Origin of the sequence: Phaeobacter sp. (assembly GCF_022825805.1) — a bacterium.
Classification (GTDB): domain Bacteria; phylum Pseudomonadota; class Alphaproteobacteria; order Rhodobacterales; family Rhodobacteraceae; genus Phaeobacter.
The window spans coordinates 1-52,996 of sequence record NZ_JAJDWC010000118.1 but is presented as its reverse complement, the minus strand read 5'-3'; the positions used below and the strand labels follow the sequence as shown (position 1 = coordinate 52,996).

Genomic DNA, 52,996 nt, shown 5'->3' with positions numbered 1-52,996 from the left:
TGTGAAGAACAAAGCGAAGGACGGGCTGTACTACTGGGTGTATGCAGTCGTGATCCCCTATGAAGGCGGATATTTGTCGGCCCGGCTCAAGCCAAGCAGCGCCATGTTTGACACCATTCGCAAGATCTATGCCGATCTGCTGGCAGCCGAACAGTCCGAAGATCTGTCGCCCGAAGAAAGCAAAGAGCGCTTGCTGTCGATGATCACCAACCTCGGATATGAGGACTATCGCCATTTCGCCACCCAAGCGCTCTGCGAAGAGCTGATTGCCCGCGACCAGGGACTGGGACAGGAGCCTGATCGCACGATCCTCAGCCTGCGCCAGATGTCCGAAAACGCACAAGCGCTCGTGGCTGAAACCGAAGGGCTGATCAAAGACTTCGATGCGATGCATACGATCCCTCACAATCTGCGGGTCATTGCGTCTCGGATTGAGCCCGCTGGTGGTCCGGTCACGGTGCTGTCCCAGAATTATGGCGCGATGTCGCGCGAAATGTCTGATTGGTTCGAATCGCACGTAATGGGCAAAGACAGCAACTTTGCCCAAATCAAACGGGCGGTCGGAGATTCGCTGTTCGTCAACTCCATGTCCCGTATCCTCAATGAATGTGATCGGCAGTTGCAGTCCGAACGCCGGGAATCCGGGCAATTTGACATCGAAAAAGAGCGTCAGGTTTTATCTGACCTGTCCAACCAGCAAGAGGCCGGTGCCAAGAAGCGGTTGGACCAGGTTGATCGTGAAGCGTTGCGGATCACCCATGCCTGCCAGGTCATGCATCGCCACTTCCTCGGGCTGAGCTCGACACGGGTGCTGTGTAAAATCGAAAGTGCCCGCCTGCCGGAATCCGGCGACACGCTGTCTGACATCATTGATCAGCTCGGTGTATTTCAGGAGCGAATTTCTCATCGCCTTGAAACGATCGGAAAACTCAGCAACGCGATCCGCGGCGTCGAGTAAATTCCCCACAGTTTGAGAGAACAAGAGAGGTGGCTTTTGCCGCCTCTTTTTTGTGCAGGCCCTGACAGGCGTTGCAGTGGCCCGCGCAATACCCAAAAGTTCCCCCATATCGTATCAAGCACTCACCGGTGGGCACAAAAAACCAGCCAAAGCTGTCGGGATCTTGACACGGCAGGCGTCGCGTTACCGCCCGAGAGATCTTTGCCGTTGCCATGAGAGCAAGGCCTTGCGATACCAAATAACATGGATGCATTTCTTTATCAGGCGACCATTTATCTCGCCGCCGCAGTGATCGCGGTCCCTATTGCTGCGCGCTTGGGTCTGGGGTCGGTCCTCGGCTACCTTGCCGCCGGTATTCTGATTGGACCCGTGTTTGGTCTTGTTGGCAGCGAAGCCGAAGATCTCCGACATTTCGCCGAATTTGGCGTCGTCATGATGCTGTTTTTGATCGGTCTGGAGCTGGAACCCAGAGCGCTTTGGGCCATGCGGCACAAGCTGATCGGTCTTGGTGGCTTGCAGATCCTGCTAAGCACAGTCGCGTTGATGGGGGCCGCGATGTTAGCGGGCGAAACATGGCAGGTCGCATTGGCGATCGGCCTGGCGTTGTCGCTGTCCTCAACCGCGATCGTTTTGCAGACACTCTCTGAAAAAGGTTTGATGCGCACAGGCGGCGGGCGCGCGACCTTTTCCGTGTTGCTGACCCAGGACATCGCCGTCATCCCGATTCTGGCCCTGCTGCCCTTGTTGGCCATGAAAGGAACCGCGCATTTTAATGGCGACGGCTCCATTTCCCGCCCCACCGAAGAGGCTCATGGCCACGGCGCCCACGCAACCCTGTCCCTGGTCGAAGGTTTGCCAGGCTGGGGTGTGACGTTGGTCACAATTGCAGCAATCGCTGCGATCATCCTGGCAGGGGTTTACCTAACTCGGCCGGTGTTCCGCTTCATCCATGCCTCTAACCTGCGCGAGATGTACACTGCGCTGGCCTTGATGATTGTTGTGGGCATCTCGTTTCTGATGACGCTGGTTGGCCTGTCCCCAGCGCTCGGTGCGTTTCTGGCGGGCGTCGTGCTGGCCAACAGCGAGTTTCGCCACGAGCTGGAGAGCGACCTCAACCCCTTCAAGGGACTCTTGCTTGGCCTTTTCTTCATCACCGTTGGCGCGGGTATCAACTACCGGCTTTTCCTCGCAGATCCCGGCGATCTGATCGGGCTTGCGCTGTTGGTGATCATTGCCAAGGGGCTGGTGCTCTACTTTGTTGGCAAAGCTTTTGGTCTGACCCGTCGGGATCATTGGCTATTCACCCTTGGCTTGGCACAGGCCGGGGAGTTCGGCTTCGTCTTGCTCGCATTTTCGCGGCAATTGAATGTTGTGCCGCCCGCATTATCGGAAAAACTGCTGCTGGTGATCGCGCTGTCGATGCTGATCACACCACTGTTGTTCATCCTGTATGATCTGTTGTCGAAATACGCCACAGAAACCCCGACTGAGGATCAGGCCGACGAAATTGATGAGCAAGGCCCTGTCATCGTCGCTGGCATTGGCCGCTTTGGTCAGATCGTCAACCGGCTGGTGCGGGCCAGCGGGTTTAACACGGTCGTGCTCGACAGCAATATGGCGTCCATCCAGCTGATGCGCCGCTTCGGCGTCAAAGGTTTCCTTGGCGATCCAACCCGCCCCGAATTGTTGAAAGCCGCCGGTATTGCCAAGGCTAGCGTCCTTGTTGTCGCCCTGGATGATCGTGATGCGAGCCTGCGCCTGGTTTCCCATGCGCGGCGCAACTACCCGGACCTGCACATCGTGGCCCGCGCCTATGATCGCAATCATGTTTATGCGCTCTATCGTGCAGGTGCCGATGATATTGTCCGCGAGGTGTTTGACAGTTCTCTGCGGGCAGGCCGCTACGTGCTGGAGCAAATCGGACTGAGCGAATACGAGGCCGCGCAAGCCGAACAGACTTTCTATGCACACGACCGCAAGACCATCAGAGATTTGGCGAGCCATTGGGATCCCGACAAATCGACCAGCGAAAACCCGGCATATATCGCCAGAGCGCGGGAGTTGGAAAAGGATCTCGAAACCGCGCTGTTGGAAATGGTCGAAGAACGCGCCAAATCCTCGGGGCGCTCTGCCTGATCGACCAAGCTGCCGAAGCGACCAAGTATCGCCCATCGGTAAAAGGAACGCATTGGATATGCGTCCTAGGTGCGCGCCCTTTATGTCGACTAAAATGTCTAGCTCGCAGCCGTTAATCAGGCGGCTACGATACGCCCCAAAAAGGGCAAACACTCAAAGTTGTGGTAAGTGATATCGCCGCGACAGGATCTGCCGCGCCAGACCATCAACCGTCTGAAACGCCTGCTTCGGCAAATGTTGCCATGCCACTGTGACAGGCGACAGCGCCCCGCAAAATCTGGATCGCCAGCGCAGCGCCAGAGCCTTCTCCCAATCGCAGGTCGAGCGTCAAAAACGGAGGCTTGCCCAGGTGCTTCAACAGCGCAGCATGCGCGCCCTCTGCGCTTTGGTGTCCGGCAACCGCATGATCCAGAGAGTTAGGATCCAGACGCGCCAGACATGCCGCGGCGGCGCAACAGATGAACCCATCTAGAATCAGTGGGATGCGCATCATACGCGCCGCAACCATCGCACCTGCCATTGCGGCGATTTCACGGCCCCCAAGCCTGCGCAGAGCCTCCAGACCATCGTTGATATGCGGTCCGTGTTTTGCGACGCCCTCAGCAACCACGCGGGTTTTGATCGCCAGGCCCGCATCATCCACACCGGTGCCACGGCCCGTCCACTCTCCGGCATCGCCACCAAAAAGCGCACAAGCCAGCGCAGCCGCAGGCGTGGTGTTGCCGATGCCCATTTCTCCGACCACAACAAGGTCGGCCTCTGGATCAACCGAATTCCAGCCGATTTGCAGAGCAGACAGCAGCTCTTCCTCTGTCATCGCCGCGTCCTGGGTGAAATCCTGTGTCGGGCGGTCCAGTTCGATGCTGTGCACATCCAGCCGGGCCCCGGCCATCTTCGACAATTGATTGATCGCAGCGCCACCATTTTGGAAGTTGGCCACCATCTGCGAGGTCACTTCGCCCGGAAACGCCGAAACGCCCTGCTGAACCACACCATGGTTGCCCGCAAAGATGATCACCTGGGGTGCGGTGATCATGGGCCGTGCGGCGCCACGCCAGCTTGCGTACCAGATTGCAAGATCCTCCAGGCGGCCCAAAGACCCCGGCGGTTTGGTGAGCTGCGCGTTGCGCTCTGCCGCGGCCGTTTCGGCTTCGGAGTCCACGCCTGGCGCCTGAGCCAGCTGGGCGCGGAAGTGATCAAGTGAAAACAGCGGAGACAGCATTCAAAAGCCTCATTGCATCCAAGGGGGGGCCGCAGGTAAAGCGGTTTAACCGTATGTACCTGTTCCCAGTCACACCGCAAGTCCTGCCAGAGCCATGCTTATGCCAAAAAACGACATGAAGATTATAGATATCCTACTTTCCCTCGTTCTCCTAACCCGTTTACCACTACCGCATTTGGACAAAAGCGACTTCGCAAGACAAGCACAGGCTGTATGGGCCTTCCCATTTGCAGGTCTAGCTGTTGCTTTGCCCGCTGCAGCTATAGGTCAGATTTCACTCTCTATCGGGCTGCCGGCCGTTGTTTCTGCAGGGCTGATGATCGCAGTTTTGATCCTGCTCAGCGGTGCCATGCACGAAGATGGGTTGGCCGATACCGTGGATGGTTTCTGGGGCGGTTTCGACCGCGGCAGGCGATTGGATATCATGAAAGACAGCCATATCGGAACCTATGGCGTCTTGGCGCTGATCATCGGGATCGGATTGCGCTGGGGGGCGCTCGCTGCTTTGATCCCCGTGACCGGCGTGTGGATCGTGATTGCCACCGCGATGCTGAGCCGGGCCATGATGCCTGTCTTGATGGCGCATATGCCCAATGCACGCCATTCCGGCTTGTCGCAGTCGGTGGGTAAGCCAAAGCCCACTCGGGCCTATGTTGGTGTTGGTGTCGCGCTGATTGGGGCGATCGCTCTGTTGGGCAGCAGCGCTATTGTAGCCACTGGCGTAATGTTGGTTGCTGCCGCAGCGGTTGCCAAACTAGCGCGCGCAAAGATTGGCGGACAAACCGGCGATGTGCTCGGCGCGACGCAGCAGATCAGCGAAATTGCCGGGCTGTTGTGCCTGCTCGCACTCTACGTCTGAGCCCAAAAAAAAGCGCAGGGTCTCCCCTGCGCTTCTTGTTTATCTGGCCTTAGGCAGCGCGGGATGTCAGGACATCATCGACTTGTTTCGCCGCCGAAATCTCATCACCGCCAGAAACCGCTGCAACTTCGCGGGTCAGACGTTCCAGCGCCGCTTCATAAAGCTGCCGCTCGGAGTAGCTCTGCTCTCGCTGGTCATCTGTGCGGTGGAGATCGCGCACAACTTCAGCAATCGAAATCAAATCGCCTGAATTGATCTTTTGCTCATACTCCTGCGCCCGACGGGACCACATGGCACGCTTGACCTTCGCCTTGCCTTTCAGCGTGGTCATGGCTTTGGCAATCACATCTGGCGAGCTAAGGGACCGCATGCCAATTTCGGTTGCCTTATGAGTCGGCACCCGCAGGGTCATTTTGTCTTTTTCAAAGGTGATCACGAACAGTTCTAGCTTGAACCCAGCCACTTCTTGTTCTTCGATGGAGATGATCTGTCCCACGCCATGTGCAGGGTACACAACATAATCATCCGGCCGAAATTCGGGCTTTTTCGTCTTGGTCATACAGGTCTTTCCTCGCTATGTGCCGACATCAGCGTCGGCCGTGCTGCGACACGGCTGGGTTCCGGCGACAGCCGGATCTGCGCTCCCTTACATGTCACAGAAAAGCCGCCTCTGTGGCCATGCGCTTTCCAACGCACGGTCAAGGCGGGCATTCGGTTATATCGGTCTACCGCTTTAGCATAACATAATTTTGGGCCTGAAAAAAGCCGATGGCCCATGGCGGTCAATGAGATAAAAAGACATCACACAAAAAACTGGCAATGCACTGATTACAAAAGGCTTTTGTCCGAAAATACAAAAACGGCACGGCGGTTTGGTGCGCACGTGCCGTTTCAAGAAGCTGTGTTCCACACAAGATGGAATCATTCAGGGTGTTAGCCGCCTTCGCCGGGCGCCTCAGAGAAGTATTTCTCCAATTTGCCCTCTTCGCCGTCACGCTCTTCGTAGCCTGGCATCGGATCTTTCTTGGATACGATCACAGGCCAAAGTTCCGAATACTTGCGATTGAATTCAACCCATTTGTCCATGTCAGGCTCGGTGTCGGGGCGAATGGCGTCCGCTGGGCATTCCGGTTCACAGACGCCGCAGTCGATGCATTCGTCAGGGTGAATGACCAATGTGTTCTCACCCTCGTAGAAACAATCTACTGGGCAGACCTCAACACAGTCTGTGTATTTGCAAGCGATGCAGTTGTCCGTAACGACATAGGTCATTTTGGGCGAGTCCCGTTTCTGTTTGGCGAATAGCTAATTCACAAGCGGTAAGGCTTCAAGATGTCAAAACGCACTCTGCTTACGAGTAAGATCAAGTGCTCTACGCTGTTTCTTGTCAGGGCGACCTTTTCCTTCGAAGCGCGGGTTCTGTGGCACGTGGTCCTGTTTTTCGGTCAAATCGAGGTACAGGCCTGCGGCTTCGGGTGCTGGTCCCCTCCGGGTTCCGATCGCCTCAACCTGGATCGTGCGTATCTCCCGCCCCTGCGGAAAGGTCAGGACGTCCCCGGGGGAGACGTTCTGGGATGGTTTGGTGGCCCTGGTGCCGTTGATGCGAAGATGTCCGGCAGTGACAAGCTTGGCGGACAGGCTCCGGGTTTTGAAAAACCGGGCCTGCCACAGCCATTTGTCCACACGGATTTTCTCCGACGACGGCACCATAGCCAGGTCAGTTGTCCTGTTTCAGCCCCATCAACGCCGCGGCGAAGGGGTTGTCTGGATCAATCTGCTTTTCCTTTTTTGGTGGTCGCGCGGAATAGACTTTGCTGTTCTGATCCGAACGGGGGCCACCTTTCTTGGCAGGTTTACCACCGCGACGCGGCTTGCCGCCTTTGCCACGGTCACCATCTGGCTTGCCACCTCGCGACGGCTCTCCGCCCTGGCGACGGCGGCCTTGTCCCTGATGAGCACCTTTCGCGCGGTTGCGACCCCATGTGAAGGTGAAATAGACCTCCATCTCGGGTTCGCTCGGCGTTGCGGCCTCGTTTTCAGCGCCGGTCGCAGCCTCTGCAGGCTCGGCTTGCGGCTCTGCCGTTGTCTCAGCTGGCGTCTCCGCGGCCACATCAACCTCGGCAGGTTTATCGTCACCTGCAGCCGTGTCTTCACCCGCAGCCTCAGCAGCGGCAGGATCTGCGGGCGCTTCAACAACAGGCGCGGCTTTCACCTTAACCCGCTCCGCGCGCTCAGCCTGGTAGCCAAGGCCCTGCATCAGATCAGCAAACTGCTCGAGCGTCATGCCGGTGATGGACAGCATATCGGCTTTGGCTTCGAAACCGCCACGGCTGTCTTCGGCGCGCAGCATGTCGGCCAGCCGCTCCAGCATATCGATCCGGATCATCCGCTCGCCTGCATTGCGATAACCACACATAGTGGCGTAGCCTTCGGGCGCGTCAGTTGTGGCCGGAACCGTCACCAGGCCCGCAGGCGGTGCATCTGGAAATTCAGTCAGACCTTTCGACAGCGCCCACAACACAAGCCGCAAGCGGGTCGGCGCGGGTTTCAGAAGCAGAGGCATGAAGATGGTGAACTGACCAAAGCGGATGCCATGTTTGCGCAGAGCACCGCGGGCGTCTTGATCCAGGTCTTTGACCTCTTGGGCCACCTCTGCACGGGGCAAAAGTCCCAGCGCTTCGACCATGCGGAACGCAAAACCACGCGCCAGACCAGACAGCTCTTCGTCGCGTTGCAGGTTCAAAAGCGGCTCAAACAGCGCATTGATCTTGCGGGAAATGAAGTGCTGTAGACGGCGCTCGACCTTCTGAGCCACATCCGGACCAGCCGCATCATCAACAAATACGTCAATGCGCGGGTTCAACGGATCTGCGCCTGCGACCAGTTTCCCGACCGCGTATTCGCCCCACATCAGGCCACCCTGATCGGTAAAATCAATCTCGGTATCAGGCGCGTTGTAAAAACGATCTGCCCGCAGATGGAATTGCGGAGCAAGCGCCTGCAAGGACGCAGACTTTAAAGCCTTCGCTTCGGCACCCTGAGCACCCTTGTCCGGCGAGAACCGGAAACCCTCGAGACGACCAACGAATTCCCCTTCGACGGTCACTTCACCTTTGTCATTAACTTCGGCCAAAAGGGCCTCCTTCTGTTTGAGCCGGCGCAAAAGCACGGACGTGCGCCGGTCCACAAATCGCTGAGTCAGACGTTCGTGCAAGGCGTCTGACAATCTGTCTTCTACAGCGCGCGTTTGGTCACGCCAATGACTTTCATCACGAACCCAGCCCTTCCTTTGTGCGACATAGGTCCAGGTCCGGATAAAGGCCAGCCGTTTGGACAGAACGTCGATGTTTCCGTCAACCCGGTCAATGCGCTTGATCTGCCGCGCCAGCCAATCATCGGGGACCCTGCCAGAATCGTGCAAATACTGGAAAAGCACCCCCAACAGGCCCGCATGTTCAGCCTGAGAAATCCCACGAAAATCAGGAACGCGACATACATCCCACAGCAGTTGCACCGATGGAGCCGTCGTAGTTCGGTCAATGACGTCTGCCTGTTGAGACAGGGATTTGAGCGCAATCAGGTCATCTGCTTCGCGTGCTTTGACCAGCGTAGGGTCCTGCGGCGATGATTCGAGGGACCGGATCAGCGCATCCACCGTGCCAAATTGCAGCGCCGCAGAGCGCCAGTTGAGTTTTTTCAGCGGCGTGAAGCGGTGGTCCATAATCGCCTGGGCAACGCCTTCGTCCAAGGGCGGCGCATCGCCGGTCACACCGAAACTGCCGTGCGACATGCCACGACCGGCGCGCCCGGCAATCTGGGCCAGTTCATTTGGCGCCAGCGGCCGCATGCGGCGACCATCAAATTTAGAAAGCGAGGAAAAGGCGACGTGATCGATGTCGAGGTTGAGCCCCATCCCGATCGCGTCTGTCGCCACAAGGTAGTCAACCTCGCCGTTTTGATACATCGCGACCTGCGCATTCCGCGTCCGCGGGCTGAGCGCGCCCATCACCACCGCAGCACCGCCTTTTTGGCGCCGGATCAATTCGGCGATGGCGTAAACATTGTCGACCGAAAACCCAACGATGGCCGTGCGCGGCGGCATGCGGCTGATCTTCTTTGATCCCGCATAGACCAGATCTGACATTCGCTCGCGGCGCACGAACTGCACCCCCGGCACCAGGGCAGAAATCGGCCCACGCATGGTGTCGGCACCCAGAAACAAGGTTTCTTTGGTGCCGCGCGCCCGCAGCAGGCGATCCGTGAACACATGACCTCGCTCCGGATCTGCACAAAGCTGGATCTCATCGATGGCCAGGAAATCACAGCCCATTCCCTCGGGCATGGCCTCGACCGTGCAGATCCAATACTGCGCCCGCGGCGGCACGATGCGTTCTTCTCCCGTCACCAGGGCAACGACAGATGGCCCGCGTGCGGCCACGACCTTGTCATAGACCTCTCTTGCCAAGAGCCGAAGCGGAAACCCCATTACGCCTGTGCGATGGCCAAGCATCCGTTCAATCGCATAGTGGGTTTTGCCGGTATTTGTTGGCCCCAACACCGCAACTATGCGGGTGTCACCGGCCATCTGCGCAGCTGTCATCCTTCACCTCACACCTAGGCCGCCTCTTCGCGGTGGCCTTAAAGCTCTTTGCCCGAAACAGTGTCTTTCAACCGGTCCAGCGCGCTGGTTATCTTGTCATGATGGGGATGTATAGCCTGTGCCAGTAGGTAGGCCCGATAGGCACGATCCGGATCGTTGAAGCGTTCAAACAACGTTCCGAGCGCATAAAGCGCGTTGTAGTCGTTCGGGTTCAAAGCAAGCGTGCGTTCCAGATCTGCAACCGCAGGCCCATAGAGCCCGGACACAAAATAGGCGCGGGCACGTTCATACCATCCGCGTGCAAAATCTGGTGCATGATCCGTCAGCGCAGTGAAATGTTCGACCGCGGCTTTTGTTTCGCCCCGCTCCATAGCATCGCGACCGCGCTTCAACAGAAAATCCATCGCCGCAGATCCGCTTTTGTCCCAGATCGCCTGCAGCGAACGGTCAAGCGCAATGGCTTCCTCGCGGTCTGCCTCTGCGAGGGCGGCCAGCAACTCATCCGGCTCCGTCCCGCTTTGGGAAAAAACCGGCGCTGCGGTCCAAATCAGCCCTGTCAAAGACGTTGCCGCCACGATAGCTTTGAGCTTGGTACATTTTACAACCATGATGGCTAACAGTGTAACTGTGTGGCCTGCATTTTCCAGTCCTGGGGGTATGTCCCTCACATAAAATTGCAGGTCCCGACCAAAATGAGGAAAACCAATGAGCGACGCGCTGACACAAGCTGCAGAAACACTGAACGCCAAAATGGACGGCGGTTTCGACGGATCCGCCAAATTCGAGATCTCGGGGATGGGCGCAATCATCCTTGATTCAGACGGCGCGCGCATTTCGGATGATGACGCCGACGTCACCATGAGCGCAGATGCGGAGACCTTCCAGGCGATCATCGAGGGGGAGTTGAACCCGACAGCGGCCTTCATGAGTGGCAAACTGACCATCGATGGTGACATGGGCACCGCGATGAAACTGGCCTCGGCAATGGCCTGATGGCACGCGACCTGATGGAGCTGACCTCTGCCCCCTATCTCGCGGAACTTGCCGAGGGTCCGGACGGCGGTGCTGCGCATTGGGTCACAACAGACGATGGCCTACGCATACGCGTGGGCCATTGGCATGCACGCCCTCCAGAGCAGCAACCAAACGGTGCGACTGCCAAAGGCACAATCCTCCTGTTTCCCGGCCGCACGGAATATATCGAGAAATACGGCATCACCGCGTCTGACCTGACCAATCGGGGTTACACAGTGGTGGCAATTGATTGGCGCGGTCAGGGGCTGGCGGATCGCCCATTGCCCAACAGCCCGCTGGGCCATGTTGAACGGTTTTCAGATTATCAACGCGACGTCCGTGCCAGCATCAAATTGGTTGAGACGTTGGACTTGCCAAAACCCTGGTTCCTGCTGGGGCATTCCATGGGCGGTGCCATCGGCCTGCAAGCCGTCTATGAAGCGCTACCAGTGAAGGCCTGCGTGTTTTCAGCCCCGATGTGGGGCATACAAATCCCCGCGCCCCTGCGCCCCCTTGCCAATTTGCTCAGCTTGGTTGGGCCGGGTTTCGGTCTGGCCTCCATGCGAACGCCGACCACAACGATTGATCCCTATGTGCTTGCGACCCCGTTTCCCGGCAATGCGCTGACAAATGACGCGGATATGTACCGCCTGATGCAAAGACAGGTGACGATGGATCCGAGGCTCGCAGTCGGGGGCCCGACGGTGCGCTGGCTGACCGAGAGCATCAAGGCGTGCGCCCAATTGGCCCGCAGACCCTCGCCCTCCCTGCCCTGTCTGACATTTCTTGGCACAGAAGAGCAAATTGTGAACACCGACGCCATCCACCAACGCATGGCACGCTGGCCGAGTGGTGAGCTGGCGATGATCGATGGCGCCCAACACGAAGTCATGATGGAAGACCATGGCACCCGCACAAATGTGTTCGCACGGATCGCTGCCTTCTTTGATCAGCATCGCGATTGAGCGTTCGCATCAGCAACCAGAGTTGTGTCCACCACGTTTGGAATTGCGTGCCTCCGCTGGGGGCCAGCCTCCCTCGCGACCTTCTGCCTGCTGCTGATCAGCGTCATACTGTCGATGTTTGCCAATGTGCGCTTTTTCATGTGCGCTTGTGATCTGCATATCCGCCCCTTAGATGTTCTGGGAAACCAAACAGCCTGAGGTGCAGCAATGTTCAACTCTCCCCTTTTCGACCGTGACCGCCTGCTTGATGCAAATGCCCATGCCGCTGGCGGAGCAGGGCCGGACGGATTGGGAAATCTGCCTGAATGGGATCTGAGCGATCTTTACAGCTCAGAAGACGCGGCTGAGCTGGAACGGGATTTGGGCTGGCTGGAAACCGAATGCGCGGCATTTGCGGCGGACTACGAAGGCAAACTGTCCGACCTTGATGCAGATGGGTTGCTGACCTGTGTTCTGCGCAACGAGAAGATCAACGCCATCGCAGGGCGGATCATGTCGTTTGCGGGCCTGCGCTACTATCAACTCACAACGGATGCAGCGCGGGCAAAGTTCATGTCCGATATGCAGGAAAAGATCACCATCTTCACCACACCGCTGGTGTTTTTCACGCTTGAAATCAACCGGATAGATGACAGCCAGCTGGACGCACATTTCGCCAAAAACAGCGATCTGGCCCGCTATAAACCGATCTTTGATCGCATCCGCTCGATGAAGCCCTACCAGCTGTCGGATGAGTTGGAAAAGTTCCTGCACGATCTTGGGGTCGTGGGTGACGCCTGGGAGCGGCTGTTTGACGAAACCATCGCCGGTCTGACCTTCACGGTGGACGGCGAAGAGCTGAACATCGAAGGCACGCTGAACCTGCTGACCGAACAGGATCGCAGCAAGCGCGAAGCGGCAGCGCGGGAACTGGCACGCGTCTTTGCCGACAACATCAAGATCTTTGCCCGCGTCCACAACACACAAGCTAAAGAGAAAGAAATCCTGGACCGCTGGCGCGGCATGCCTTCACCACAAATGGGGCGCCACCTGTCCAATCATGTCGAACCAGAGGTGGTCAACGCCCTACGCGAAGCTGTTGTTGCCGCCTACCCAAAGCTGTCTCATCGTTACTATGAGCTGAAGCGCAAGTGGCTCGGCCTTGATCGGATGCAGGTCTGGGACCGCAATGCACCGCTGCCGATGGAAACCAGCCGGGTCGTCAACTGGGACGAGGCGCGCACAACGGTGATGGATGCCTATAACGCCTTTGACCCGCGTATGGGTGAAATTGCAGAGCCTTTCTTCAGCAAAGGCTGGATTGATGCGGGCGTGAAGCCAGGCAAAGCCCCCGGCGCTTTTGCCCATCCAACCGTCACCGACGTGCATCCCTATGTGATGTTGAACTATCTGGGCAAACCGCGGGATGTCATGACACTTGCCCACGAACTGGGCCACGGCGTGCATCAGGTGCTGGCGGCGGAACAGGGGGAAATGCTCTCCTCCACACCGCTGACCCTGGCAGAGACGGCATCCGTGTTTGGGGAAATGCTGACCTTCCGCAAGATGCTGGAAAAAGCAAAGGACCAGAACGAACGCAAGATCCTGCTCGCAGGCAAGGTCGAGGACATGATCAACACGGTCGTGCGCCAAATTGCTTTCTATGACTTTGAATGCAAACTGCACGCAGCCCGCGCCGAGGGCGAGCTGACACCAGATGACATCAACGCGCTGTGGATGTCGGTTCAAGCAGAGTCGCTTGGCGAAGCCTTTGACTTCATGGAAGGATACGAGACCTTCTGGGCATATATCCCCCATTTCGTCCATTCGCCCTTCTACGTATACGCCTATGCGTTTGGCGATGGTTTGGTGAACGCGCTTTATTCCGTTTATGCCGACGGAGCCGAAGGGTTCGAGGAAAAATACTTCGACATGCTAAAAGCGGGCGGCTCCAAACACCATAAGGACCTGCTGGCCCCATTTGGTCTGGACGCCTCGGACCCGACATTCTGGGACAAAGGTCTGCGGATGATTTCAGACATGATTGACGAATTGGAGGCGATGGAAGCCTGATCCAAACCCTGCCAGACAAGACGCAAAAGGCCGGAAGAACATATGTTCTCCCGGCCTTTTTGTTGTATCAGAGGATCGCGGCTCACTGTTGGGGGAAGTAATCCTCACAGTCGCCGTCGCGGTAGACGTCCGCGGTACAGCAGTGCAGACCGCCGCCGAACGCATAAGCATCGCGCAGCTCGACCTCGACCACTTCCATGCCTAGTTTGTCCATCTGTTCGGCCTGATAGACCTCGGACTTTTCGACACAAACGGTTTTGGGATCCAGCACAAGCACGTTCATCGACAGCCAGGTCGAAGAATAGCACAACGGCGGCGGCGTGTTGTGCGCTGGCTGCGCTGCATCCACGATTTCCCACCCGTTTTTATTGAACATTTCGCGTTGATCCTCTGGCAGGCGGCGCTGCGGATTGTTGAGGATCAGACCTGGACGCAACGGCGTAAAGGTCGCGTCAATGTGGATCGGATAGGGGTCGCCCGGGAAGTTCACAGTATGCACCCGGTGATCGGGGAAGTGACGGCGCAGCCACTCGATGCCCTTGAGGTTGGTTGTGAAACCGTGCTGCACGACCAGATCCTTGCCAAAGCGCAGAACGTCAGCAGCATCAAACAGCGGCTCTTCTTCGGTGGTGACAAAGAACTTCTCTGCCGCCCATTCCAAGCGCTTGGCTTCGCCAATCTTTTCGCTCAGGTAATCAGGGTGATAATCCGCATCTGTCAGGCGAGGTTTTGGCGCGGCCTCGTGGCGGAAGTTGGGGTCTTCTTCCCAGTACTTCTGCAACAACGGCCGATAGTTCAGATACTCAAACCAGCGGCAGCGATAGGACATTGTCGCTTCGAGCATTTCATGACCCACGGTCAACAACACATCGCGCGGCGGCATACATCCAAACTGACTTTCGGTGTGAAAATCGGGGGTTGTCACCGGCTGTGCATGATCGATCGACACCGGGCGATCCACACGAATGCCGCGACCACGCAGTTGATCGGCGAAATTGTCCAACAGTTCATTGGCACGGTCGATGGTTTCTTGCGGGCGGCGGCCCCATTGGCCACGCATGTCGCTGTCTTCGGGGACTTTTGCGTCCAGCGCGGGCTCCTCTGGTGGGATGTGGCAATCATCCGCGCGGCCAACGATGACATGGCGCAGCGTATCCCATTCGTTCCAGCTTTTGACTTCTGTTTTTTCTGGTGACCAGCCCATCGCAGCCTCCTCCTGTGGGGGGAGACCGAGGCGGGGCCTTCAATCTCCCGATTGAAAGTCCCGGCGTACAGGATCGTGAATACGGGCAAGACGCTTGCGCTCTTGGACGACGCCATCGTCCCTTTACCCCCTGCCCCTATAGCACTGCACCATGACCCTTGAAAGAATTTTCCATACGGGCGCGGGGCCACGCGTCACTTCAACTGGCTGTCTTTGGAGCCGCGGCGATTTATGCCACTGCGCAGCTGCGGGGCCCCATCGCGATCTTGCTGACAATCAATGCACAGCTTCACCCCAGGGATGGCCTGCCGACGTGGTTCAGGGATCGGCTCTTCGCAGTCGGCGCAATGGGTGAAACTTTCGCCCATGGGGGCAGAACGCGCCCGCATACGGGCCAGCTCGTCACTGATCAATGCCTCGATCTGCTCCCCAACAGCACCATCTTTTGCCCATCCACCTGCCATGCACGCTCCGTCCGATAAGACACCAGAAGCAAAAGCCTGCCACGTTCAGCAACAGATGCCAATCACCACGCGGCTCAGCCGGTTCATGTGACGCAGGCATCTTGCCCAGTTGGCAGGTATGCAAGTGCGGCAATCAGACAAGAGACCCAGGATCCGCACCACATAAAAGGCGCGGCAGACACCCCTAGCGCAGCCGCTGTTCTGTCACGGCGTCAAAGAAATATGCATCAGCGTCGTCAAACGCCAAGGTGACAGAGGTGCCTTCGGGGTGCGCTTCGTCTCCGCGGGTTTCGACGATGATTTTCTCCCCCGTCGGCGTTGTCAGATAGTCATAGGACACGCCACCCAGCCGTTCGCGCAGATCAAGGATCAGGCGACTGTCGCCCGCATCTACCGTCAGGTGCTGGGGGCGCAAACCAACAAGCACCTTTTCCCCCTGGTTGGGCAGTTGAACAGAGGTCTGAATTGCACGGCCCTCAAGCGCGGGCACGATGACTGCGCCACCGTCGACATGACCTTCAAGGAAGTTCATGCTCGGCGAGCCGATGAAGCCAGCAACAAATCGATTGGCAGGATTGGAGTAAAGCTCCATCGGACTGCCAACCTGTTCCACACGGCCTGCGCGCAGGACCACGATCTTATCTGCCAGGGTCATGGCCTCGACCTGATCGTGGGTGACATAGATCATCGTCGCGCCGATTTCCTTGTGCAGGCGCGCAATTTCCACCCGCATATCAACGCGCAGTTCGGCATCCAGATTGGACAGGGGCTCGTCAAAGAGGAACACCTCAGGGCCCCGCACGATCGCACGGCCAATCGCCACACGCTGACGCTGCCCACCAGACAATGCCTTTGGTTTGCGCTTGAGATATTGATCCAACTTCAGGATCCGGCTGGCTTCGGCAACTTTTTCGGTGATCTGGGCCTTGGGGTGCCCATTCATCTTGAGCCCGAACCCCATGTTCTCCTCGACCGTCATATGCGGGTAAAGCGCGTAGGACTGAAACACCATCGCCACCCCACGGTCAGCCGCGTCCAGGTCGGTGACATCGCGCGCGCCAATATGGATCGCACCGCCAGAGGTCTCCTCAAGACCTGCAATCATCCGCAGCAATGTGGATTTGCCGCAACCAGATGGCCCCACAAAGACGCAGAACTCCCCGTCTTCGATGGATAGATCCACGTCGTGGATCACTTGCACGTCCCCATATCTCTTCACGGCTTTCGCCAGTGTGACCCCGGTCATAGGCCCCTCCCTTATTCTAACTCGGAAACTGCCAGGTCTCCGCCGCTGCCGCGATATCCTCGGCCGTTTTCAACAAGGCCGGGCGCAAGGCGTCCAACCCTTCCAATGATTGCCGCTGCACGGAGGATGTGATCGACAGCCCCCCCATCACCTTTCCTGCTTTCGACAGGATGGGAACAGCCACACAGATGATGCCCGGCTCGTGCTCTTCGCGGTCGAATGCTACGCCAGCCGCACGGATATCCGCCAGTTCCGCCCTCAAGGCATCTGCTGTTGCCAGAGTAAACGAGGTATGGGCAAAGAACGCCTGCCGTCGGATTGCGTCCTCCTGGGCCTCGCTCGGCAAAAACGCAATCATGGCTTTGCCCACACCGGTGCAATAGCCAGGGCCGATCTTTCCAGCCTGGCTGAACATCTCAATCGGTGAGGCAGCATTGCGTTTGTCCACGTACAACACCTGGCCGCGATCAAGCTGTGCCAGGTGGATGGTCTCACCGATATCTGCCGACAATTGATCCAGAAAGGGACGCGCCACTGGTGCCAGAGCGCTCTGACGCCACGCCGCATGGGCCAAACGGACCAGCCGCAGCCCCGGTGTGTAGGTCTGGTGTACCTCGTCATAGGCCAGCATTCCCTGTTTGGTCAGCGTCTGCACCAGCCGATAAAGCGTGGCCTTGGGATGGTCAGAGGCCGCCAGCACTTCACCAAAACGAACCGGACGGCCAGCTTCCGCAATCTGATCGAGAACCGCCAGCGCTTTGCCGACCGTACCATCAGAATCCCGTGTTTGCGGCACCGTCTTTACCATTTCTGCTCTCTCCCTTGCCCGTGCGTTCCGGAGGTTGCTGTTGACATCCATAGCGGAGCACGTTCATAGTTTCAATAGTTGGAATTTGGTTCCATTATATGAAACCAGAGAATCCACGTCAACAGGGAGGACGTCATGAATACTTTGAAAGGAACGGTTGCAGGCATCGCGCTTAGCCTTGGCTTGGCCACTGCAGCCCAAGCGGAACTCAGCGGAACGCTCAAGATTTTCTCGGACATGTCCAATCCGGCACCACGCGCGGTGATGGAGCAAATGGCTGCGGAATTTGATGCGATGCATCCGGATCTGGCGGTTGAACTGACCGTGATCGACCGCGAAGCCTACAAGACCCAGATCCGCAACTTCCTCTCTGCGAATCCGCCAGATGTGGCCAACTGGTATGCGGCCAACCGGATGCGGCCCTATGTGTCGGCCGGCCTGTTCGAGGATATCTCGGACCTTTGGAACGAACCGGAAATTGCTGACGCTTTGGCCTCAACCAAAGGCGCAATGACCCTCGACGGGAAGCAATGGGGCGTGCCCTACACCTATTATCAGTGGGGTGTTTACTACCGCGAAGACGTCTACAAAGAACTCGGCCTCGAAGAGCCGGGTGATTGGGACACCTTCAAGGCGAACTGCCAGAAGATCCTGGATTCCGGTCGCAAGTGCTTCACCATCGGCACCAAGTTCCTTTGGACCGCCGGAGGGTGGTTTGACTATCTGAACATGCGCACCAACGGCTATGATTTCCATATGGCGCTGACCAATGGCGAAATCTCCTGGACCGATGACCGCGTAAAACAGACCTTTGCAAATTGGCGCGAGCTGATCGACATGGGGGCGTTCATTGACAACCACCAGTCTTACAGCTGGCAAGAAGCCCTGCCCTTCATGGTCAAAGGTGAAGCCGCTGCCTATCTGATGGGCAACTTTGCCGTGGCCCCACTGCGCGAGGCAGGTCTGGGTACCGATCAGCTTGATTTCTACCAGTTCCCCGCCATCAACCCCGATGTCGAACTGGCCGAAGACGCACCGACAGATACGTTCCACATTCCATCGGGTGCGCAGAACAAGGAAGCTGCCCGGGAATTCCTGCGGTTCGTGGTCTCGGCTGATAACCAGACCAAGATCAACAGCGGCGACGCGCTGGGGCAACTGCCGGTCAATTCAAATTCATCGGTGGATGATGATGAGATGCTGAACCAGGGCTTCGCCATGCTCTCATCCAATTCGCCCGGCGGCATCGCGCAGTTTTTCGACCGTGACGCTCCGGCAGAAATGGCCTCCGTCGCGATGGAAGGCTTCCAGGAATTCATGGTGTTCCCAGACAATCTCGAAGACATCTTGAACCGGCTCGAAAAGGCGCGGGAACGCGTCTACTGATCCTGGATCTTACAAAAAATCACCTGGGGCCAGCCGACTGGCCCTGGGGTTTCTTCGCCTGACGCTGTCACTGGCTTCAAGCGGCACCGGTAGTGCAACCACTCCACTTTGCACCAACAATGGAGGCTCATCGTGGCTCAGATGCGGCTAGCACCGGGAAACGGGTCCACGCCCGACCCCACTTCACATCGCGGACCGCAGGACAGTTGGCTGCGGCGTAATCGCCAAACCCTGGCGCCACTGCTGTTTTTGGCGCCTGGCGTCATTTTCTTTCTGTTTTATGTGATCTTCCCGATCTTGCAGAGCTTCAATCTATCCTTCTATCGCTGGGATGGACTAGGCGAGCCGCAGTTCATCGGGATGGAAAACTACCGTGAATTGCTGGACGACCGCGCCTTCGAAGTATCGCTCTGGAACAACCTGAAATGGCTGCTTCTGTATCTGCTGGCCATCCCGGCCGGATTGTTCATCGCCTTGTTCCTGAACCAGACAGTGACAGGGATCCGGCTATATAAATCGCTGTTTTTCTTTCCATTCGTCATCAGTCAGGTGGTTGTCGGCTTGGTGTTCAGCTGGTTTTACGACCCGACATTTGGCCTGCTCAATCAAGTGCTGGGCTGGGTCGGACTGGGACCTTTGAACGTCCTTGGCGACCCTACTCTGGTGACCTACGGAATCATTGCTGCGGGGCTTTGGCCACAGACCGCATATTGCATGATCCTTTATCTGACAGGATTGAACGCGGTCGATCCCGAACAGGTCGAAGCCGCACGGCTGGATGGGGCCAAGGGGGCAAAAATGCTCTGGTATGTGATCATCCCGCAGCTGCGCCCGGCGACATTTGTTGCCTTCGTGGTGACCATCATTGGCGCGCTGCGCAGCTTTGATCTGATTTCGATCATGACCAACGGTGGCCCGTTTGGCTCCAGCCGTGTGTTGTCGTTCTACATGTTCGAAAAAGCGCTCTCCGAATATGGATTTCGCATGGGCTATGGCGCGGCGATCGCGGTGGTGCTGTTCCTGATCATGCTCTGCTTCATCGCCTATTTCCTGTGGTCGATGTACCAAGACGACAAAGGAGGCCGCTGATGTTTCCCAAACCAATTCAGAACAGTTCGCGCGCCTGGCAGACCACCTATCAGGCACTGGTTCCTGTAGCACTGATCATGTGGCTACTGCCGCTGATCGCGGTTGCCATCTTTTCCATCAAACCTGAAGCAGACTTCACGACCGGCAACTACTGGGGCATCCCGTCTTCGTTTGAAGGCGCAAGCAACTATGGCAGAGTTTTCTTCGGCTCCGACATGCCACGCTATCTGTTGAATTCGGTGCTGATCACGGTGCCCACTGTGATCGGAGCGGTTGCCTTGTCCTGCATGACGGGCTTTGCCCTCGGCGTTTATAAATTCCGCGGCAATCTTCTGCTGTTTTTCATGTTTGTCGCAGGCAATTTTGTGCCCTTTCAGATCTTGATGGTGCCAGTCCGCGACCTGACGCTGGACATGGGGCTCTACAACACGAAAACAGGTCTGGTGCTGTTTCATATTGCCTTTCAGACCGGATTCTGCACGCTCTTCATGCGCAATTTCATTCGGGCGCTGCCGTTTGAATTGATCGAAGCCGCCCGCGTCGAAGGGGTCGCAGAATGGCGCATTTTCTGGTTTGTGGTTCTACCACTGATGAAACCAGCCATCGCCGCACTGAGCGTGCTGATCTTTACCTTCATCTGGAACGATTACTTCTGGGCCGTGGTTCTGACGCAGGGTGCTGAGAGCCAGCCGGTGACCGCGGGCATCACATCCTTCAACGCGCAATACAGGGCCGCCTACCACCTGATGAGCGCGGGCAGCATTGTTGCTGCTCTGCCGCCTGTCGCGATGTTCTTCCTGATGCAGCGTCACTTCATCGCCGGGCTGACCCTCGGGGCCGTCAAATGACACCAGATACAAAGATACGGTGCTGGCGGCTGCAAGATCAGACCCAAAGTCTAGTACTTGCAGCCGACGGCGACCAACTGCCGGAGATTGTCTACTGGGGTCCGCGATTGCCGGACGCTTCAGATCTGTCGATGCTGGCACTGGCCGCGCGGCCAGATGTCACCGGCGGAATTCTGGATGCGGTTCCACCACTGTCCATTTGTCCAGAAGCACGGCGCAGCTTTCCCGGACACCCCGGCCTATCACTGCGCGATGACACGGGCGCGGTCTTGCTGCCACGGTTCTCGTTTCACGACGCCAAGGACGCAGACAACGAACTGACTCTGATCTATCGCGATGCGGATCTTGGACTGGACTACCAGGCGATATTCACGCTTACGCCGTCGTCCGGCATGATTGTCGCGCGTGCAACGTTGGAGTCGACCCGCCCCATTGGTGTGCAATGGCTTGCACCGCCGGTTTTTCCGGCTCCGCAAAACAGCCAGGAGATGATCGATTTCCATGGCCGCTGGATTGGCGAATTTCAGGTTTCCCGCACGCCTTGGGCGCCGGGCGCGCGGTTGCGTGACAATCCAACAGGGCGGACCGGACATGAACATTTTCCAGGGCTGATTGTGCCATGCAACGGCGCAACAAATACCCAAGGCCAGGCCTACGGCTTCCACTATGGCTGGTCTGGTGGCCATCGCATGGTGGCAGAAGAGCTGCCGGACGGGCGCCGCCAAATCCAATGGGGGCACGCAAGCGGCAGCTACCGTGAGGCGGCAACGCGCTTCGAAACCGCTCCGCTCTATGCGGTGTTTTCGGACGCGGGCATCAATGGCTGTGCAACCGCGTTTCAAAGGCATCTGCGAGACAGCGTTCTGAAACTGCCGACGCCCGACCGCTCACGCCCGGTTCACTACAATTGCTGGGAAGCGGTTTATTTCGACCATGACCATGACACGCTTTGCGACATCGCCAGCCGCGCCGCAGAACTGGGAGCAGAACGCTTTGTTTTAGATGATGGTTGGTTTGGACAGCGCAACACGGACACCACGTCTCTTGGGGACTGGACCATCAACCACGAGAAATATCCAGGCGGTCTGATGCCGCTGATCAACCATGTCCACGCATGTGGCATGACGTTTGGCATTTGGGTTGAACCAGAAATGGTCAATCCCGACAGTGATCTCTACCGAACCCACCCCGACTGGATCCTTGGCGACGCAGATCAGCTGCTCGGTCGCCAGCAACTCGCGCTGAACGTGGCGCTGCCAGAGGTTCAGGCCTATCTTTATGATCACTTGGCCGCCCTGCTATCCGCCCATCCCATCGAATACGTGAAGTGGGACCACAATCGAGTTCTGCCCGAACCTGATCACCGCCAAGCCATGGCTGTTTATGCCCTGATCGACCGTTTGCGCGCGAATTTCCCAACGGTGGAGTTCGAAAGCTGCGCCTCTGGTGGCGGGCGGATCGATTTTGGCATTCTGTCTAGAACCCACCGCGTTTGGCTGTCCGACAGCAATGATCCGCTGGAACGGCTGCGGATCCAGCACGAAGCCGCGCTTTTCCTGCCGATGGTTGTCACCGGCAGCCATGTCGGCCCCCGCATCTGTCACACATCCGGTCGCGCCACAGATATCCGGTTGCGCGCATGGGTGGCCGCCCAGCGCCATATGGGGTTCGAAATGGATCCCAGAGAGCTGACCAAAGACGAAGCACAGGTGCTGCGCGAGGTCACAACCTGGTGGAAAGCCAACCGGAGCTGGCTGCAACAAGCCGATATTTTGCGCCTGGACAGCGACGATCCCGCCATGATCGCGGAATTGCAGCGCGCGGCGGAGGCGGATCGCTTTGTGGTTTTTGCAGGCCTGTCGGAAAGCAGCACACAAATCCTGCCCCGCCCGCTGCGCTTGTGCGGGCTTGATCCTGACGCGAAGTATGAAATCCGCCTCCTGAACCGGGATGACGCGCCCGCACTCTCCAGAGGCACGCCACTGTTGAAAACGGACGCTGCCACTCTCAGCGGCCAATATCTGATGCACCAAGGGATCACCCTGCCTTGGACCTTTCCACAGTCGATCTGGGTGATTGAAGGAACACGCCTATGAGCAAAGACAGACGCAACCGGGCCTGGTACGGAAAGCTGGACAAAGATGGCTTCATTCATCGCAGCTGGATGAAAAACCAGGGGTTTCCAGACCACGCCTTTGACGGGCGACCCATCATTGGCATCTGCAACACCTGGTCGGAACTGACCCCTTGTAACTCTGGCCTCAGAGATCTGGCCGAAGGCGTCAAACGCGGCGTCTGGGAAGCTGGGGGCTTTCCGGTCGAGTTTCCCGTGATGTCTTTGGGCGAGACACAAATGAAACCCACCGCGATGCTGTTTCGCAACCTGTTGGCCATGGATGTCGAAGAATCCATTCGCGCTTATGGGATCGATGGCGTGGTGCTGCTTGGCGGCTGTGACAAGACCACACCCGGCCAGCTGATGGGTGCGGCGTCGGTTGACCTCCCTTCCATTGTGGTCAGCTCGGGCCCGATGTTGAACGGCAAATGGCAGGGCAAAGACATTGGATCCGGCACCGACGTTTGGAAATTCTCCGAAGCCGTGCGCGCCGGCGAGATGACTTTGCAGGATTTCATGGCGGCCGAGTCCGGGATGAGCCGCTCCAAGGGCGTCTGCATGACGATGGGAACCGCCTCCACCATGGCCTCGCTGGTCGAAGCAATGGGCATGAGCCTGCCCACAAACGCAGCCCTGCCCGCGGTTGACGCCCGGCGCATGGCTTTGGCGCATTTGACCGGTAAGCGTATCGTCGAAATGGTCGAAGAAGATCTGAAACCCTCTGATGTGCTGACCCGCGATGCCTTCCTCAATGCGATTGTGGCAAACGCTGCGGTTGGCGGCTCGACAAATGCGGTCGTCCATCTGCTGGCCTTGGCAGGCCGGGTGGGTGTTGACCTGACCCTAGAGGACTTTGGGCTCGGCAGTGATGTCCCGCTGCTGGTGAATTGCATGCCGTCCGGCAAATACCTGATGGAAGACTTCTGCTATGCAGGCGGGATGCCCGTCGTGCTGAAACAGCTCGCGGAAGCAGGCTGTCTGCAAAATAGCAAAACCGTCTTGGGCGGCGATATCCATGCCTATGCGGATGGCGCAGAATGCTACAACGAGGATGTCATCAAGACCTTTGCCGATCCGGTCAAACCGGCAGCGGGCCTGCGCGTTCTGCGCGGCAATCTGGCTCCGAACGGTGCCATTGTGAAACCCTCTGCCGCAACGGATCATCTGCTGGAGCATGAAGGCATCGCATATGTCTTTGAAACCATCGAAGATATGAAAGCCAATATCGATCGCGACGATCTGCCGGTGACGAAGGACAGCATTCTTGTACTGAAAGGCGTGGGCCCAAAGGGTTACCCTGGCATGCCCGAAGTCGGAAACATGCCAATCCCCCGCAAATTGGTGCGTGATGGGGTTCGCGACATGATCCGTATTTCTGATGGCCGGATGTCTGGAACAGCCTTCGGAACCGTTATTCTGCATGTTTCGCCAGAATCCGAGGCCGGTGGACCTTTGGCTTTGGTGAAAACCGGGGACCGCATCAAGGTCAGCGCCAGCAATGGCACCTTGGACCTGTTGATTTCTGACGATGAAATGGCCCTGCGCCGGGCGGACTGGGCACCGACCGCACCGCACTACACACGCGGCTATGCAAAACTCTACGTCGATACCGTGCTGCAGGCTGAAAAAGGCGCAGACCTCGATTTTCTCGTCGGCAAAGACACCCGCCCTGTAACCCGGGAGAGCCACTGATGACTGACATGGCACAGTTTCCAGATCTGAACGGCGCCTCCGTTTTTATAACCGGCGGCGGCTCAGGCATTGGTGCAGCATTGACCGAGGGGTTTCTGCGCCAGGGCGCAAAGGTCGCTTTTGTCGGGCGATCAGATGCCTCCGCATTTGTTGAAAGGATGGTTGCTGAAACCGGGCACCGACCGCTGTTCATCCCTTGCGATATCTCTGACACAGCAGCGCTGCGGGATGCCATCCAGCAGGCTTCAGAAGCACACGGGCCGATCACCAGACTGGTGAATAACGCGGCCAATGATCAGCGGCACGCGACACTTGCTGTGGACGAAGCGTTTTGGGACTGGTCGCAGGCAATCAACCTCAAAGCCTACTTTTTTGCCTGTCAGGCGGTGTTGCCCGGCATGCAAGCCAGCGGCGGCGGCTCGATCGTGAACTTCTCTTCAATCAGCTACATGATGGGCAACAGCGGCTATCCGGCCTACACAACCGCCAATGCTGGCATTACCGGCATGACCCGGAGCCTTGCGCGAGAGTTTGGGCCCGACCGCATCCGCATCAACTCGCTCGCGCCCGGATGGGTTTTGACGGAAAAACAGCTCGACAAATGGGCCACACCGGAAGCGCTGGCCGCACATTTGGAGCGCCAGTGCCTGAAGGATCATCTGGCCCCGCAAGACATTGTTGGCGCGACGCTGTTTCTGGCATCATCAACAAGCCGTATGATCACAGGGCAGACCTTGGCCGTTGATGGCGGTGTTGTGGTGACGGGATGAGCACGCCAACCCAGCCAAAAGCCGAAATCAAGAACGCGAAAGTGACAGCGCCTGAGCTTGAGACAGCAACCGAGACGAGCCGCGAAACACGACACGGCCCCCTCGCCTGGGTTGCGGTGGATTGGGGCACCAGTCACTTACGCGTCTGGCTGATGGATCGGAACGACACAGTGATCAAGCACTTGTCATCTGATCAGGGCATGTCGCGGTTACAGCCAGGAGACTATGAGCCCACGCTCCTGCAGCTGCTGGCGCCCTATCTGCCAGATCAGGCGGAGCCATCGGAGGCACTTGTTCCGGTAATCTGCTGCGGCATGGCTGGATCGCGCCAGGGCTGGGCCGAAGCGGCCTATACGGCAGTCCCCTGCCCCCCGCCGGGGCTTGCATTGGCCACGCAACCGCCGCTGCAGAACAGCAGGATTTCTGTTTCTCTTCTGCCAGGCGTCAAATCTGTCACGCCCCCAGATGTCATGCGCGGAGAAGAGACGCAGATCGCAGGCTTTCTGAACGCGCAAAACGCATCACAAGGCACCCAGGTCGTCTGCCTGCCGGGAACCCATAGCAAATGGGTGACCATCATTGATGGACAGATCACGGCCTTCACAACCTTTATGACCGGCGAGCTTTTTGGCTTGTTGCAACAACAATCGGTTCTTCGGCATTGCGTCGGCACCTCCGGGTGGGAGCAATCAGCTTTCGAAGCGGCCATTGAAGAAGCCATTGCAGCCCCCAACAGCATTGCAGCCAGCCTGTTCCGGATCAGAGCAACGGCGCTCTTGTCAGATCAAACCGCAGAGGCGGGTTTGGCACGGCTTTCCGGCCTGTTGATCGGCGCTGAACTGGCGGCGACACAGGCAATTTGGGCCAACCACCCTGTGACCATTCTCGGCACCGACGCCCTGGCCCGCTGCTATGAAACCGCCCTGTCCCTCAAGGGCGGCACCGCCACCCGGGTCGATGCAGATGCGCTGACGCTCGCAGGGCTTCGGGCCGCACATACCCAACTGAAAAAGGCACAAACCCCATGAGCCGAAAGTTAATCGCAATCCTGCGCGGGCTGCAGCCAAAAGAGGCTCGCCCCATGGTGGACGCCCTCATCACAGCCGGGATCACCCGCATCGAAGTGCCACTGAACTCTCCACGCCCCTTCGACAGCATCGCCGCCATGCTGGATCAGGCCAACGGACGGGCCACCATCGGGGCGGGCACGGTTCTGGATGTGAGCTCCGTGCACACGCTGGCAGAGCTCGGGGCACAAATGGTGGTCTCACCCGATTGCAATCCCGAGGTGATCAAGGCCACCAAAGCGGCCGGGATGCTGTCCTACCCCGGTGTGTTCACCCCATCTGAGAGTTTTGCAGCCCTGCGGGCGGGTGCGGATGGGCTGAAGTTCTTTCCCGCATTCAAACTCGGAATCGACGGGTTTTCCGCAATGAAAGCCGTATTGCCCCCTGAGGCCGAGACATATGCCGTGGGCGGTGTCGGGCCAGAGGATTTCGCAGCATGGCAGCGCGCGGGCATCGCCGGGTTTGGACTTGGCTCCTCGCTCTACAAACCGGGACGTTCGGCCAAAGATGTGGCGCAGCTCGCGGCCGAAACAGTTGCGGCCTACGATGAGGCGTTTGATGGCTGACCCAACAGCGCCTGCACAGCTCCCTTCGGTCTACAGCGAAACTGTTTGTACGCTGGGGGAAGGCCCGCTTTGGCACCCGCTCAGACAGCAACTGTTCTGGTTTGATATCCTGGGCAAGCGGCTGCTGACCCACCAAGACGGCTCTGAGACAAGCTGGCAGTTTGACGACTGTGTTTCTGCTTGCGGCTGGGTCGATGAAGCCACTTTGATCTTGGCAAGCGCATCCGCGCTCTGGCGTTTCGATCTGCGAACCGGGGTGCGGCATCATCTGGTGGATCTGGAGGCAGAGCAACCGCTGACTCGTTCCAACGATGGACGCGCAGATCCCTGGGGAGGCTTCTGGATCGGCACGATGGGCTATAACGCAGAAAAAGGGCTCGGATCGATCTATCGCTACTATCGCGGGGAACTGCGGCGTCTGTTTGGCGATCTGACCATCCCCAACGCCATATGTTTTGCGCCTGACACATCCTGTGCCTATTTCACGGATACCACCTCTGGCCAGATCATGCGCCAATCGTTGTCCGCGGACACAGGCTGGCCAGATGACCAAGCCCAGGTTTACCTGGATTTCAGCGGCGAAGACTTTGGGCCGGACGGTGCGGTGGTCGACGCGCAAGGTCGCTTCTGGAACGCACAATGGGGCGCTGGTCGCGTTGCGGTCTACAGCCCAGATGGCGACCTATGTGATGTTTATGCACTGCCGACATCACAGGCGTCTTGCCCGGCTTTTGGCGGCGCTGATCTGTCTCGTCTGTTTGTCACCACCGCGGCGGATGGGCTGAACGAGCCCGCAGCAGGCAAGACCTATGCATTTGACACCACGGCCACAGGCCAACGCGAACACCGCGTCCACCTCTGAGGACACCCATGCAGCGGACACTCGGCACCTGCTACTATCCAGAACACTGGCGAGAAGAAATCTGGGAAGACGACGCCAAACGGATGGCTCAAACCGGGCTCAGCTGGGTCCGCATCGGCGAGTTCGCCTGGTCGCGCATCGAAACCACACCAGGCCAATTACAATGGGAATGGTTGGACCGTGCAATTCAGACATTGGTGTCCGCCGATTTAAAAGTGGTTTTGGGCACACCAACCGCAACACCGCCGCGCTGGATGGTGGATCGCCATCCAGACATGTTTGCACTGGACCAAAACGGACAAATACGCGGGTTTGGATCCCGCCGCCATTATTGTTTCAGCCACGAAGGATACCGAGCAGAATGCCGCCGGATCGTCCAACTGCTGGCAGAACGCTATGGTCCAGGGGACCAGATCGCCGCGTGGCAGACGGACAATGAATACGGCTGCCATGACACAACGGTCAGCTATTCCACCGCCGCGCGCCATGCCTTTGTTAACTGGCTCCGGGATCGCTATGGCGATGACATTTCGGCTTTGAACAAGGCATGGGGCAATGTGTTCTGGTCCATGGAATACGACAGGTTTGAGCAAATTGATCTGCCGAACCTCACGGTTACCGAGGCCAACCCTGCCCACACCCAAGCCTTCCGGCGGTTTTCTTCGGATCAGGTGATCAGTTTCAACAAAGAACAGGTGGATATTCTGCGTGCCCATTCAGATGCGCCGATTGCGCATAACTATATGGGCCGCGTCACTGATTTCGATCACCACAAGATTGGCGCGGATCTCGATATCGCCAGTTGGGACAGCTACCCGCTGGGTTTCCTGGAGGACCGTGTGGGCGCGACGCCTGACGACCAACGCCGCTATGCAAGACAGGGTGACCCGGACTTCCAAGCCTTTCACCATGATTTGTATCGTGCCGTCGGCCGTGGCCGCTGGTGGGTGATGGAACAGCAACCGGGGCCTGTAAACTGGGCGCCCTACAACCCGGCCCCGTTGCCCGGCATGGTCCGGTTCTGGACCTGGGAGGCGTTTGCCCACGGTGCTGAAACGGTCTGTTACTTCCGTTGGCGTCAGGCCCCGTTTGCCCAGGAGCAGCTCCATGCCGGACTTTTGCGGCCAGACAGCGCAGACGCGCCAGCACTCGAAGAGGCGCGGCAGGTTGCGGAGGAACTGACCGAAGCCCCATCAGCCGCGGTTGCGCAGGCGCCTGTTGCCCTGATTTTTGACTACGACGCGGAATGGGCATGGCAGGTGCAACCTCACGGTGCCGGGCTCAGCTATTTCGATCTGGTGATGGATCACTATCGCGCGCTGCGGCGCTTGGGTCTGACCATTGATATCGTGCCGCCCACCCAGACGGATTTCACAGGCTATGCGCTGATTTTGGCACCTGGGTTGATCCATATGGCCGATGAGCTCCGCCAGGCATTAGAGGGCGCTGAGGGGCAGGTCTTGCTTGGCCCCCGCAGCGGCGCGCGCGATGCGGATTTCAATATCCCCACGACCACTTTGCCCCCAGCCATCGATGGTCTGGACGTCCGTGTGATTGCTGTTGAAAGCCTGCGTCCGGATATGCCGGTTGCCCTGGCGCAGGTTCCAGAAAACTCAACTGGGCCGTCCACGAGCGCCCCCCCGGGCACGGTCGGCAAGTATATGGAGATGCTGGAAGGCACCGCCGCGCCTGTGCTGCAAACTGCTGACGGGCGTCCGGTCGCGGTGAGCAACGGATCAACGACCTATTGTGCGGGATGGCTGGATGCGACCGGATTGGAGCGGCTGCTGACCCACCTATGCGCTACAGCAGCGCTGCCAGTCCAGCGCATGCCGGATGGTGTGCGCACCCGCAAAACCGCGACAGAGGAATTTTGGTTCAACCATCTGGCCAAACCCACTGACAGCCCTGTCGGGGTCCTGCCACCGGCTGCTGTGGTGCGCAGGCCCATCGACAACGATTGAAAAGCAAAAACCAATGAAAAGCCGCCGGATCACAAGACCGGCGGCTTAACCAAACCTATTTCTAGACCTAGACCGTGCCGCCCAGGCTGCCCTCCAGGGTGGCCAGCTCTTGGCCGCCTGCCATCAGGTCCTGCAGCTCTTCGGCGGAGATTTCCCCGCGCTTGGCGGTCCCCAGCGTTTGTCCGCGGTTGAGCACAGTAAAACGGTCTCCAACCGCCAAAGCATGGCGCACGTTGTGGGTGATAAAGACCACGGCAACGCCCTGCTTTCTGACCTTATCAATGGTCACCAGCACATTGGACGTCTGCCGCACGCCCAATGCGGAGGTCGGTTCATCCAGGATCAGAACTTTGGCGCCGAAATGGACCGCTCTGGCGATAGCAACCGTCTGTCGTTCACCGCCAGATAGGGTGCCAACCGCCTGATCTGGCCCGCGCAAATTGATGCCCATTTTGCGCATTTCTTCCATGGTGATGCGATTGGCATAATCATGGTCGAACATCTTCAGCGGGCCGATCTTGCGGACAGGTTCGTTGCCCATGAAGAAGTTCCGGCTGACTGACATCAGAGGGATCATCGCCAGATGCTGGTGAACCGTCGCAATCCCGGCTGCAATCGCATCGCGTGGATCGGCAAAATGCATCGGCTGACCCTCAAAGAGGATTGAGCCCGATGTTGGCTTGTGAACACCCGACATGGTTTTGATGAAGGTGGATTTGCCCGCACCATTGTCGCCCAGAAGACAGTGACATTCACCCGGGTAGACACCAACCGACACGCCCGCCAGCGCAATCACGCTGCCAAAGTGTTTCTGGATGTTCTGCATTTCGATCAAAGGGGTTGAGGACGACATCTTAGCGCTCTCCCGTGATCAGACGGCGAATATAAGTGTTCAGGATCACCGCGCACAACAAGATGACGCCCAAGAAGACACGAAACAGTGAACTTTCCACGCCCGCAAAGAACAGCCCCTGCTGGACCACCCCAAAGATCAGCGCCCCAAGAGCCGCCCCGATGACGGAACCATAGCCGCCGGTCAGCAACGCGCCCCCGATCACCACTGCGATGATCGCCTCAAACTCCTTGAGCAATCCGCGATCCGACCCGGCGCTGCCGAATTCCATCACCTGACAAGTGGCAAAGACCGTCGCGCAGAAGGCCGTGAACATAAACATCAGGATCTTCACGCGGTTGACCGGCACACCAGAATTGCGCGCCGCTTCGGCATCTCCGCCGGCTGCGAAGATCCAGTTGCCGAACCGTGTTTTGGTCAAAATAAAGTGCCCAACAACAACCAGCAAAAGCGCCCAGACAATCAGCATCGGCAGGCCGTCGACGACCGGCTGCCCTTTGCGGGTGCCGCGTTCGAACACGGCGATCCAACCGTTGTCACCAAGCCATTGGAATAGACCGGTCAGGATTTTGCCACCGAACACCGCAGCGAGCCAATCGCCCTCTGCCGCATCAGCGACCCCGCCAATAATCGTTTTGCGTTCAATGGTTTGGGGCAGATAGATCGCAAAGCCACGCAGGATGAACAGAAACGCAAGCGTTACGATAAAGCTGGGCAATCCGGTGCGCACCACGATGTAACCGTTCAGCGCGCCAATCGCCAGCGCCACCACAAAGGTCGTGATGATGGCCATCCAAACTGGCCAGCCAAGCGTGACGCTGAAAATCGCGATCAACATCCCGGCAAAGCCAATCATTGAGCCAACGGAAAGATCAAACTCCCCCGCAATCATCAAAAGACAGGCGCCCACCGCAATGATGACGAACTGCGCCGAAATCTGGCTCCAGTTCAAAATACCCTGACTGTTGAACATGCCGCTGTCGCCAGCGAAAATCAGGAACATGAAGAAAACGATGGCAGTGCCGATGATACCGCCGAGTTCGGGCCGGATCAGCGCTTCGCGGAAACGAGAGCGGTGTTTAATCCGCTCATCGCCCGCAATCTGAGTATGTGCGTCAGACATGGGCATCTCTCACAATAAGGGCGGCCCACAGACTGCGGCCGCCCAAAACAGTTTCAAATCAGCGATATTCGCCAGCGAATTGTTCCACCTTCTCGAGCGCGTCCTTGGTGACGAAACCAGGACCGGAGTTGATGTTGTTGCCGGGCAGAACCCCATAACGATGGTAGTTGGTCAAAACCACAACCGGCAGATAGGCTTGCAGGAATGGCTGCTGGTCGATGCCCCAATTGATCACGCCGGATTTCAGGCCTTTGACGATCTCTTCACCCAGGTCGAAAGTGCCGAAGTAGATGTCACCCGCCATGCCGTTTTCTTCGAGGGCAAGAATGGTCGGATCAGCCGATGTTGGGCCAAGCGTCAAGATCGCGTCGGTTTCCGGATTGGCATTGAGATAGGCCAACACGCGGTTCTTGATCTCTGCAGGGTCCTGGCCGCTGTCGATCATCTGTTCGCCCAGATCAACGCCAAGACCGTCCGCAAACCCCTGGCAGCGCTCGGTCGATGACGGCGAGCTGATGTAGTGGTTCACGCATAGGAAGCTGGCCATGCCATCGCCTTTGGCGCGCAGACCTGCCGCGTAGCCGGCATCGTACTCAGGCTGTCCAACATACATCAGCGCGCCAACTTCGCGGGCTTGATCTGGGGTGCCCGAATTCATGATGATGACGTCCACGCCGCTGTCGACGGCCGCCTGGATCGGACCAGACAACACGTCATAGTCGGACAGTGTGGTGATGATGCCATTGGGGCCTGATGCTGCGGCCTGCTCGATGATGCGCGCCATATCCGCCAGGTCACCGGTTGGTGGATTGCGATACTCCACCTCCACATTCATCTGCTCACCTGCCAGCGCAATGCCGTTCTTGATGGTGTTCCACCAGCTATCGCTGTCAGGTGCGTGGCTGACGAGAATGTATTTTTCGCCTTCGGCCGCTGCCGCTGTCGCGAGCATGAGCGGCGCTGCGGCGACCGCTGTTGCCGTTACAAATGTCTTGAAAATAGATGTCATTTCTTCCTCCCAGAGTTTGCACCGTGTTGCGTGCAGGCGGTTTCTCTCCGCGTCTGGCGATAGCAAAACACGAATCGATTTTTTTTGCAACCGGTTGCAAAATGTGGCAGCATTTTTCTACTGAACTCGGAGGCAAATCGGGATAGATGAACGGATCATTGTTTGAGACGACAGATCGACCGCGGTGGCCTTAGATTTCGGGGCATAACAGAAGGACACGCTGCGAATGGCAGTCACGCTGAAAGATGTTGCAGAACGGGCCAACGTGTCCCGGTCAGCGGTGTCACGGACATTCACCGATGGCGCGTCGGTGTCCGAAAAAATGCGCCGCAAGGTCGAAAAAGCCGCACAAGAGCTGGGCTACAGCCCGAACGCGTTGGCCTCCTCCTTGACGACGGGGCGAACCAAGCTGATCGGGCTGGTGTCAAACAACTTTCACAACCCGATTTTTCTTGAGGTTTTTGACAAGTTCACCAGACGACTGCAGGACAAAGGCCTGCGCCCGCTCTTGGTGAACCTCTCAGACGAAATTGACCCAAAGAACTCCGTTCGTATGTTGCGGCAATATTCCGTCGACGGCGTCGTGGTCGCCTCTTCCACGCTGCCGCCCGGGTTTGCCAAAGCGTTCAAAGACGCAGGCGTGCCTGTGGTTCACAGCTTTGGGCGCTCATCGCCGACACCGCAGGTGCATGTGGTTGGCATCGACAATGTGGAATGCGGCAGAATGGCTGCCAGGACACTATTGGCCAGAGGCTATAAAAACGTGGCCTTTCTGGGTGGCCCGGAAACAGCCACATCCACACAAGACCGTTTTGACGGGTTTCTGTCTGAAATGGCCAATCAGACGGGCGTCACATACAGCCATAGTTTCGCAGACGCCTATTCTTTTGAAGCGGGCCGCTCCGAAATGCTGCGCCTTTTGCAAAACGCACCGGCGGACGCCTATTTTTGCGGCGATGACGTTCTGTCGATCGGGGCGCTCAGCGCGATCCGCGAACAGGGGCTGCGCGTGCCCGAAGACATCGGGATTATAGGACTGAACGACATGGAAATGGCGCGGTGGCAGAGCAACGATCTGACCACCATCCATCAACCGATTGAGCAGATCGTGAACTCCTCAATTGAATTGGTGGTTGCGATGTTGGATGAGCCGGAGCGCTACCCCGAAGCGCGTATTTTCCCCTGCCACGTTGTGGAACGTGGAACATTGCGCCCGCCGCAACAGCACCCCTAAAACCATCAGGAGCGCGAGATACACCCGCGCCCCTGAACTGCCCCGAACTGCCCTGAACTGTTGCCGTTAGAACAGTGGTCTCTCTGCCGTCTCAGCGGAACATCGGAGGGCGCGCATCCAGCCAAGCGCCTGCCTCTGCACCGCTTTCTGCGACCGCAAACACAGCAGCCATCGACCGCAGCCCATCTTCGGCCCGCGGATAAAGATCCGCCGCCGGATCCACCGGACACCCTTCTTTTTCGGCGCGGATCGCCTCTGCCAGATCGCTGTAGATATTGGCAAACGCAAGCGGCATGCCTTCGGCGTGACCGATGGTGACTCGGCTCGTACGATCTGCCTCCGGGCTCAGGTTGGCCTCCCCCCGCTCAATCACCGTGCTGCGTCCCCCCAACGGCATCCAGTAGAGCTGGTTCGGCTGTTCCTGCGACCAACGCAGCCCGCCCTTCTCTCCAAACACCTGAAGGGTCAGCCCGTGCTGTCGGCCAATCGCGATAGACGACGTCCAAAGGCGTCCGACTGCGCCACCATCAAATCGCAGATTAACCATCGCATCATCTTCCAACTCCCGGCTGGCAATGCAGCTTACGGTGTCGGCGGACAGGCGCGTGACCTCCTGGCCGATGACGAAACTGGCCATATGCAAGGCGTGGATCCCACAATCGGCGAACTGCGCGGACACACCGGCCTGTGCCGGATCATAGCGCCAGCGCACCCGCGGATTGTCTGCATCTGCTGCGTCAGCATGATGACCATGGGCGAATTCTGCCTTCACCATGCGGATCTGACCCAGATCACCGCGCGCCACCATCGCCCTCATATGACGGACCAGCGAATAGCCGGTATAGCCATAGTTCACCGCGCAAATACGCCCAGTGGATTTGGCCAATTTGACGATCTCCTCCCCCTCTTCAACGGTCATCGTCATCGGCTTTTCACACAGCACATGGAACCCGGCTTCGAGGAAGCGTTTGGTGATTTCGAAATGCGTTGCGTTTGGCGTCGCCACGGTCACGAGATCCACACGGTCCTCGCGTCCGCGCTCGCCTGCGAGCATTTCCTCCCAATCGCCATAGGCACGGTCAGAAGCCAAACCAAGGCGCTGGCCATAGGCACGTCCCTCTTCGGGGCGGTGGTCCAGCGCACCAGCGACAAAGTCAAAGGCCCCATCCAAGCCTGCGCCAAGCCGATGGGCCGGACCAATCTGGCTGTGTTCACCGCCGCCAATCATGCCCCACTTCAGTTTCGCCATGGTTTCCCCCATCAATTGAAGCCAATGGTTTCAAGAAACGCGCGATTGATCCGCGCATCGCCAACCGGATCGGGATCAAGCAGCGGATCGCAATCCTGCTCAACCGTACACCAACCCGAGAAACCAGCATCCAGAAGCACCTGGCGCACGGCGGCGAAATCCACATCACCCTCGCCGAGATTGCAGAAAATACCCTGACCGCAAGCCTCATAGAACCCGGTGCGCTTCGCGATAACATCTGCCTTCACCGCCGGATCAATATCTTTGAAATGCATGTAGCTGATCCGGTCGATATGACGTTTCATAAAGGCAACGGGATCAAAGCCGGCATAGGAATGATGCCCGGTGTCAAAGCAGATTTTGAGGATCTGGTCATCGACCTCTGACAACAGGCGTTCCAGTTCTGGCTCGAAATCCATGAAGCCCGCGGCATGCGCATGGATCCCGACGGTCAGCCCATAGTCCTCACTGCCGATCTTGGCAACTGTGGCCAGCCTGTCGCGAAAGGCGGTCCATTCCGCTTTGTCCATCTGCTCCGCCTCGGTCGCCCGTCCCGCGGTCGCGGCACGACGGTCCGAAATGGAATCGATCAACACCAGATGCTCAGCCCCATGCGCTTTCAGCGCTTTGCAGGTCCGATGGGTTCCATCCAGCACATCCTCCCATTGTGCAGGATCGTGAAACCCCCGAAACACCACCCCGCCAATCAGGCTCAGATCATGTTCAGCCAAGGCATCGGCCAGGATCGCCGGATCTTCCGGCATAAAGCCGACAGGCCCCAGCTCAATCCCTTTGTACCCTGCCTCAGCGCATTGCTGCAGAACAGTCCGCCACTCGGGGTTTCTGGGATCCTGCGCGAATTCCACACCCCATGAACAGGGCGCATTGCCAATTCTAATCGTCATCTTGTCGATCTTTCTTCGATACTTAAAACTGAGATAGGGTTTGCCAGCTGCGCGACTGGGCCGAAGACATCGCTGCGGCGATCACCTGATTGACCGCCAAACCATCCTCAAAGGTGGGCCAAACTGGCGTGTTGGTTTCAATCGCCTGCAGAAAATCGCGCGCTTCAATGATGATCTGATCCTGATACCCGGTGCCATGGCCGGGGCCTTGGCAAAATGGCAGGTAATCGGGATGGGCGGGACCTGTCAGGATTTTGCGAAATCCCCGCTGCGCAGCATCCGGCTCGTTCAAATACAGCCACAGCGCGTTCTGATCTTCCTGATCGAACCGAATGGCGCCTTTGGTCCCGGTGATCTCGTAGGCGTAACCCATCTTTCGGCCCATCGCGATCCGGCTAAAGAACATCTGACCCATAGCGCCATTTTCAAACCGGCACATCATCTGCCCTTGATCATCGTTGGTCACCTGACCACCGGGGCGTTGGTGATGGACGGTTTCGATCTCGGCCATCACCTCTTTCAGCGGCCCGATCAGCGCCAGCGCCGCGTTGATCATATGGGGTGCAAGATCGCCCATGGTGCCATTTGCCGCCCCATCCGTGCGCCAGGAGGCAGGGGTTTCAGGATCCGCATAGAAGTCTTCCGTATGCTCCCCACGAAACCACGTGACCTCTCCAATTGCGCCGCTTGAAATCAGCTGCCGCGCATATTGGCTGGCTGGGGTGCGAATGTAGTTGAACCCAACCATATTCACGCACCTCGACCGCTGCGCCGCTGCCACCATAGCCCTGCTGTCTGCCAACGACGCGCCAAGCGGCTTTTCACAAAACACCGGCTTGCCCAGCGCAAAGGCCGCTTCGGCAATCTGGCGGTGCGTTTCTTGCGGGGTCGCAATCACGATTGCGTCGACCTCCGGCGCCTCAACAAGGTCCTGCCAATGCTGCGTGGCACGTCGAAACCCATAGGCTGCCCGATATTTTTCCGCGCTTTCTGCAGTTGACGCGCAAATCATCTCAAGCCGCGGGCGCAGGGTCGTGTTGAACACCGCGCCAACCGCGGACATGGCCACGGAATGCGCCTTCCCCATGTATCCGCCGCCCAGAATTCCGATGCCAATTTCTGCCATCAAACTGCACCACCCATGAAATTCGAATTGCAACCGGTTGCAAATTTAGTATCTTGAGAATCGAAATGTCGCAAGACGAAATCGTTGCGACACCAGATCATCTTCGGGGTTCCCACGCATGACAACGCCGCCATCCACCATTCGGCTGACCACCGCACAGGCCATCATTCGCTGGCTGTCCAATCAGTATATTCTCATTGATGGCCAAGAGATGAGGCTCTGTGGCGGCGGCTTTGGCATTTTCGGCCACGGCAATGTCACATGCCTTGGCGAAGCACTCTATGATGCGCGGGATGCGCTGCCTTTGTATCGTGGGCAAAACGAACAAAGCATGGGATTTGCAGCGGCTGGCTATGCCAAACAGTGGCTGCGGCAGAGGTTCATGTTCTGCACTGCCAGCGCAGGCCCCGGCACCTCCAACCTGGCGACAGCTGCCGCGCTGGCGCATGCCAACCGTCTGCCGATGCTCATGCTGTGCGGTGATACCTTTCTGACCCGCCTGCCCGACCCCGTGTTGCAGCAGATGGAAAACTTCGAGGATCCAACCGTCGGCGTAAATGACGCCTTCAAACCGGTATCGCGGTATTGGGATCGGATCACCCATCCAGCGCAGGTCATTCAATCACTACCTGCAGCGTTAGCTACAATGTTGGATCCGGGCGATTGCGGGCCTGCCTTCCTTGGCTTGCCACAAGACGTGCAGGGGTGGACTTATGACTACCCAACCGCGTTCTTTGAAAAGCGCATCCACCGCATTCGCCGCGTGACCCCCGATGAAGATGAGATCGCAGAGGCGGCCGCCCTTCTTCGCGGTGCGAAACGCCCCATGATCATTGCCGGCGGCGGGGTCCAATACAGCCGCGCCGTAGAAGAGCTGACAGCTTTCGCAACGACGCATCAGATCCCGGTTGTGGAAACAATCGCAGGACGCGCAAACCTGCTGGATACGGACCCATTGAACATCGGCCCTATCGGCGTCACCGGATCGGACAGCGCCAACACAATAGCCGAACGTGCGGATGTCATCGTTGCGGTGGGCACGCGTCTGCAAGATTTCACCACCGGCTCCTGGACTGCGTTTGCCCAGGACGCGCGGTTCATATCTCTCAATGCGGCCCGTCATGATGCTGGCAAACATCAGTCACTGCCAGTTGTCGGAGATGCCAAACGCGCATTGACCGCACTGTCAGCCGCCTGCACCGGCTACAAGGCGCCGGACACCTGGGTCCAATCGGCCCAAACGGAGCGGGAAAAATGGTCCGCATATGTGGCCGAGAATGTCGCCCATGGGGACAACAAACCCAAATCCTATGCGCAGGCCATCGGCGTTGTGAACGCGCTGTGCCACCCCCGCGACCGCGTCGTCACTGCAGCTGGTGGATTGCCTGCAGAGGTGACCGCAAACTGGCGCACCCTGAGCCCCGGAACGGTTGACGTGGAGTTCGGCTTTTCTTGTATGGGATATGAAATCGCCGGTGGCTGGGGCGCCAAAATCGCCCAAAGCCAACGCGAAGCTGATCGCGACACCATCGTCTTTGTCGGTGATGGTTCCTACATGATGCTGAATTCTGACATATACTCCAGCGTCTTGAGCCAAAAGAAACTGATCATTCTGGTGCTGGACAACGGTGGTTTTGCGGTGATCAACAAACTGCAAAACAACACCGGCAATGAGAGTTTCAACAACCTGCTCTCGGACTGCCCAACCATTCCGGAGGCTTTTGCGGTCGATTTCGAAGCTCATTCCGCAGCCATGGGCGCAAGAGCCGAAACCGTGGAAACCCCAGCAGAGCTGGCCGAAGCCTTCAAACGGGCACAAGAGGCCGATCGAACCAGCGTCATCGTGATGAAGGTCGATGCCTACGAGGGATGGACAACACAGGGGCATGCCTGGTGGGAAGTGGGAACACCCCACGTGACCACCAGTCCAGGTGTCGAAACGGCCCATCATGAATGGGAAGCAACCCGTAGCAAACAGCGTCGGGGGGTCTGATGCACAGCCTCGATGCGATCATCCGCAAACTTGCCGGACGCCGCTTTCTGGTGATCGGCCGGGTCGGCATGGATCTCTGCCCCACCCCCGCAGGCACCGCAACACAGGCTGCCACCGATATGATCGTGGCCATGGGCGGAAGCAGTGCCAATATCGCCGCAGGACTGGTGAAAATGGGCTGCGAGGCCGCGCTGGTGACCTGCGTGTCCGATGACGCTGTTGGGTGGTACTGCCTGAACCAATTGGACCACTATGGCGTGGACCGCACGATGGTCAGACGGATCACCGGCGAATATCGGACCTCGCTTGCGGTCTATGAAAGTCGGGTAGAAGACCATCAAAGCGTGATCTATCGCAACAACGCGGCAGATTTCCAAATGGGCCTCGAAGATGTCGAACAGATCGACTACAGCGCCTTTGACGCCGTGATCGCCGCTGGAACCGTCTTTGCTGCGGAACCGTCCCGCTCCGCCGCGTTCCGGGCCTTCGAACTGGCCCGCGCAGCCGGTTTGCCTGTGATTTTCGATGTCGATTACCGCCCCTACAGCTGGCCCTCGGCCGAGATTGCAGCCGATGTCCTGTCTCGCGCGGGCGACCTTTCTGACATCATCGTCGGCAATGACGAGGAATTTGGCTTTATGGCGGGCGGGATCGACAAAGGCCTCGCCAAGGCTCGCAGTCTCGCACGTACCAAAGCCGCCATCGTGGTCTATAAAATGGGCCCCAAAGGCGCGATCACACTGACGGGTGACACCCAGATCCCCACCGGCATTTTCAAGGTCGACGCGCTGAAACCAACAGGCGCGGGCGACAGTTTCATGGCTGGGTTTCTCGGCGCTTTGGCCGCCAATCAGCCCCTGAAGGATGCGATCCTGCGCGGTTCGGCCTGCGCATCAATCGTTGTGGCAAAACCCGGCTGCGCCCCTGCCATGCCCGATACTCAAGCGCTGGAGGCGTTCCTCGCGAGCCATCCTGGCGCAACCGCTGTTTGAAAGGATTTGACCATGCATATTGCCCCCCATGACAACAAGAACAAAGCCATCGTGGCGGCGGACAACGATGTCGTTCCACTGAACTATTTCAACATCGTCAAACTGACCAAAGATCAGAGTTTTGAATATCAGGTTCCGGGATATGAAACCTGTATCGTTCCCGCCACCGGCACCGTTGATATTGAGGTTGAGGGGCTCACCTACAGCGCCTTGGGCAACCGCACGCTGGATGTCTGGGACGGAGAGCCCGAAGGCGTGTATATTCCTGTTGGCGCCAAAGTGACCATCACCTGCCGATCCGATCAAACAGAAACATTTATTGCGGGCGCAAAATACGACAAAGTCCTCGAACCCTTTGACGTGCGAGGCGATGGGATCGATCTGGTGCAATACGGCTCCGACGACACCAAAACCCACCGGAAAATCAAACACATCTTAGGTCAAAAACAACACGACAAAGTCGGCCGCTTGCTGGTGTCCGAGCTGTTCACCGTCGGTCAGGGCGGCTGGTCGGGGTTTCCTGCGCATAAACACGACACCGACCGCAAAGACGCTGAAGGCAACATCATCGAAACGCGGCATGACGAGACCTACAACTTTCGCTTTCGCCCAAACCACGGCTCGGGCGTTCAGATCCTGCAGCGCGAAGAAGGTGAACCTGGCGATGCCTACCAACTGATGGATGGCTCCACGATCATGATCGACAAAGGCTACCACCCCTGCGCGGTCATGCCTGGATATGAGATGTATTATTTCACCATTCTTGGCGGGCTGAGCCAACGCAGTCTGATCCAGTATTTCCAGCCAACCCACGCCTATCAGGTGGAAACCATCCCTGGCATCAAAGACATGGTGGCAAAGTTCAAATGACCCTCGCCACATTGAAGGAGGTCCTGCAGCCCGCCTTGCGAGACGGGTATGCTGTGGCCGGGTTGGTGACATTGGGTTGGGAAGACATGCGCGCCTATGTTGCGGCCGCCGAAGCAGAGAATGTCCCTGTTATCCTACAGGCGGGCCCCTCCTGCAGGATGCACACGCCGCTGCCGATCTTGGGGAAGATGTTCCGCCATTTGGCCGAGGACGCAAGCGTTCCCGTGGTCGCACATCTCGATCATGGATACACGGAAGGTGACTGTCGCATTGCCATCGACAGCGGTTTCACGTCTGTGATGTACGATGGATCGCGCAAACCGCTCGACGAGAATATCGCCGAAACCGCGAAGATCGTAGAAATGGCCCATGCCGCTGGTGTGTCCTGCGAAGGCGAGATCGGCTTTGTCGGCTATTCCGGAGGAGAGCAATCCGCCGGGACAGATCCGCAGGAGGCCTGCCGCTTTGCGCGCGAAACAGGCGTGGATGCCATGGCAATCTCGGTGGGAAACGTCCACCTCCAGCAAGACAAAGAAGGCGGACTGGACGTTGCGCGCATTCGCGCGATTGAGGCGCTCACTGACGTGCCGCTTGTCATCCATGGCGGCTCCGGTGTGCCGGTAACAGAACGCCAGACACTGGCGCGCCGCTCGCAGGTATGTAAGTTCAACATCGGGACAGAACTGCGCATGGCATTCGGCAGTGCGCTGCGCACCGCTGTCAACGTCGATCCAAGCCGGTTTGACCGTGTCAGCATACTCAGCGAAACCCATGATCCTGTTGTCGATGCCGCACGCAAGGTGCTGCGGTGTTTCAAGGGAGACTCCCAATGATCAAAATCGGACTTCTGGGCTGCGGCCGCATCGGACAGGTCCATGCGAGGTCGATTGACCAACTGGACAATGTCCGCATCACCGCTGTTGCAGACGCCATGCCAGCCGCCGCAGAGGCACTTGCTGCCAAGACCGGCGCAAAGGTCCTGTCGCCAGACGAGGTGATCAACAGCCCCGATGTGGATGCCGTGGTTATCGGCACACCCACGGACACACATTTCGATCTGATCCACAGCGCTGCCGCCGCCGGCAAAGCGATATTCTGTGAAAAACCAATCGACATGTCCGCAGACCGTATTCGCGCCTGCCGCACGGCCGTGGACGCCGCCAACGTAGCGTTTCTGACCGCTTTCAACAGGCGATTTGATCCCAATTTTGCCAACCTGGAATCGCGGTTGCGAGACGGAGCCATCGGCGACGTGGAGTTGATCACCATACTGTCGCGTGACCCCTCGCCGCCGCCTGTCAGCTACATCAAAACATCTGGCGGTTTGTTCCGTGACATGATGATCCATGATTTCGACATGGCGCGCTTTTTGCTGGCCGAAGAACCGGTCCAGGTCTTTGCAGTCGGCGCCGCACTGGTGGATCCTGAAATCGGTGCTGCAGGGGATGTGGACACGGCTGCGGTGACACTCACCACCGCGAGCGGCAAGATTTGTCAGATTTCCAACTCGCGTCGGGCCACCTACGGCTATGATCAGCGTGTGGAAGTTCATGGATCCAATGGTCTGCTGCGGGCTGGAAATGTATTGGAAAACACAGTTGAAATTGCAGGCGCTCAGGGATTTCAGCAGGCCCCAGCCCAGCACTTTTTCCTAGAACGCTACGAAGCCGCGTATCGCAACGAGATGGCAAGTTTCGTGACCGCAATCCAAAACGGCACCCAGCCCTCGCCCAGCCTGCACGACGGTCTGAGAGCACAGGTCCTTGCGGATGCCGCAGCCGCATCTTTGGAAAGCGGCCTGCCAGTTACGCTGCCGGCGGAGTAATCAGACAGCTGCATGCCCCGGTCTGCCGCGGCGGGCCGGGCGTCGTGCAGGTAGAACCATCCGCCGCTACAACCCTAGGCAGCGGCGCGCCTCAGGGCTGCAGTTTCAAACCGGAAAATCACCGTAAAAAACAGTGTCGGCTGAGCGTAACCTGTCGCTATAGTTGGGATCACCGGTTTGGCCAGCAATGCAAAACACAACAAACAGCTGCCAGCAGTCCCGGTAACACGTAGCAATCAGGGACAGATACGTCATGGACGAACTCATTTCTCAGGCCGACGCCATATGGCCTATTCTTTACAATGCAGCCAAAGCGGTTGTGGTTCTGGTGGTTGGCTGGATCGGGGTCGGCATCATCGGCAACGCAGTGCGGCGGCGCATCAACAACACCCCGCAGATTGATCCCACGCTCGGCAATTTCATCGCCAGCATCGTCCGTTGGGTTCTGCTGCTGATCGTCTTTATCGCGGTCCTGGGAATTTTTGGTATCCAAGTCACCAGTCTGGTGGCAATGCTGGGTGCGGCGACCCTGGCCATTGGTCTTGCCCTTCAGGGCACGTTGAGCGACTTGGCCGCTGGTTTCATGCTGGTCCTGTTTCGCCCCTATAAGATCGGCCAATATGTCGATATCGGCGGCACCTCGGGCACAGTTGTAGATCTGAACCTCTTTGTCACAGAGCTGGTCACGCCGGACAACGTGCAGATCATCGTGCCAAACGGTCAGGCCTGGGGCGCGATCATTACGAATTTCTCGGCCCATGACACCCGCCGCGTTGATATGGTGTTTGGCATCGATTATGGCGACAACGCCGATGCTGCAAAGGCCGTCATCTTGAAGCTGGCAGAGGCGGATGAGCGGGTGATGAGCGATCCTGCCCCCTGGATCCGCGTTACCAACCTTGGCGACAGCTCTGTTGATCTTACACTGCGGATCTGGTGCCAGGCCGCCGACTATTGGGAACTGAAATTCGCTATGACCCAGGCGGTGAAAGAAGCCTTTGACGCAGAGGGGATTTCCATTCCTTATCCGCATAGCGTCGAGATCAAGAAAGACGGGTGACCCCGGAACTGGATCTGGCTGCTCAATCGGGCAGCCAGACCTCCAAACGCCAGCTCAGCTGTGCGATGGTCTGTATGGACGGAACAGGTTAGAGGCTGACGCGCTGGGTCTGCGCAAATTGCGATGCTGCCAGGCGAGCACGCGCTTCCCGCGCCCGGTCCAGAATACGGTTTTCCGGTTCAACCGGCGGCCAGCCGCACATGCGTGTCATGCCATCCAGATCAAAGAACGACCATTGCGCGGCCAGCAATTGATAGCTTTTGACCTCCCATCCCGACTCATCCGGTTCGAACCGCAAACGCCAAGCCCCGCGCACCTGTACACGCAAACGCATCCGCCGGATATTCAACATCGCCTGATGCCCGTTGGTCGCGGTCCGCACCGCCTGACTGCGCAAGCGTTTCATGCGATCGGCAAGCGCGTGGACATCCTGCATGCGCCGCCCGGCAATCACGACTTCGATCTCGGTTTCTGGCTGCACAATTCCACTGATCAACAGATCGCCGCGTGAACTGCGGTTGAAGACAGGGATCAGCTCAACGACGACCGTTCTCACCTCTCGTTTGAACAGGCCTGCATCTTCGATTTGCGAAGTGACTTTCGAACGGGGGCGACGGCGATTTTTCATGGGCAGTTCCAAGGCCCACGATGGATCAGGGGCGCGTAAAGGGTCGTTTAGACGCCCAAAATACGCCAGCTGTTGTTAATGAATGATTGAGCAAGCAAAACAAGGTGATAGAGGCCGCCCGCGTTTTGGCCGCATTTACGGTACCCGGAGCGTTCAAAGGCCTTGTCACACACAAGGCTACATCTGGAACCCTCAGCCTTCGCAACAAGTGGCCTCATGCAACAGATACGCAGGAGCATAGGCAAACAGCGGTCCGGCCCCGTCTGAGGGGACCAGACCCAGTGCATCAGCCCGTTGCATCAGCCCAATGCATCAGCCCGATGTATCAGACAGTCAGACGGTCAGCCCGGCAGTGTGCCACGTGTGACATAACGGAGGATTTGCACGACCTGCTCTGGCTCGCTAGCCACAGCCAGTGCTGCAGCGTGGACTTCTTTCAGGGCGTGTTGGTGCGCATCCTGGGACAGCACAATCAGCGATTTGCCCAACGCTGCGGCGTAGCCTGCATCAAAAGCTGCATTCCACTGCTTGTATTTGTCGCCGAACCGAACCACCACAACATCGGCCTCTTCAATGCCCTTGCGCGTGCGGATCGCATTGATCTTGGCGCCTTTGTGGTCATGCCAGAACTTGTTTGGCTCCTGACCCAGAATGGCCACACCACAGTCATCGCTGGCGTCATGGTCTGTCACCGGACTGGTGAACTGCACATCCAGCCCCTCGGCCTCATTTTGAATTTGTTCGCGCCAATCTGTGTGAATTTCACCGGAGAGATAGACGTTCAGTGACATGCGTTTCCTTTCCCTGCGTCAGCGGTTGCCTGCTGGCCTGCGCTGGCGTCTTTGCTGTGTCTTGGCATCGGCCAAGTATCCCTCAGGATCCGGGGGGCGTCCACCGCATGTTCAGCGCAGAGGGGCCAAAACAAAAAACGCGCCCCAAACGGGGCGCGCTTCAATCCATCATATCAGCGAAGATCAGCTGCGCAGCGTGCCGCCGGTTGCTTTGGTCACTTTGGCAACAATCTTGTCGCTGACCGCTTCGATATCTTTTTCGGTCAGTGTTTTATCTGTCGGCTGCAAACGGGCCGTGATGGCGAGGGATTTTTTGCCCTCACCCAAGCTGCCACCGATGAATTCATCGAACACACGGACATTTTCGATCAATGCCTTGTCTGCGCCTGCTGCAGCATTGACCAAAGTCAGCGCCTCTACGTCATCATCAACGACGAAGGCGAAATCCCGGTCGACCGCCTGCAGATCGCTCTGCACCAAAGCACCACGGCTGGCGCCAGTGTTGCGGGGCAATGGCACCTCATCCGGCCAGATGGTGAAGGCAACTGCCGCACCTTTGATGCCCATTTCCGTCAGGACCTTCGGATGCAGTTCACCGAACACACCCAAGACCTTTTTCGGACCAAGGCAGATTTTGCCGTGACGGCCAGGGTGCCACCAGGATTGCGCCCCACGCAGGATCTGAACCTTCGCAGGCGCGCCGATTGCCGCCAGCACCGCTTCGATGTCGGCTTTTGCATCAAAGGTATCCACCGGGCGGCTCGCGCCGTGGACATCCTTTGGCCCGGTGCGGCCCACCAAAAGTCCAGAGATCAGATTGTGCTGCTCACCAGGTTCACCCCCGTGGAAGGCGGGCCCAACTTCGAACAGGGCCATATCTGCGAAACCACGTGCCTGATTGCGGGCCGCTGCCTGCAAAAGACCTGGCAGCAAGGCAGGACGCATATGCGACATTTCAGACGAAATCGGGTTCGCCAGCATCGTTGCATCATCCCCGCACCCAAACAGCGCAGCGGATGCCTGATCAATGAAGGTATAGCTGACCACCTCGTTATAGCCGAGCCCAGCACAGGTGCGGCGCGCCATCTGCTGGCGCCGCTGCTGCGGTGTCATGACAGATGCAGGAACGCCCTCGGTCAGGCGAGGCAGCGGCTTTCCTTCCAATTTGGTCAGGGATGCAATCCGCGCGACCTCTTCCACCAGATCGGCTTCGCCCAGGACATCGGGACGCCAGCTGGGCACATGAGCCATATTGCCTTCAAGCCGGAAACCCAGCCGGGTCAGTGTCTGACGCTGCTCAGCCTCTGGGATGTCCATGCCCACCAGCGACTGTACGCGCTCTGGATCGAGCTTATAGGCACGTGCATGATCTGGCACAGATCCCGCAACGACAATGTTGGAGGGCTCACCGCCACAGAGATCAAGGATCATCTGTGTCGCTAGATCCAGACCATCGCGCGTGAATTCAGGATCAACGCCGCGTTCAAACCGATACCGTGCGTCAGAATTGATCTTCAGCGCCCGGCCTGCAGTCGCGATCTGGATGTGATCCCAAAACGCGCTCTCGAGGAACACATCAACGGTCTCTTCCGTGCAGCCAGTGTTTGCACCACCCATGATGCCTGCAATGCTCTCCGCACCGTTGTCGTCGGAAATCACCATCTGCCCGGGAAGCAGCGTGTATTCCTTTTCATCCAGCGCCACCAACGTTTCACCGCCTTCTGAGCGATGGATGCGCAGATTGCCCTGCACTTTGGCGGCATCAAACACATGCAACGGCCGGTTCAGATCAAAGGTGAAGTAGTTGGTGATATCAACCAGCGTCGAAATCGGGCGCAGACCAATCGCGGTCAGACGATCCTGAAGCCACTGCGGGCTTGCGCCATTTTTGACACCGCGGATCAAACGGCCGGTGAACAGAGGACATCCATCCAATGTGTCGGCTGCGATCTCAGCCTTGATCGGGCTTTCATAGCCGCCCTCAATCGGGGTGACCGCCAGCGGCTTGAGCGTACCCAAACCGCGCGCTGCCAAATCACGGGCAATGCCGCGCACACCCAGGGCGTCAGGACGGTTGGGCGTGATTGCGATTTCGATCATAGGATCCACTTTGGCCGGGCTGTTGGCCGCCAGCCAATCAACGAAGCGATCCCCAACTTCGCCAGATGGCAACTCGATGATACCGTCGTGTTCATCGGACAGCTCCAATTCGCGCTCCGATGCCATCATCCCGTAGCTTTCAACGCCGCGGATCTTGCCAACGCCAATGGTGATATCGAGACCCGGAATATACATGCCTGGCTTACACACCACCACGGTAATACCTTCGCGGGCATTCGGCGCGCCACAAATGATCTGCATCTCGCCTTCGTCGGTATCGACCTGACAGACGCGCAGCTTGTCCGCATCCGGATGTTTTTCCGCATGCTTAACATAGCCCAGTGTGAACCCTTTCAGCCGATCGGCAGGGTTCGACACGGCCTCCACCTCAAGACCAAGATCGGTCAGGGTTTCTGTGATTTCCTCGACCGATGCGTCGGTCTCCAGGTGATCTTTCAGCCAGGAAAGTGTGAATTTCATCGGTCCGATATCCTATGGCAAGCCATGTCTGTTGCAGCAGGCAATGACAAAGATTGCCCCCATGTGCAAGCCTTGCCGCTGGCTCCGGCTCAAGGATAGCTCGGGGTGAGACCCAAAAGCTCATCCAATTGCCGCCCAATCCAGCCATGGGGCACAAAATGCCCGCCAGGATGGAGGTCCAGAACCACGTCTCCTTCGGGGCAGTCCCAGGCGATGCGGCTGAAGGTCAAAAAGCTGCGCACCTGCCATTGTCCCAAATCCGCGCCCTCAGTGGGGCAGTCAAAATCACGCCGCCAGAGCGACACGGGGTATGTGGTGTCTCCGCCAGGGCCGAGCGGAAAATCCATGACCGTATCGGCAAGGCCATGTACATGGCGCACCTCGGCAGGCTGCTCATCACAGGTTTCAAACTGCTCCAGGCTGCCCGCCACCGCTAGCAGGGCCGCAACATCAGCGCCACTGTGGCATACATATCGCCAGGCCATGGCCGACCCATATGAATAGCCTGATACGAATATCCTTTCAGCATCAATGGGAAAGCGATTGGCGACATCCCCAAGGACCGCTTCCGCAAAGGGCACATCCTCGGTGTCGGCTGTCCAAAAATTCCAACTGCGCCCGCGCCCATTCGGGGTCACCAGTAGCACCCCCCGCCGGTCGGTCGATGCCCCGATGCGATCCGACTTCTGTGCATGCACACCCGTGCGCGACCAGCCATGAAAATGCAGCAGAACCGGGAGCGCGGTGACGCCATCCCACCCGTCCGGCACCTTCACATGATAAGACCGCTCCCCAAGAGAACAGGCAACTGCGTCTCCGCAGGGGGCCGCATTGCCCCGCCACGGCCCCATCGCATGTGAAGGCAGGGTTTGCGCGAGGAGCCAAAAGACCGCCGCGCATTTTGCAAGATGATGTTTCATGGCCCCGACCCTATCCAACCCGGCCGCCCAGTCACGTCACATATTCGTGGGCACTGCGGCGTGCATATAAGATGACGCGCAGCGCATAGGACCGAAACAGATGCGGTCATAACCTCAAACCGCAAACCGCGAACGCCCCATAATCCACGCGACAACATCCATGCGAGCACCCATGCGCCAGAAACACCCCAAAAGAAAAGCCACCGCCCCTTGGGAGCGGTGGCCTTTCAGAAGTCAAAATTGCAGCCCGATCAGATCACATTGCAAACTGACAAGCACTTTCGCAACACATCGTCTGGAACGACATATAAGGTGACACTTTTAGCGACTGAAACCCCCTTGTTTTGTGGGGTTTCCTGATAGCGCCGACATCTAACTTGCCATTTTCCGACACGTAACTTGCAACTCATCGAACAAAGAAGTGCTGCAACCCCCAATCCACGGCAATTCTCAATAAATCTCAACCAAATGACGCGTCTTCGCGTTTGAAAATCCCCCTCGGCATTGCCTGACACTGACTGCGTGTAGAATCCCAACCCTTTCGATCGATGGATGAGAAAACTTGGTTACTTGATGCAGGGCATATAGACCGAAATGAGCTTTGTTTGTCGCTAGGTTTCACTCGAAGCATCGTCAGCAGCGCAGATCGCGTCCAATACCCTCAATACCTCTCTGAGTTCCCGTCTCACGATCTCAACGCGCTGCATTGCCAAAGTCTCATGACGTCCAGCTAGCTCCAAAACCACGCCCATCACACTATCCGAGTGCTTCATCAAACCAATCAAATGCTCACCACTTGGGCCGTATGAACCGGCTATCCAGTTCTTTGCGGTCCTTTCGCTTACTCCTGTCCACTTTATAGTTGCTTTCGCCGCCCGGCCTGCGCCCCCTAGTTCATAGGTCAGCGCAGACCTAACTGCCTCTCGATATTCTACAGCCGAAACCAGATCCTGGCTGCCTCTATGAAAGATGTTGCCCTTTTTATGAAACATGTTTCCGTCTCCCTTCCGATAAGTTCGTGAAAGGAATCGCAGAACAGCTGCGCAAAATTACGAATTTGAATATGGAGGGCCACGTCATTGAGTTGGCCAAATAACAAATCAGACGGAGACAAACGCCGGAACGCAGCCCAGTACGTTCGCATGTCGACAGAGCATCAACGCTACTCGACCGAAAACCAGGCCGACGCCATCCAGCGCTATGCCGATGAACGCGGCTACAGAATTATCCGAACCTATTCTGATGCAGGTAAAAGCGGATTGAGAATTCAAGGCCGCGCAGGCCTATCGCAATTGATCGACGACATCGAAACTGGTCAAACCGATTTCAAAACTGTTCTCGTTTACGATGTCAGCCGTTGGGGTCGCTTCCAGGACGCGGATGAAAGCGCCTACTATGAGTATATCTGCAAACGGGCGGGCATTTCGGTCGAATACTGCGCCGAGCAATTCGAAAACGACGGAAGTCCCGTTTCCACCATTGTGAAAGGCGTCAAGCGCGCGATGGCTGGCGAATACAGTCGCGAGCTGTCGCAAAAGGTCTTTGCAGGACAGCGTCGACTGATTGAGTTGGGTTATCGACAAGGCGGCGCGCCTGGGTTCGGGCTGCGGCGCATGTTGATCGATGAAGCCGGTCGTACCAAGGGCATCCTGTCGCGAGGAGAGCACAAGAGTATTCAAACCGACCGGGTTACGCTTGTTCCGGGTCCGGCTGATGAAGTCGCTATAGTAAACCAAATATTCTTGAGGTTTGTGAATGATAGTTGGTCTGAAGCTGAGATTGCGTCAGATCTGAACCGACGCGGCATCCGAACTGATCTGGATCGGGAGTGGTCACCCGCGGTTGTGCGTCAAATTCTGACCAACGAAAAATACATCGGGAACAATCTCTGGAACCGCCACTCCTTCAAACTCAAGAAACGCCATGTCCAGAACGATCCGGAAAACTGGGTCCGCGCTGTTGCTGCCTTTGAAGCAATTGTTGACGCCAACCTGTTCAACGCTGCCGGAGCAATCATTGCGGCTCGTTCACATGTATTGTCCGACGATGAAATGCTGGATCGGCTAAAGGAGGTACTGGAAGAAAACGGCTACCTCTCAGGCTTTGTCATCAATGAAGCACCAAAGCTTCCATCAAGCGGCGCTTACCAGAACAGATTTGGTAGCCTGTTGCGTGCTTACAGCCTCGTCGGCTTCAAGCCTGACAGAGATTACCGATACATTGAGATCAACAGACGATTGCGCGGCCTGCATTCCGACATCGTCCGGGACATCATCGCCGGGGTCGAAGCCGTTGGCGGAGACGTCGCTCAAGGCCACAATGCAGATACTCTCATCATCAACGATGAGTTTACCGTTTCCATTGTCATCGCACGCTGCATGCAAACAGGCGCGGGCGCGTATCGCTGGAACATTCGCCTGAGCACCGGTCAGCTCCCCGACATGTCCATCGTCGTCAGGATGGGGCAGGCAAACAGAACGCCGCTCGACTACTACTTGCTGCCTACCTTTGACATGACCAAATCAAAGCTGCGCTTGGCGGAGAACAACGGTTTGTCCCTTGATGCATTCCGCTTCGACAACCTGGCGCATTTCTTCGACATGGCCGCACGTACGCCAATACTGGAGGCAGCGTGATGGACCATGCGTCGGTCGGACACACTGTTCTTGTTCCCGTCGATGCAATTACCGTCGTCAACCCAAGGCTCAGGAACAAAAAGGTTTTCGACGAGATTACCGCGAACATCGCGGAGCTTGGGTTGAAAAGACCCATTACGGTTGCGGCGCGTGAGACTGAAGACGGAGACAAGCCGGTATACGAATTGGTCTGCGGCCAGGGCCGACTGGAGGCATTCAAGGTTCTTGGCCAATCTGAAATCCCGGCGATCGTCATCAATGCCAGCAGCGAAGACTGTCTTGTAATGAGCCTGGTAGAAAATCTGGCGCGCAGGCAGCACCATTCGCTGGATTTGCTCCGAGATATTGGGCGCCTCAAGGAAAAGGGATACTCTGAAGCTGAAATCGCCGCCAAGACCCAGCTGTCCAAGAAGTACGTCCACGGCGTTATTAAGCTTCTGGAAAGTCATGAACATCGCCTCCTGCGTGCAGTGGAGAGCGGTAAGATACCGGTCAGTGTTGCCGTTGACATTGCGGACGCGGATGACGTCGGCGTGCAACGTGTTCTCCGGCAGGCTTATGAGAAAAAGCTCCTGCGCGGCGGAAGACTCCTTGCAGCCAAGCGTCTTGTTGAAGCGCGCCAAAAACACGGCAAGGGTCGCGCGAACACTGTCGAACGGCCACGCAAGAGTCTATCTGTCGAGACTCTGCTCAAGACCTATGAAAACGATGTCGAGAAAAAGAAGGTGCTTCTGAGAAAGGCAGGCGCAACGCGGAGCGAATTGCTTTTTCTGACACAAGCGCTCAAGACGCTGATGGCTGACGAAAACTTCGTCACATTGCTTCGCGCCGAAGGGTTGGCCAGTCTGCCAAAACAAGTTGCAGACCGCCTAACTCAGTCCGAGGAGGTGTCCGCATGTCGGTGACCCGGGAAGAACGGACGGTTGCAGCTGCTTTTGAACAGGAGCTGGTGACGCTTCCATTCGAGGAGATCGCGCCACTCTACGTGGTCACCCCGCAAAAGAAGGCCAGCATTAAGTTCAAACAGATCGCGGCATCTGTTCTGGAAATTGGCCTTGTTGAACCTATTGTCGTGTCCCGCGACCCTTACAACGCTGGTCAATATACATTGCTTGATGGGCATCTGCGCCTTGAGGTTTTGAAGGACCAGGGTCAGACACATGCGCGATGTCTTGTTGTCTGACGTCAGCACCTACCGGATAGATTTAGGGTTTGAGCAACGGAGGATTTCTGGTTCATCGAAGCCATTATGGAGCGAAGATGAACAAGAGATCCGGAACATCGAAGGATGCCGCTGACAAGTTGGTCAGGGGT

47 protein-coding genes are annotated in these 52,996 nt (G+C 57.7%); 26 read left to right on the top strand and 21 right to left on the bottom strand.

The window, feature by feature from the left end; translation table 11 throughout:
• Positions 1–958 (top strand): chemotaxis protein (locus Q0C28_RS13440; protein WP_293576605.1); only part of this gene is annotated, 958 nt, incomplete at its 5' end.
• 243 nt (positions 959–1,201) lie between these two features.
• Complete coding sequence (locus tag Q0C28_RS13435; protein ID WP_293576603.1) at positions 1,202–3,094, top strand: monovalent cation:proton antiporter-2 (CPA2) family protein; 1,893 nt, start codon at positions 1,202–1,204, stop codon at positions 3,092–3,094.
• 205 nt (positions 3,095–3,299) lie between these two features.
• On the opposite strand, the gene cobT is transcribed toward Q0C28_RS13435, so the two are convergent.
• On the bottom strand, positions 3,300–4,316 hold the full coding sequence (gene cobT / locus Q0C28_RS13430; RefSeq protein WP_293576602.1) for a nicotinate-nucleotide--dimethylbenzimidazole phosphoribosyltransferase: 1,017 nt from the start codon (positions 4,314–4,316) through the stop codon (positions 3,300–3,302).
• 94 nt (positions 4,317–4,410) lie between these two features.
• Here cobT and cobS point away from each other — a divergent pair, with 94 nt between their 5' ends.
• On the top strand, positions 4,411–5,175 hold the full coding sequence (gene cobS / locus Q0C28_RS13425; RefSeq protein ID WP_366934241.1) for an adenosylcobinamide-GDP ribazoletransferase: 765 nt from the start codon (positions 4,411–4,413) through the stop codon (positions 5,173–5,175).
• A gap of 49 nt (positions 5,176–5,224) precedes the next feature.
• Here cobS and Q0C28_RS13420 read toward each other — a convergent pair whose 3' ends face one another.
• The 5 genes from Q0C28_RS13420 to Q0C28_RS13400 all read right to left on the bottom strand — a co-directional run bounded on the left by Q0C28_RS13420 (position 5,225) and on the right by Q0C28_RS13400 (position 10,383).
• The gene (locus Q0C28_RS13420; RefSeq protein ID WP_293576598.1) at positions 5,225–5,734 is read right to left on the bottom strand and encodes a CarD family transcriptional regulator; all 510 of its coding nucleotides are present in this window, start codon (positions 5,732–5,734) and stop codon (positions 5,225–5,227) included.
• Positions 5,735–6,108: 374 nt separating this feature from the next.
• A complete protein-coding gene (fdxA, locus tag Q0C28_RS13415) occupies positions 6,109–6,447 on the bottom strand; it encodes a ferredoxin FdxA (protein WP_293576596.1) in 339 nt (112 codons plus the stop codon).
• Between the two features lie 63 nt (positions 6,448–6,510).
• The gene (locus Q0C28_RS13410; RefSeq protein ID WP_293576594.1) at positions 6,511–6,885 is read right to left on the bottom strand and encodes an RNA-binding S4 domain-containing protein; all 375 of its coding nucleotides are present in this window, start codon (positions 6,883–6,885) and stop codon (positions 6,511–6,513) included.
• A gap of 7 nt (positions 6,886–6,892) precedes the next feature.
• Positions 6,893–9,775 (bottom strand): helicase-related protein, encoded by a 2,883-nt coding sequence (locus Q0C28_RS13405; RefSeq protein WP_293576592.1) that lies wholly within the window; start codon positions 9,773–9,775, stop codon positions 6,893–6,895.
• A 38-nt stretch (positions 9,776–9,813) separates the two neighbouring features.
• Complete coding sequence (locus tag Q0C28_RS13400; RefSeq protein WP_293576590.1) at positions 9,814–10,383, bottom strand: tetratricopeptide repeat protein; 570 nt, start codon at positions 10,381–10,383, stop codon at positions 9,814–9,816.
• A gap of 97 nt (positions 10,384–10,480) precedes the next feature.
• Between Q0C28_RS13400 and Q0C28_RS13395 the strand changes: the two genes are divergently transcribed.
• The 3 genes from Q0C28_RS13395 to Q0C28_RS13385 all read left to right on the top strand — a co-directional run bounded on the left by Q0C28_RS13395 (position 10,481) and on the right by Q0C28_RS13385 (position 13,806).
• Complete coding sequence (locus tag Q0C28_RS13395; RefSeq protein ID WP_293576588.1) at positions 10,481–10,768, top strand: SCP2 sterol-binding domain-containing protein; 288 nt, start codon at positions 10,481–10,483, stop codon at positions 10,766–10,768.
• Complete coding sequence (locus tag Q0C28_RS13390) at positions 10,768–11,754, top strand: alpha/beta hydrolase (RefSeq protein ID WP_293576586.1); 987 nt, start codon at positions 10,768–10,770, stop codon at positions 11,752–11,754. The genes Q0C28_RS13395 and Q0C28_RS13390 overlap by 1 nt, the downstream gene beginning before the upstream one ends.
• A 207-nt stretch (positions 11,755–11,961) precedes the next feature.
• On the top strand, positions 11,962–13,806 hold the full coding sequence (locus Q0C28_RS13385; protein ID WP_293576584.1) for a M3 family oligoendopeptidase: 1,845 nt from the start codon (positions 11,962–11,964) through the stop codon (positions 13,804–13,806).
• 82 nt (positions 13,807–13,888) lie between these two features.
• Here Q0C28_RS13385 and Q0C28_RS13380 read toward each other — a convergent pair whose 3' ends face one another.
• The 4 genes from Q0C28_RS13380 to Q0C28_RS13365 form a co-directional block, all read right to left on the bottom strand.
• The gene (locus Q0C28_RS13380) at positions 13,889–15,010 is read right to left on the bottom strand and encodes a serine/threonine protein kinase (protein ID WP_293576582.1); all 1,122 of its coding nucleotides are present in this window, start codon (positions 15,008–15,010) and stop codon (positions 13,889–13,891) included.
• Between the two features lie 194 nt (positions 15,011–15,204).
• Positions 15,205–15,474 (bottom strand): DksA/TraR family C4-type zinc finger protein, encoded by a 270-nt coding sequence (locus tag Q0C28_RS13375; protein WP_293576580.1) that lies wholly within the window; start codon positions 15,472–15,474, stop codon positions 15,205–15,207.
• 184 nt (positions 15,475–15,658) lie between these two features.
• On the bottom strand, positions 15,659–16,720 hold the full coding sequence (gene ugpC, locus Q0C28_RS13370) for a sn-glycerol-3-phosphate ABC transporter ATP-binding protein UgpC (RefSeq protein ID WP_293576579.1): 1,062 nt from the start codon (positions 16,718–16,720) through the stop codon (positions 15,659–15,661).
• 16 nt (positions 16,721–16,736) lie between these two features.
• Complete coding sequence (locus Q0C28_RS13365) at positions 16,737–17,528, bottom strand: IclR family transcriptional regulator (RefSeq protein WP_293576578.1); 792 nt, start codon at positions 17,526–17,528, stop codon at positions 16,737–16,739.
• A 135-nt stretch (positions 17,529–17,663) separates the two neighbouring features.
• On the opposite strand from Q0C28_RS13365, the gene Q0C28_RS13360 reads away from it, so the two are divergent.
• The 10 genes from Q0C28_RS13360 (at position 17,664) to Q0C28_RS13315 (ending at position 29,888) form a co-directional block, all read left to right on the top strand.
• Entirely contained in the window at positions 17,664–18,914 is a 1,251-nt protein-coding gene (locus Q0C28_RS13360) for an ABC transporter substrate-binding protein (RefSeq protein ID WP_293576576.1), read from the top strand.
• A gap of 141 nt (positions 18,915–19,055) precedes the next feature.
• Entirely contained in the window at positions 19,056–20,003 is a 948-nt protein-coding gene (locus Q0C28_RS13355; protein ID WP_293576609.1) for a carbohydrate ABC transporter permease, read from the top strand.
• Complete coding sequence (locus Q0C28_RS13350; RefSeq protein WP_293576574.1) at positions 20,003–20,851, top strand: carbohydrate ABC transporter permease; 849 nt, start codon at positions 20,003–20,005, stop codon at positions 20,849–20,851. The genes Q0C28_RS13355 and Q0C28_RS13350 overlap by 1 nt, the downstream gene beginning before the upstream one ends.
• Complete coding sequence (locus Q0C28_RS13345; protein WP_293576572.1) at positions 20,848–22,947, top strand: alpha-galactosidase; 2,100 nt, start codon at positions 20,848–20,850, stop codon at positions 22,945–22,947. Before Q0C28_RS13350 ends, Q0C28_RS13345 begins: the two co-directional genes overlap by 4 nt.
• Entirely contained in the window at positions 22,944–24,659 is a 1,716-nt protein-coding gene (locus Q0C28_RS13340; protein WP_293576570.1) for an IlvD/Edd family dehydratase, read from the top strand. Before Q0C28_RS13345 ends, Q0C28_RS13340 begins: the two co-directional genes overlap by 4 nt.
• Complete coding sequence (locus Q0C28_RS13335; RefSeq protein WP_293576568.1) at positions 24,659–25,429, top strand: SDR family oxidoreductase; 771 nt, start codon at positions 24,659–24,661, stop codon at positions 25,427–25,429. The genes Q0C28_RS13340 and Q0C28_RS13335 overlap by 1 nt, the downstream gene beginning before the upstream one ends.
• On the top strand, positions 25,426–26,457 hold the full coding sequence (locus Q0C28_RS13330; protein ID WP_293576566.1) for a 2-dehydro-3-deoxygalactonokinase: 1,032 nt from the start codon (positions 25,426–25,428) through the stop codon (positions 26,455–26,457). The genes Q0C28_RS13335 and Q0C28_RS13330 overlap by 4 nt, the downstream gene beginning before the upstream one ends.
• Positions 26,454–27,062, top strand: a complete 609-nt coding sequence (locus Q0C28_RS13325) for a 2-dehydro-3-deoxy-6-phosphogalactonate aldolase (RefSeq protein WP_293576565.1) — start codon at positions 26,454–26,456, stop codon at positions 27,060–27,062. The genes Q0C28_RS13330 and Q0C28_RS13325 overlap by 4 nt, the downstream gene beginning before the upstream one ends.
• Positions 27,055–27,924, top strand: a complete 870-nt coding sequence (locus Q0C28_RS13320; RefSeq protein ID WP_293576564.1) for an SMP-30/gluconolactonase/LRE family protein — start codon at positions 27,055–27,057, stop codon at positions 27,922–27,924. The genes Q0C28_RS13325 and Q0C28_RS13320 overlap by 8 nt, the downstream gene beginning before the upstream one ends.
• An 8-nt stretch (positions 27,925–27,932) precedes the next feature.
• Complete coding sequence (locus Q0C28_RS13315; protein WP_293576562.1) at positions 27,933–29,888, top strand: beta-galactosidase; 1,956 nt, start codon at positions 27,933–27,935, stop codon at positions 29,886–29,888.
• Between the two features lie 67 nt (positions 29,889–29,955).
• On the opposite strand, the gene Q0C28_RS13310 is transcribed toward Q0C28_RS13315, so the two are convergent.
• Genes Q0C28_RS13310 through Q0C28_RS13300 form a run of 3 tightly spaced genes read right to left on the bottom strand, consistent with a single transcriptional unit; the run spans position 29,956 to position 32,873 of the window.
• Positions 29,956–30,741: an ATP-binding cassette domain-containing protein gene (locus tag Q0C28_RS13310; RefSeq protein ID WP_293576560.1), complete on the bottom strand. Its 786-nt coding sequence runs from the start codon at positions 30,739–30,741 to the stop codon at positions 29,956–29,958.
• A gap of 1 nt (position 30,742) precedes the next feature.
• Positions 30,743–31,864: an ABC transporter permease gene (locus Q0C28_RS13305; protein WP_293576559.1), complete on the bottom strand. Its 1,122-nt coding sequence runs from the start codon at positions 31,862–31,864 to the stop codon at positions 30,743–30,745.
• Positions 31,865–31,922: 58 nt separating this feature from the next.
• A complete protein-coding gene (locus tag Q0C28_RS13300; protein ID WP_293576558.1) occupies positions 31,923–32,873 on the bottom strand; it encodes a sugar ABC transporter substrate-binding protein in 951 nt (316 codons plus the stop codon).
• A 226-nt stretch (positions 32,874–33,099) separates the two neighbouring features.
• Here Q0C28_RS13300 and Q0C28_RS13295 point away from each other — a divergent pair, with 226 nt between their 5' ends.
• Positions 33,100–34,107, top strand: a complete 1,008-nt coding sequence (locus tag Q0C28_RS13295) for a LacI family DNA-binding transcriptional regulator (protein WP_293576556.1) — start codon at positions 33,100–33,102, stop codon at positions 34,105–34,107.
• A 91-nt stretch (positions 34,108–34,198) separates the two neighbouring features.
• On the opposite strand, the gene Q0C28_RS13290 is transcribed toward Q0C28_RS13295, so the two are convergent.
• From Q0C28_RS13290 to Q0C28_RS13280, 3 genes are read right to left on the bottom strand one after another with little or no spacing between them, the layout of a single operon-like run.
• Positions 34,199–35,356 (bottom strand): Gfo/Idh/MocA family oxidoreductase, encoded by a 1,158-nt coding sequence (locus Q0C28_RS13290; RefSeq protein ID WP_293576554.1) that lies wholly within the window; start codon positions 35,354–35,356, stop codon positions 34,199–34,201.
• 11 nt (positions 35,357–35,367) lie between these two features.
• Positions 35,368–36,261 (bottom strand): TIM barrel protein, encoded by an 894-nt coding sequence (locus Q0C28_RS13285; protein WP_293576552.1) that lies wholly within the window; start codon positions 36,259–36,261, stop codon positions 35,368–35,370.
• Positions 36,262–36,283: 22 nt separating this feature from the next.
• Entirely contained in the window at positions 36,284–37,387 is a 1,104-nt protein-coding gene (locus Q0C28_RS13280; RefSeq protein ID WP_293576550.1) for a Gfo/Idh/MocA family oxidoreductase, read from the bottom strand.
• Positions 37,388–37,505: 118 nt separating this feature from the next.
• On the opposite strand from Q0C28_RS13280, the gene iolD reads away from it, so the two are divergent.
• From iolD to Q0C28_RS13250, 6 genes are all read left to right on the top strand, one after another.
• Positions 37,506–39,380 (top strand): 3D-(3,5/4)-trihydroxycyclohexane-1,2-dione acylhydrolase (decyclizing), encoded by a 1,875-nt coding sequence (iolD, locus tag Q0C28_RS13275; RefSeq protein ID WP_293576548.1) that lies wholly within the window; start codon positions 37,506–37,508, stop codon positions 39,378–39,380.
• Complete coding sequence (gene iolC, locus Q0C28_RS13270; RefSeq protein ID WP_293576546.1) at positions 39,380–40,372, top strand: 5-dehydro-2-deoxygluconokinase; 993 nt, start codon at positions 39,380–39,382, stop codon at positions 40,370–40,372. Before iolD ends, iolC begins: the two co-directional genes overlap by 1 nt.
• A gap of 12 nt (positions 40,373–40,384) precedes the next feature.
• Positions 40,385–41,242, top strand: a complete 858-nt coding sequence (locus tag Q0C28_RS13265; RefSeq protein ID WP_293576544.1) for a 5-deoxy-glucuronate isomerase — start codon at positions 40,385–40,387, stop codon at positions 41,240–41,242.
• Positions 41,239–42,075 (top strand): class II fructose-bisphosphate aldolase, encoded by an 837-nt coding sequence (locus Q0C28_RS13260; protein WP_293576543.1) that lies wholly within the window; start codon positions 41,239–41,241, stop codon positions 42,073–42,075. The genes Q0C28_RS13265 and Q0C28_RS13260 overlap by 4 nt, the downstream gene beginning before the upstream one ends.
• Positions 42,072–43,067: an inositol 2-dehydrogenase gene (gene iolG / locus Q0C28_RS13255; RefSeq protein WP_293576542.1), complete on the top strand. Its 996-nt coding sequence runs from the start codon at positions 42,072–42,074 to the stop codon at positions 43,065–43,067. The genes Q0C28_RS13260 and iolG overlap by 4 nt, the downstream gene beginning before the upstream one ends.
• 253 nt (positions 43,068–43,320) lie before the next feature.
• Positions 43,321–44,127 carry a mechanosensitive ion channel domain-containing protein gene (locus Q0C28_RS13250; RefSeq protein ID WP_293576540.1) on the top strand — a complete coding sequence of 269 codons (807 nt, stop codon included), beginning with the start codon at positions 43,321–43,323 and terminating at the stop codon, positions 44,125–44,127.
• Positions 44,128–44,215: 88 nt separating this feature from the next.
• On the opposite strand, the gene Q0C28_RS13245 is transcribed toward Q0C28_RS13250, so the two are convergent.
• From Q0C28_RS13245 to Q0C28_RS13225, 5 genes are all read right to left on the bottom strand, one after another.
• A complete protein-coding gene (locus Q0C28_RS13245; RefSeq protein WP_293576538.1) occupies positions 44,216–44,755 on the bottom strand; it encodes a hypothetical protein in 540 nt (179 codons plus the stop codon).
• A gap of 341 nt (positions 44,756–45,096) precedes the next feature.
• Complete coding sequence (locus Q0C28_RS13240; RefSeq protein ID WP_293576536.1) at positions 45,097–45,546, bottom strand: YtoQ family protein; 450 nt, start codon at positions 45,544–45,546, stop codon at positions 45,097–45,099.
• A gap of 183 nt (positions 45,547–45,729) precedes the next feature.
• Complete coding sequence (gene pheT, locus Q0C28_RS13235) at positions 45,730–48,126, bottom strand: phenylalanine--tRNA ligase subunit beta (RefSeq protein WP_293576534.1); 2,397 nt, start codon at positions 48,124–48,126, stop codon at positions 45,730–45,732.
• Positions 48,127–48,215: 89 nt separating this feature from the next.
• Entirely contained in the window at positions 48,216–48,977 is a 762-nt protein-coding gene (locus tag Q0C28_RS13230; RefSeq protein ID WP_293576607.1) for a polyhydroxybutyrate depolymerase, read from the bottom strand.
• Positions 48,978–49,657: 680 nt separating this feature from the next.
• Positions 49,658–50,038, bottom strand: a complete 381-nt coding sequence (locus Q0C28_RS13225) for a hypothetical protein (RefSeq protein ID WP_293576532.1) — start codon at positions 50,036–50,038, stop codon at positions 49,658–49,660.
• A gap of 87 nt (positions 50,039–50,125) precedes the next feature.
• On the opposite strand from Q0C28_RS13225, the gene Q0C28_RS13220 reads away from it, so the two are divergent.
• Genes Q0C28_RS13220 through Q0C28_RS13210 form a run of 3 tightly spaced genes read left to right on the top strand, consistent with a single transcriptional unit; the run spans position 50,126 to position 52,865 of the window.
• Positions 50,126–51,682 (top strand): recombinase family protein, encoded by a 1,557-nt coding sequence (locus Q0C28_RS13220; protein WP_293576530.1) that lies wholly within the window; start codon positions 50,126–50,128, stop codon positions 51,680–51,682.
• Complete coding sequence (locus Q0C28_RS13215) at positions 51,682–52,587, top strand: plasmid partitioning protein RepB C-terminal domain-containing protein (protein WP_293576529.1); 906 nt, start codon at positions 51,682–51,684, stop codon at positions 52,585–52,587. The genes Q0C28_RS13220 and Q0C28_RS13215 overlap by 1 nt, the downstream gene beginning before the upstream one ends.
• Complete coding sequence (locus Q0C28_RS13210; protein WP_293576528.1) at positions 52,578–52,865, top strand: ParB N-terminal domain-containing protein; 288 nt, start codon at positions 52,578–52,580, stop codon at positions 52,863–52,865. The genes Q0C28_RS13215 and Q0C28_RS13210 overlap by 10 nt, the downstream gene beginning before the upstream one ends.
• The last annotated feature ends 131 nt before the right edge of the window (positions 52,866–52,996 follow it).

Bases quoted from the DNA above. Each gene is read 5' to 3' on its own strand.
- Q0C28_RS13435 (WP_293576603.1), top strand. From the start codon at position 1,202: ATGGATGCATTTCTTTATCAGGCGACCATTTATCTCGCCGCCGCAGTG.
- cobT (WP_293576602.1), bottom strand. From the start codon at position 4,316: ATGCTGTCTCCGCTGTTTTCACTTGATCACTTCCGCGCCCAGCTGGCT.
- cobS (WP_366934241.1), top strand. From the start codon at position 4,411: ATGCTTATGCCAAAAAACGACATGAAGATTATAGATATCCTACTTTCC.
- Q0C28_RS13420 (WP_293576598.1), bottom strand. From the start codon at position 5,734: ATGACCAAGACGAAAAAGCCCGAATTTCGGCCGGATGATTATGTTGTG.
- fdxA (WP_293576596.1), bottom strand. From the start codon at position 6,447: ATGACCTATGTCGTTACGGACAACTGCATCGCTTGCAAATACACAGAC.
- Q0C28_RS13410 (WP_293576594.1), bottom strand. From the start codon at position 6,885: ATGGTGCCGTCGTCGGAGAAAATCCGTGTGGACAAATGGCTGTGGCAG.
- Q0C28_RS13405 (WP_293576592.1), bottom strand. From the start codon at position 9,775: ATGACAGCTGCGCAGATGGCCGGTGACACCCGCATAGTTGCGGTGTTG.
- Q0C28_RS13400 (WP_293576590.1), bottom strand. From the start codon at position 10,383: ATGGTTGTAAAATGTACCAAGCTCAAAGCTATCGTGGCGGCAACGTCT.
- Q0C28_RS13395 (WP_293576588.1), top strand. From the start codon at position 10,481: ATGAGCGACGCGCTGACACAAGCTGCAGAAACACTGAACGCCAAAATG.
- Q0C28_RS13390 (WP_293576586.1), top strand. From the start codon at position 10,768: ATGGCACGCGACCTGATGGAGCTGACCTCTGCCCCCTATCTCGCGGAA.
- Q0C28_RS13385 (WP_293576584.1), top strand. From the start codon at position 11,962: ATGTTCAACTCTCCCCTTTTCGACCGTGACCGCCTGCTTGATGCAAAT.
- Q0C28_RS13380 (WP_293576582.1), bottom strand. From the start codon at position 15,010: ATGGGCTGGTCACCAGAAAAAACAGAAGTCAAAAGCTGGAACGAATGG.
- Q0C28_RS13375 (WP_293576580.1), bottom strand. From the start codon at position 15,474: ATGGCAGGTGGATGGGCAAAAGATGGTGCTGTTGGGGAGCAGATCGAG.
- ugpC (WP_293576579.1), bottom strand. From the start codon at position 16,720: ATGACCGGGGTCACACTGGCGAAAGCCGTGAAGAGATATGGGGACGTG.
- Q0C28_RS13365 (WP_293576578.1), bottom strand. From the start codon at position 17,528: ATGGTAAAGACGGTGCCGCAAACACGGGATTCTGATGGTACGGTCGGC.
- Q0C28_RS13360 (WP_293576576.1), top strand. From the start codon at position 17,664: ATGAATACTTTGAAAGGAACGGTTGCAGGCATCGCGCTTAGCCTTGGC.
- Q0C28_RS13355 (WP_293576609.1), top strand. From the start codon at position 19,056: ATGCGGCTAGCACCGGGAAACGGGTCCACGCCCGACCCCACTTCACAT.
- Q0C28_RS13350 (WP_293576574.1), top strand. From the start codon at position 20,003: ATGTTTCCCAAACCAATTCAGAACAGTTCGCGCGCCTGGCAGACCACC.
- Q0C28_RS13345 (WP_293576572.1), top strand. From the start codon at position 20,848: ATGACACCAGATACAAAGATACGGTGCTGGCGGCTGCAAGATCAGACC.
- Q0C28_RS13340 (WP_293576570.1), top strand. From the start codon at position 22,944: ATGAGCAAAGACAGACGCAACCGGGCCTGGTACGGAAAGCTGGACAAA.
- Q0C28_RS13335 (WP_293576568.1), top strand. From the start codon at position 24,659: ATGACTGACATGGCACAGTTTCCAGATCTGAACGGCGCCTCCGTTTTT.
- Q0C28_RS13330 (WP_293576566.1), top strand. From the start codon at position 25,426: ATGAGCACGCCAACCCAGCCAAAAGCCGAAATCAAGAACGCGAAAGTG.
- Q0C28_RS13325 (WP_293576565.1), top strand. From the start codon at position 26,454: ATGAGCCGAAAGTTAATCGCAATCCTGCGCGGGCTGCAGCCAAAAGAG.
- Q0C28_RS13320 (WP_293576564.1), top strand. From the start codon at position 27,055: ATGGCTGACCCAACAGCGCCTGCACAGCTCCCTTCGGTCTACAGCGAA.
- Q0C28_RS13315 (WP_293576562.1), top strand. From the start codon at position 27,933: ATGCAGCGGACACTCGGCACCTGCTACTATCCAGAACACTGGCGAGAA.
- Q0C28_RS13310 (WP_293576560.1), bottom strand. From the start codon at position 30,741: ATGTCGTCCTCAACCCCTTTGATCGAAATGCAGAACATCCAGAAACAC.
- Q0C28_RS13305 (WP_293576559.1), bottom strand. From the start codon at position 31,864: ATGTCTGACGCACATACTCAGATTGCGGGCGATGAGCGGATTAAACAC.
- Q0C28_RS13300 (WP_293576558.1), bottom strand. From the start codon at position 32,873: ATGACATCTATTTTCAAGACATTTGTAACGGCAACAGCGGTCGCCGCA.
- Q0C28_RS13295 (WP_293576556.1), top strand. From the start codon at position 33,100: ATGGCAGTCACGCTGAAAGATGTTGCAGAACGGGCCAACGTGTCCCGG.
- Q0C28_RS13290 (WP_293576554.1), bottom strand. From the start codon at position 35,356: ATGGCGAAACTGAAGTGGGGCATGATTGGCGGCGGTGAACACAGCCAG.
- Q0C28_RS13285 (WP_293576552.1), bottom strand. From the start codon at position 36,261: ATGACGATTAGAATTGGCAATGCGCCCTGTTCATGGGGTGTGGAATTC.
- Q0C28_RS13280 (WP_293576550.1), bottom strand. From the start codon at position 37,387: ATGGCAGAAATTGGCATCGGAATTCTGGGCGGCGGATACATGGGGAAG.
- iolD (WP_293576548.1), top strand. From the start codon at position 37,506: ATGACAACGCCGCCATCCACCATTCGGCTGACCACCGCACAGGCCATC.
- iolC (WP_293576546.1), top strand. From the start codon at position 39,380: ATGCACAGCCTCGATGCGATCATCCGCAAACTTGCCGGACGCCGCTTT.
- Q0C28_RS13265 (WP_293576544.1), top strand. From the start codon at position 40,385: ATGCATATTGCCCCCCATGACAACAAGAACAAAGCCATCGTGGCGGCG.
- Q0C28_RS13260 (WP_293576543.1), top strand. From the start codon at position 41,239: ATGACCCTCGCCACATTGAAGGAGGTCCTGCAGCCCGCCTTGCGAGAC.
- iolG (WP_293576542.1), top strand. From the start codon at position 42,072: ATGATCAAAATCGGACTTCTGGGCTGCGGCCGCATCGGACAGGTCCAT.
- Q0C28_RS13250 (WP_293576540.1), top strand. From the start codon at position 43,321: ATGGACGAACTCATTTCTCAGGCCGACGCCATATGGCCTATTCTTTAC.
- Q0C28_RS13245 (WP_293576538.1), bottom strand. From the start codon at position 44,755: ATGAAAAATCGCCGTCGCCCCCGTTCGAAAGTCACTTCGCAAATCGAA.
- Q0C28_RS13240 (WP_293576536.1), bottom strand. From the start codon at position 45,546: ATGTCACTGAACGTCTATCTCTCCGGTGAAATTCACACAGATTGGCGC.
- pheT (WP_293576534.1), bottom strand. From the start codon at position 48,126: ATGAAATTCACACTTTCCTGGCTGAAAGATCACCTGGAGACCGACGCA.
- Q0C28_RS13230 (WP_293576607.1), bottom strand. From the start codon at position 48,977: ATGGGGCCGTGGCGGGGCAATGCGGCCCCCTGCGGAGACGCAGTTGCC.
- Q0C28_RS13225 (WP_293576532.1), bottom strand. From the start codon at position 50,038: ATGTTTCATAAAAAGGGCAACATCTTTCATAGAGGCAGCCAGGATCTG.
- Q0C28_RS13215 (WP_293576529.1), top strand. From the start codon at position 51,682: ATGGACCATGCGTCGGTCGGACACACTGTTCTTGTTCCCGTCGATGCA.
- Q0C28_RS13210 (WP_293576528.1), top strand. From the start codon at position 52,578: ATGTCGGTGACCCGGGAAGAACGGACGGTTGCAGCTGCTTTTGAACAG.